Raw genomic sequence first — 57,209 nt, forward strand, 5'->3', positions numbered from 1 at the left:
TGTCCAAGCTGGACCTGGCCCAGGGCAGCGCCTACGCCACCACCACGTTGCTGTCCTACGTGATTGCCGGCGTGGGGTTTGTGGCGACCCTATCGACCCTCGGCGTGAGCTGGGACAAGTTGCAATGGCTGGTGGCGGCGCTGTCGGTGGGCCTGGGCTTCGGCATGCAGGAGATCTTCGCCAACTTTATCTCCGGCATCATGATCCTGTTCGAGCGCCCGGTGCGGATCGGCGACACCATCACCATCGGCAACCTGTCGGGCACGGTGAGCAAGATCCGCATCCGCGCCACCACCATCACCGACTTCGACCGCAAGGACATCATTGTCCCGAACAAGACGTTCATCACCGGGCAACTGATCAACTGGTCGCTGACCGACACCATCACCCGGGTCACCCTCAAGCTCGGCGTGGACTACGGCTCCGACCTCGACCTGGTGAAAGCCCTGTTGCTCCAGGCCGCGCGCGAAAACCCGCGGGTGCTGAAAGAACCCGAACCCCACGTGTACTTCCTCAACTTCGGCGAAAGCACCCTCGACCACGAACTGCGCATGCACGTGCGCGACCTCGGTGACCGCAACCCGGTGATCGACGAGGTGAACCGTTTTATCAACCGCGAGTTCAAGAACAACCACATCAACATCTCGTTCCGGCAGATGGAGGTTTACCTGAAAAACCTGCACGGCCAGGAGTACAAGCTGGTGCCGGTAGAAGACGAAAAACACACCATCGCCAACCCGGCCGAGACGCACGACGCACCGGAACCGCCGCCGGGCAAAGTGGTGGACGCCCCCGAGCCGCCACCCTCCAAGCTCGACTAAAACGCCTATCCCCAGCAGAATGCTCGGACATTCTGCTGGAGATGGCCGGTGAAAGCCCTCGACGAACTGACCTTCGACAATCGCTTCGCACGCCTGGGCGACGCGTTCTCAACCCACGTCCTGCCCGAGCCCCTCGACGAACCGCGCCTGGTCGTGGCGAGCGACGCCGCCATGGCCCTGCTCGACCTCGACCCGGCCGTGGCCGAAACGCCGGTGTTCGCCGAACTGTTCGGCGGCCACAAGCTGTGGGCCGAAGCCGAACCGCGGGCGATGGTGTATTCCGGGCATCAGTTCGGCTCCTACAACCCGCAGTTGGGCGATGGCCGTGGCTTGCTGCTCGGCGAGGTGTATAACCGCGCCGGCGAACACTGGGACTTGCACCTCAAGGGCGCCGGGCAGACGCCGTACTCGCGGATGGGCGATGGCCGCGCCGTGCTGCGCTCTTCGATTCGGGAGTTTCTGGCATCAGAAGCCCTGCACGCATTGAACATCCCTAGCAGCCGGGCGCTGTGTGTGATCGGCTCAAGCACGCCGGTTTGGCGCGAGAAGCAGGAACGCGGGGCGATGGTGTTGCGCCTGGCCCGTAGCCATGTGCGCTTCGGCCATTTCGAGTACTTCTACTACACCCAGAAGCCCGAGCAGCAGGCGGCACTGGCCGAACACGTGTTGAAGCTGCACTTCCCCGAGTGCCGGGAACAGCCCGAACCGTACCTGGCAATGTTCCGCGAAGTCGTCGAACGCAACGCCGAACTGATCGCCAAATGGCAGGCCTACGGCTTCTGCCACGGGGTGATGAACACCGATAACATGTCGATCCTCGGCATCACCTTCGATTTCGGGCCGTTTGCGTTTCTCGACGATTTTGACGCGCACTTCGTCTGCAACCATTCCGATCATGAAGGGCGCTACTCCTTCAGCAATCAGGTGCCGATCGGGCAGTGGAACCTCAGCGCGCTGGCGCAGGCGCTCACACCGTTTATCAGCGTCGACGCCTTGAAGGAAACCCTCAGCCTGTACCTGCCGCTGTACCAGGCGCACTACCTGGACCTGATGCGCCGCCGGCTGGGGCTGACCAGCGCCGAAGACGATGACCAGAAACTGCTGGAGCGCCTGCTGCAATTGATGCAGAACAGCGGCGTGGACTACACGCTGTTCTTCCGCCGCCTGGGCGATGAACCGGCGGCGCTCGCAGTGGCGCGGTTGCGTGACGAGTTTGTCGACAGGAACGGCTTCGATGCCTGGGCAGACGCGTACAAGGCCCGCGTGGCGCGCGATGGCGAGTACAGCGAAGAACAGCGCCGAGCGCGGATGCATGCGGTCAACCCGCTATACATCCTGCGCAACTACCTCGCACAGAACGCCATCAGCGCCGCCGAGTCGGGGGATTACAGCGAAGTGCGGCGGCTGCACGAGGTGTTGCGCAAACCGTTCGAGGAGCAGGCGGGGATGGAGCAGTACGCGCAGCGGCCGCCGGATTGGGGCAAGCATTTGGAGATCAGTTGTTCTTCGTAGAGTCGACTAGATGAACGTCTCCACGGAAACCCCAAAGCGTTCGGCCAACCATTTAATCTGTCGCAGATTGAGCTTACGCTTACCGCTCAGAATCTCGGAAACGACTGACTGTGTGCCTAAGCCTGGCAGATCACTTTGATTCAAGCCGTGTTCGCGCATCATCGCGCGCAACACGTCAACACCACTGACGATGGGCATCGGACGATGCTCGTGATCGTAGGCTTCGATCCAGTCACTGAGAATATCCACCAAACTCATAAGCGGATTTGATTCGTCCTCCCCGACCAAATCCAGCAACTCGTCGAGGGCAGCAACCAGTGCATCGTAATCCGCCTCGTTTTTTGGCTTGCGCAGTAATGGTGAAACAAATTGCCAATGTTCAGCGGCGAGCTGAATGAGTGCGCTCATCTGATTGTCTCCTTCCACTTGTCTTGTTCGTATTCGCGGTGATCGAGCAGATGCTTGATGTAAATTCGTTGTGCTGGGTACCGCACGAAAGCAATTAACCTCAGTTTATTGCCACCGATGTCGAACACATGGAACTGCCCGACTTTATCCGTCGCAGGAAAAATGCCTTTCATTGACGCGAAATCTCCTGGGCTATTGCGCTTTATCCGTCGGTACCACTCATCCAAAGCACTCGCTGAGCGCGGCCACTTTTCCTTTGCTTCCCAGATCCTTTTCTCACTAATCACTCGCATGCAACATCCTTATCGCATCTTGCTATGAAGGTTAAACCCGAACTCAAACTATCGCAATTTGCTATAACCGCAAACAGACAGATGGCGGGAAACAGAACGCGCTCCAACAGCCTAGATAAGCGGCTTCACATCGACATGGCAGAAACTGTGAACGGATGAGTCACCGCTCCCACGCCTTGATAAACCCCAGACCTGACTCCAAATAGGATCTATTGGCCAGTCTCAAAGGAGCGCCACCATGTCCAACCCTCTCGTCATTCCCTGCCCGCACTGCAACGGCCTCAATCGCATCCCCGGCGAACGCCTGGGCGATGCGCCGAAGTGCGGGCGCTGCAAGCAGCCGGTGCTGCTGAACAAACCTTTTGAACTGAAACAGGGCGACTACGCCAGCCAGATCAAGGGCGACCTGCCGTTGCTGGTGGATGTGTGGGCCGATTGGTGCGGGCCGTGTAAGTCGTTCGCGCCCATCTTCGAGCAGGCCGCCGCGCAGCTGGAAGGCAAGTGCCGGCTGGCCAAGCTCGACAGCGAGGCCAATCAGCAGTTGTCGGCGCAGTTGGGGATTCGCTCGATTCCCAGTTTGATTCTGTTCAAGAACGGCCGCGAAGTGGCGCGTCAGAGTGGGGCGTTTCCGTTGCCGCAGTTGATGAGTTGGTTGCGCAGCCAAGGGGTCTAGTGTGGGAGGGGGCTCGCTCCCGATGACGGTGTATCAATCAGCTTATGTGGCGCCTGACCCACCGTCATCGGGAGCAAGTCCCTTCCCACATCGGTTTTGTGTGGTGCTTTAGGTCAGGCGTTTTCCAGCAGGTTATGCAACTCCACAAACTGCTGCGTCAGCTTGTGCCGTGGGTCCAGGTGGATCAGCGGCTTGTTCTGCTGGTGCGACTCACGCATGCGTACCGAACTCGCCAGGTACACCGGCAGCACCGGCAAGCCTTCGGCAATCAACTCATCGAGCATCTGCTGCGGCAAGCTCGCCCGCGCCTGGAACTGGTTGACCACGATGCCTTCGACTTCCAGGCCTTCGTTGTGGTCTTCCTTCAATTCTTCGATTTCCGCCAGCAGGCCATACAGCGCCTGGCGCGAGAAACTGTCGCAATCGAAGGGGATCAACACACGATCAGCAGCAATCAGCGCCGAAACCGCATAAAAATTCAACGCTGGCGGGGTATCCAGGTAAATCCGGTCGTAGTCTTCGCTCAGTTCATCCAGCAGCTTTCGCAGCTTGTTGATCTTGTGCTTGGCTTCGAGCTTGGGCTGCAAGTCCGCCAGCTCAGCGGTGGCGGTGATCACGTGCAGGTTGTCGAAGGGCGTTTCGTAGATATCCACCCGGTTTTTCTTGGCGAACGGCCCGGAAGACAGGGTTTGCTTGAAGAACTCGGCAATACCCATCGGTATATCGTCGCCGGTCAGCCCGGTGAGGTACTGAGTAGAGTTGGCTTGTGCATCGAGGTCCACCAACAGGGTTCGATAACCTTCACTGGCGCTGACCGCCGCCAGGTTGCAGGCGATGCTGGACTTGCCAACCCCGCCTTTTTGATTGAACACCACGCGCCGCATGGAAAAACCTCCGTGTACCAATGAATGCCCGAGTGTAGAGGGCAAAAGCGCCGGTTAGCTACCTCGTTCATCCATGCACTGCTGCATTAATGGTCCGGGCTAGCATCTAACGTACAAATGAAAAGGAACAGTCCGACAATCCAGCTCGGTTCTCAGTGAAGGACAATCTGTAAATCTTCCCCAGCAAATTGTAATCGGCCGTGAACAAATATTTACCAAAGTTTGCTAGAACCCCACAGCACCGGGATAATGCGCGCCACTCGGCTGCTGCTCCCTGTCCCGGTATTCGGGGCCAGTGGCCGCGCATGGAAGCCCGCAGGGGCGGGATATCTTCTCAGTGATCAATTTCAATATCAGCCAATGGCGCGCCTGGGCTCCGGGCCTCGAAAGTGCGGACGACTGGCGCGCCTGGTGCCAGGCGCCAGTGTTGCTACCCGCCAGCGAAGCCTCCCCCGACGTCTCGTTTTTACCGGCCATGCAGCGCCGCCGCCTGAGCCGTCTGGCGCGCATGGCTTTCAGCGTGGGCTGGCCGCTGGCCGAGGGCCTGCAAGACCTGCCGCTGGTGTTCGTTTCCCGCCACGGCGAAACCCCGCGCACCCTCGACATCCTCAGCGACCTGGCCAACGACCAGCCGCTGTCGCCGACCCAGTTCAGCCTGTCGGTGCATAACGCCGTGATTGGCCTGTGGTCGATCCTGCGCAATGAAACCAGCGAAATGACCGCCCTCGCCGCCGCCGGCGATGGCCTGGAACACGGCATGCTCGAAGCGGCGGCCCTGCTCAACGAAGGCGCCCCGGCGGTATTGCTGGTGATCAGCGAGGAACAGCCACCCGAGGCCTACGCCAACTGGATCCACGACGTGCCCTTCCCCTACGCCCTCGGCCTGTTACTGACGCCGGGCGACGAGTGGCAACTGGAACTGCGCACCGGTACTGTCCAACACACTCACACCCAGTGGCCTCATGCCCTGAACCTGCTACGCACCCTGTTGACCGAACAGGGCGCCTGCCAACACGCCTGGAAGAACCGCGTATGGAACTGGCAACGCAAGCCCTGAACGACAAGCCACGGGACGCCTACTACTGGCGCCTGTTCGCCACCGCCGCCAGCTTCGCGCTGTTTGGCGTCGGCGGGCTGTGCCTGCGCTTACTGGTGTTTCCGTTGCTCAATTGCCTGCCGGGGACTGCCAAGCAGCACCAACGGCGCGCGCGGCATACCATCAGTCGCCTGTTCTGGTTGTTCATTCGGTGGATGCAGCGCCTGGGCATTCTCACGTTCAGCGTCGACGGTGCCGACAAACTCGGGCGCCCCGGCCAGATGATCGTCGCCAACCACCCGTCACTGATCGACGTGGTGTTCCTGATCGGCCTGATGCGCCAGACCAACTGCGTGGTCAAGCAGAGCCTGTTTCAAAACCCGTTCACCCGTGGGCCGGTGCGCGATGCCGGCTACATCAGCAATGACGGCAGCGCGGACATGCTCGACGCCGCCGCCGATGCGCTGCGCGAAGGTCAGACCCTGATCATCTTTCCAGAAGGCACCCGCACCACACCCGGCGCGGCGCCTGCCTTTCATCGCGGCGGCGCCGCGATTGCGTTGCGTGGTGCGACAATCATTACCCCCGTGGTAATCAAGGTCAGCCCCACCACCCTGACCAAGGCCGAACCCTGGTATCGCATTCCCAAACGCCGCTTTCACTTCAGTTTACGGGTGGGTGCCGATATAGAACCACAAGCGTTCGCCGCACTCGGCCCCGCGCCCCAGGCCTCACGCAAGCTCAACGATTACCTGCATCACTATTTTATTAAGGAGCTCGCCGAAGATGAGCAACTCAAACAGCCTTGAGCACGACATAAAGACGCTGATCATCGAGGCCCTGGGCCTGGAAGACATCAGCGTCGACGACATCAACAGCGACCAAACCCTGTTTGGCGAAGGCCTGGGCCTGGACTCAGTCGACGCCCTGGAACTGGGCCTGGCGATCCAGAAAAAGTACGGCATCAAGATCGATGCCGACGCCAAGGACACCCGCAATCACTTCACCAACGTGGCCAGCCTTGCGGCGTTCGTCACGGCCAAACAGGCAGCTTGAGACCGTACCATGCAAACTCGTGACGATATTTTCAACACCCTGCGCGCTGCCTTGGTGGAACTGTTTGAACTGGAACCTGGACGCATCACCCTCGAAGCCAACCTGTACCAGGACCTGGAAATCGACAGCATCGACGCCGTGGACCTGATCGACCACATCAAACGCCAGACCGGCAAAAAAATCGCCGCCGAAGAGTTCAAGACTGTGCGTACCGTGAACGACGTGGTTGAGGCGGTGTACCGTCTGGTCCAACCGGCCGCATGAGCCGGCTGATCGGCCTTGGCCTGTTGCTGGCGGGGTTGCTGTACCCTTTCGCGGTGTATTACGGCACCGAGCACTTTGCACCGTGGCAATTCGGCCTGCTGCTCGGCAGCCTGTGGTTGCTGCGCGCGCTCACGGGTGCGCGGCGCCCCGGCAGCCGCTGGATGGCGGTGGCGATCATCCTGTTCTGCTTGGCCCTGGCCTGGTTCGACAACCCGCACCTGCTGCGCTGGTACCCGAGCCTGGTCAGCGCGTTCATGTTGGCGCTGTTCGGCCTGAGCCTGAAATACGGCCCGCCGATGGTCGAGCGCCTGGCACGCATGACCGACCCGCAACTGCCGCCGAAAGCCATTGTGTATACGCGCCAGGTCACCGTGGTGTGGAGCGTGTTTTTTCTGTGTAATGGCCTGCTGGCCGCCGCCCTCACCCTGTGGGCGCCGCTGAGTTGGTGGACGTTGTACAACGGCCTGATCGCCTACGGGCTGATGGGGCTGTTGTTTGCCGTGGAATGGCTGGTACGACAAAGGGTTCGAGGCCGCGTATGAATGGGTTGAAACTTGAGCACCTGCTGCTTGAGCCGTTGGAACAGCGCTTGGTCACCACCGAGCCTGCGATGAATCACGCCCAGCTATGGGAGCAATCCCTGCGCCTGGCGGCAGGCCTGCACGCGCGCGGTATCCAGCGCGTGGCGGTGCATCTGGAAGACGCCGGCCTGCTGGCGATCGCCCTGCTGGGGGCCTGGCGCGCCGGGGTCGGCGTGTTGCTGCCCGCCGACCTGCAACCGCAGACTCGCCAACGCTGGGCCGACGCCGTCGACACCTGGCTGACCGACGCCGCGGACCTGGACGCGTTGTATCAGGCGCCGTTGAGCCCGGCCGCCCTCGACCTGGATGCGTGCCAATTGAGCCTGTGTACCTCCGGCTCCAGCGGCGAACCCAAGCGCATCGACAAGACCCTGCGCCAACTGGCCAACGAGGTGCAGGCCCTGGAAACGCTGTGGGGCGCGGACCTCAACGACGCCTGCATCATCGGCAGCGTCGCCACCCAACACATCTACGGCTTGTTGTTCCGCGTGCTGTGGCCGTTGTGCGCCGGCCGCAGCTTCGTGCGCCGCCAGCTGGCCTTCCCGGAGGATTTGCAGCGCGCCAGCCGCGAGCACCCACGGTTCGCCTGGGTCGCCAGCCCGGCGCTGCTCAAGCGGATGGGCGACAACCTCGACTGGCCGGCCCTGAGCCGAGTGTCGCGGGTGTTCTCCTCCGGCGGCGCCCTGCCCATCGACGCGGCCACCAGCCTGTACGAACGCTTGCAACAATGGCCGACGGAAATCCTCGGCAGCTCGGAAACCGGCGGCATTGCCTGGCGCCAAGGCGCGCAGCCGTGGCAGCCGTTCGCCGGGGTAGAACTGAGCCAGGACGCCGACGGTGCCCTGCGCATTGCCTCGCCGTACCTGCCCGCCGGGCATATCGAACAGACCGCCGACGCCGCCCGCCTGCATGCCGACGGCCGCTTCGAACTGCTCGGGCGCCTGGATCGCATCGTCAAACTGGAAGAAAAACGTATCTCCCTGCCCATGCTCGAACAGGCCCTGATGGCGCACCCCTGGGTCGCCGAAACGCGCCTGGGAGTGGTCCAGGAAAACCGCGCCAGCCTCGGCGCTCTCGTGGTGCTGAGCGCCGACGGCCTGCATGCCCTGCGCAACCAGGGCCGGCGTACCGTCACGCAAACCCTGCGCCAACACCTGAGCCAGCACTGCGAAGCCCTGGCCTTGCCGCGTCGCTGGCGTTTACTGCGACAGTTGCCGCTGAACAGCCAAGGCAAGCTGCCCCAGGCCGAGATCGAAGCGCTGCTGCTGGCGCCCCGGCCGAAAGCCCCGGAGGTGCTGGAGCAAGTCGAAGCCGATGGCGAATGGACCTTGCAACTGAGCATCCCGCCGGACCTGGCCTACTTCAGCGGTCACTTCCCGGTGACGCCGGTGCTGCCGGGCGTGGTGCAGGTCGAGTGGGCGTTCAACCTCGGCCAGCAACTGCTCGACCTGCCAGCGACCTTTGCCGGCATGGAAGTGCTCAAGTTCCAGCAACTGGTGCGCCCCGGCGACCACGTCGAACTGCACCTGCGCTTCGACCCGCAACGCAGCAAGTTGTATTTCGCCTACCGCAACGGCGTCGCAGCCTGCTCCAGTGGCCGGATTCAACTGGAGCCTGCGCATGCATAACCCCTGCGCCCTGATCCCGGTCTACAACCATGAAACCGCCGTGCCGACCGTGGTCCACAGCCTGCTCGACAGCGGCCTGCCATGCCTGTTGGTGGACGATGGCAGCAGCCCGGCGTGCGCGGCGGTGCTGGCGCAATTGGCGACCCTCGACAACGTCAGCCTGCTCACCCTGCCGAACAACCAAGGCAAGGGCAGCGCGGTGATGGCCGGCTTTCGCGAAGCGGCGCGCCTGGGCTTCACCCATGCCCTGCAAGTGGACGCCGACGGCCAACATGACCTGCGCGAAGTCGAGAGCTTCATCGACACCTCGCGCCGACACCCCACGGCGGTGATCTGCGGCTACCCCGAATACGACGACAGCGTGCCCAAGGGCCGCCTGTACGCACGCTACCTGACCCACGTGTGGGTGTGGATCAACACCCTGTCGCTGCAGATTCGCGATTCGATGTGCGGCTTTCGCGTGTACCCGCTGGGGCCGACCCTGGCCCTGATGGACTCGGCCTACATCGGCACCCACATGGATTTCGACTCGGACATCCTGGTGCGCCTGGCCTGGCGCAACCAGCCGATGCGCTGGCTGCCGACGAAGGTGCATTACCCCGCCGACGGCCTGTCGCACTTCCGCCTGTTCCGCGACAACGTGCGTATCTCGGCCATGCACACCCGGCTGTTCTTCGGCATGTTGGTGCGCGCACCGATGATTCTGTGGCGACGGTGGCAGGCATGAGCGACAGCAGCAAACACTGGGCCGACCGCGAAGAGCGTGGCAGTTTCTGGCTGATGAAACTCACCGCAGTCGCCGCCAGGCTGCTCGGGCGCCGGCTGTTGAGCCCGCTGCTGTACGGCATCGTGCTGTACTTCTTCCTGTTCGGCCGCACCGCGCGCCAGAGCACCTGGCAATACCAGCAGCGTCTGGCGCAATGGAGCGGCCGCGATGAGCTGCGCCCGACCCTGCGCAAAGTCTTCGGCCAGTTCATGGCATTTGCCGATGCGCTGCTGGACAAGCTCGACGTGTGGAACGGCAAGCTGCGCATCGAGCAGATCGAAATCCACGACCCGGCGCAATTGCGCGGCCAACTGCGCGGCGAGCGCGGGCAGATGCTGGTGGGCGCGCACCTGGGCAACCTCGAAGTGTGCCGCGCGCTCGCGGAGATCGGCGAAAAAGTCACCATGAACGTGCTGGTCCACACCAAGCACGCCGAACGCTTCAACCGCCTGCTGGGCGAAGCCGGCGCGACCCATTTGCGCCTGATCCAGGTCAGCGAGCTGGACCCGGCCACCATGCTGCTGCTCAGCCAGCGCCTGGACGACGGCGAATGGCTGGCGATTGCCGGCGACCGCGTGCCACTGCACGGCGGGCGCACGGTGCGCGTGGAGTTCCTCGGCCATGACGCCGCCTTCCCCCAGGGCCCGTGGCTGCTGGCCGGCCTGCTGAAATGCCCGGTCAACCTGCTGATGTGCCTCAAGCACCAGGGCCGCTATCGCCTGAGCATCGAACCGTTTGCCCAACTGATCGAATGGAAACGCAGCACCCGCGAGCAGGTCATCGCCCTGTGGACCGCACGCTACGCCGCACGCCTGGGCCAGTTCTGCCTGGAAGCGCCCCAACAATGGTTCAACTTTTACCCTTTCTGGAAGACCGATGACGACGCATCTTGAGCCAGTAACGTTTGGCGAACGCGCTTTGCGCATTGAAGACGTATTGGCCCTGGCCAATCGTCAGGCGCCCACGCACTTGCAGGATGATGCCGCGTATCGCCAGCGCATCGCCAAGGGCGCGCAGTTCCTCGACTCGCTGCTGGACAAGGAAGGCGTGATCTACGGCGTGACCACCGGCTATGGCGACTCGTGCGTGGTGGCGGTGCCGTTACAGCACGTCGAAGCCCTGCCGCGACACCTGTACACCTTCCACGGTTGCGGCCTGGGCAAGTTGCTCGACGCGCAAGCCACCCGCGCCGTGCTCGCGGCGCGTTTGCAGTCGCTGTGCCACGGCGTGTCCGGGGTGCGCGTGGAACTGCTCGAACGCCTGCACGCGTTCCTCGAACACGACGTGCTGCCGCTGATCCCGGAAGAAGGCTCAGTGGGCGCCAGCGGCGACCTGACGCCGCTGTCCTACGTGGCCGCGACGCTCTCCGGCGAACGCGACGTGCTGTTCCGCGGCGAACGCCGCCAGGCCATCGACGTCCACCGCGAACTGGGCTGGGAGCCGCTGGTCCTGCGGCCCAAGGAAGCCCTCGCACTGATGAACGGCACCGCCGTGATGACCGGCCTCGCCTGCCTGGCCTTCGCCCGCGCCGATTACCTGCTGCGATTGGCCACGCGCATCACCGCGCTGAACGTGGTGGCACTGCAAGGCAACCCGGAACACTTCGACGAGCGCTTGTTCGCCGCCAAACCGCACCCTGGGCAGATGCAAGTCGCCGCGTGGTTGCGCCAGGACCTCGCCATCGATGCGCCGACTGCGCCGCTGCACCGTTTGCAGGACCGCTACTCGCTGCGTTGCGCGCCCCATGTTCTCGGCGTGCTGGCCGACAGCCTGAACTGGCTGCGCTCGTTCATCGAGATCGAACTCAACAGCGCCAACGACAACCCGATCATCGACGCCGAAGCAGAGCGCGTGCTGCACGGCGGGCACTTCTACGGCGGGCACATCGCCTTCGCCATGGACAGCCTCAAGACCCTGGTGGCCAACGTCGCCGACCTGCTCGACCGCCAGCTCGCCCTGCTGGTGGACGTGCGTTACAACCACGGCCTGCCGAGCAACCTGTCCGGCGCCCCGGCCGACCGCGCAATGATCAACCACGGCTTCAAGGCGGTGCAGATCGGCACCAGCGCCTGGACCGCCGAAGCGCTGAAGAACACCATGCCGGCCAGCGTGTTTTCACGCTCCACCGAGTGCCACAACCAGGACAAAGTGAGCATGGGCACCATCGCCGCCCGCGATGCGATCCGTGTGCTGGAGCTGACCGAACAGGTCGCCGCCGCCACCCTGCTCGCCGCCAACCAGGGCGTGTGGCTGCGCGCCCAGGCCGCCGACGCGCGCCCGTTGCCGCCGGCGTTGGCGGCGATGCACAGCGAACTGGCCAAGGACTTCCCGCCGGTGATCGAAGACCGCGCCCTCGAAGGCGAGCTGCGCCTGTGCCTGCAACGCATCGCCGAGCAACACTGGAGGCTGCATGCGTAGCCCGGGCGTACTGCATTGCGACACTGAAATCCTCGTGCCGTTTTTCGACATCGACACCATGAACGTGGTCTGGCACGGGCACTACGTGAAGTACCTGGAAATCGCCCGCTGCGCCCTGCTCGACAAGATCGGCCATAACTACGCGGCGATGCTCGAGTCGGGCTACGCCTGGCCGGTGATCGACATGCAACTGCGCTATGTGCGCGGCGCCACCTTCGGCCAGACGCTCAACGTGCGCGCCAGCCTGGTGGAGTGGGAGAACCGTTTGAAGGTCAACTACCTGATCACCGACCGCACCAGCGGCGAACGCCTGACCCGTGCCAGCACGGTACAAGTAGCGGTACAAATCGCCAGCCGCGAGATGCAACTGGCGTCCCCTACCGTCTTCATCGACGCGGTCGAAAGGGCCCTGAAATGCTGACCCCTGTAGGAGCGAGCTTGCTCGCGAAGAGCGTCAACGATAACGCTGGCCACCTGACACCCCGCGGCGCCCTCAGGTTTTTCGCGAGCAAGCTCGCTCCTACAGTGTTCGCGTTGTTTGGTTTTTCGGCGGCGGCCCATGGGTTCGACTTACAGCAACTGAGCGATCAGTTGGCCAAACCCAGCGTGATCCACGGCAGCTTCATCCAGGAAAAACACCTGCGCGCCCTGCCGCAGCCCTTGGTCAGCAAAGGCACCTTCGTCCTGGCCAAAGACCACGGCCTGCTGTGGCTGCTCAAAACCCCGCTGCAACAGGATTACCGCATCAGTACCCAAGGCATTGCGCGGCGTGACGCCAATGGCTGGCAGACGCTGCCGAACAAGAGCGCCGGGGCCGAGCAGAACCGCCTGTTCCTCGCCGTGCTGCAGGGCGACAGCAGCGGCTTGCAGCGTGACTTCGACCTGCAACTGCAGGGCGAAGCCGAGCAGTGGCAGTTGACGCTGACCCCGCGCTCGCTGCTGCTCAAGCAAGTGTTCAAGCAGATCAATATCGACGGCGGCACGCTGGTCCACAGCATCGAACTGCTGGAAACCCAGGGCGACAGCACCGTGCTGCGCATGCAGGACAGCAGCGCCGACCTTCCCCTGAGCGATGCGGAGCAACACGACTTTGCCCAGTGAGCGTTTATTGCCGCGCCTGTTCCTGACCCTGCTGGTGGCCGTGCTGGCCCTGGCCGGCTGGCAATGGCGCCATGGCGCGCCGTTGTCGGCCAACCTGATGGAACTGGTGCCGGGCAACACGCCGGACGCCCTCGAACTGCAAGCCGAACAGCGCATGCAGGAACCGTTGAACCGCGAAATCCTGGTCCTCGTGGGGCACGCCGACCGCCAGCAAGCGGTCAACGTGGCCGAGCAACTGGGCGCGCGCTGGCAAGCCAGCGGCCTGTTTGAAAAGGTCCAATGGAACCTGCAAGCCGACCTGCCGGCACTGCGCGCGCAATTGTTGCGCGGGCGTTTGTCGATGCTCGCGGCCAAGGACCGCGAGCAACTGATCGACCACCCCGACGCCTTCATCCAGCAGCGCGTGCAAGCGCTGTTCGACCCGTTCACCGGGTTCAGCCTGGTGCCGAGCCAGGACGACTGGCTGGGCCTGACCGGACGCATTCAGAACAGCCAGCCGCAGAGCGGCGCGGTGCAATTGGATATCGGCAGCGGCGCATTGATTGCCGATGCCGACGGCAAGAGCTGGGTGCTGTTGCGTGCGCGCACCACCGGCAATGCCTTCGATATGAAACTGCCGCTGCAGGTCGCGGACCTGCTCCAGGCCAGCCGCGCCCAGGCCACCGAGCACGGCGCGCAACTGCTCGCGGCCAGCGGTTTGCTCTACGCTGCCAGCGGGCAACAGCAAGCCAGCCGCGAAATCACCTGGGTCGGCGGCGGCGCCACCCTCGGCATTCTGCTGCTGTTGCTCCTGGCGTTCCGCCGCTGGCGCGTGCTGCTGGCCTTCGTGCCGGTGCTGGTGGGCATGCTGTTCGGCGCGGTGGCCTGTGTGGCTCTGTTCGGGCATATGCATGTGATGACACTGGTGCTCGGCTCCAGCCTGATCGGCGTGGCGGTGGACTACCCGCTGCACTATTTGTCGAAAAGCTGGAGCCTGCAGCCGTGGCGCAGTTGGCCGGCGTTGCGCCTGACCCTGCCGGGCCTGAGCCTGAGCCTGGCGACCAGTTGTATCGGTTACCTGGCGCTGGCCTGGACGCCGTTCCCGGCGCTGACCCAGATCGCCGTATTCTCCGCTGCCGGCCTGGTCGGTGCGTACCTGTCGGCCGTGTGCCTGTTGCCGGCGCTGCTCCAGGGTGTCGACCTGCGCCCGGCGCAATGGCCGTTGCACATCGCCGAGCGCCTGTGGCTGATGCGTTCCGGGTTGATCAAGCGCGTGCCGAGCGCGGTGCTGCTGGTGTGGGTGCTGCTGTTTTGCGCCGGCGGCTTGTGGCAGTTGAACAGTAAAAACGATCTGCGCCAGTGGATCGGCGCCCCGCCGCAATTACTGCAGGAAGCCCAGGCCGTGGCGCGGATCACCGGGTTCCAACCCACCAGCCAGTTCTTCCTGGTGCGCGCCGACAATCAGCAGCAGTTGCTGGAACGCCAGGCCGCCCTGGGCCAGCGCCTGGAACAGTTGGTGAATATGGACAAACTCCAGGGTTATCTGGCGCTGAACCAGCTGGTCAACCTGCCCGCCGAGCAACAACAGCTGCGCGAGGCGCTGAATGCACTTCCCGCGCACTGGCAACCGCTGCTGGACCTCGGCGTGCCCGTCGGCGCGCTGCAAGCCGAAGTCGCTCAACTGCAAGCGCTGCCTACCCAAGACATCGACGCTGCACTGCTCGGGCCACTGGCCGAACCCTGGCGCACGCTGTGGCTGGGCCCGGTCGACGGCGGTGTGGCAGCCATGATCAGCCTGCAAGGCTTGAGCGACCCGGCGCTGCTGCAGGTGCAGGCCGTGGATTTGCCGGGGGTGCAACTGGTGGATCGCCTGGGGGAGTTGAACCGGGTGTTCGCCGCCACGCAGATCAGCGCGGCTGAATTGAAGTTGATGTCGTGCGGGCTGATCGTGCTGTTGCTGATCGTGCCCTTCGGCTTTGGTGGCGCGCTGCGCATCGTCGCCCTGCCGTTGCTGGCCGCGCTGTGCAGCCTGGCCAGCCTCGGTTGGCTGGGCCAGCCGCTGACGCTGTTCAGCCTGTTCGGCCTGCTGCTGGTCACCGCCATCAGCGTCGACTACGCGATCCTGATGCGTGAACAGATCGGCGGGCCTGCGGTCAGCTTATTAGGAACACTGCTGGCGGCACTGACGACCTGGTTGTCGTTCGGCCTGCTGGCGCTGTCGAGTACACCCGCGGTGAGTAATTTCGGCCTGTCGGTCAGCCTGGGCCTGGCCTTCAGCTTTATGCTGGCGCCCTGGGCCGGCCGACAGAAGCACGCCTCATGAATGTGATTATCGCCAAAGCGGCAAGGAGCCCTCGTGCCCATAGTTGAAATGGAACGTCGCCAGGTGGTGGTGATCGGTGCCGGCCCGTCCGGTACCATCGCTGCCGCGCTGTTAAAGCGTAAAGGGCATGATGTATTGATTATCGAGCGCCAGCATTTCCCACGCTTTTCGATCGGTGAAAGCCTGCTGTCGCACTGCATCGACTTTATCGAAGAGGCCGGCATGCTCGACGCCGTGCAGGCCGCGGGTTTCCAGGTGAAAACCGGTGCCGCATTCGCCTGGGGCGAGCGCTACAGTGCGTTTGATTTCGGCGATACGTTCAGCCACGGCAAACCGACCACCTTCCAGGTGCAGCGCGGCGAGTTCGACAAGTTGCTGGCCGATCAGGCGGCGCTGCAAGGCGTCGACATCCGTTACGGCGAAACCATCGTCGGCGTGGATTTCAGCGGTGAAACCCACTACCTGCATGTGCGCCGGGAGAACGGCAGCGAGTACCACATCAAAGCCAAGTTCGTGCTCGACGCCAGCGGCTACGGTCGCGTCCTGCCGCGCCTGCTGGACCTGGAAGCGCCGTCGGATTTCCCGTTGCGCCAGGCGGTGTTCAGCCATGTCGAGGACCGCATCGAACACCCAGGCTTCGACCGCACCAAGATCCTCGTGACGACCCACCCGACCCAGCGCGACATCTGGTTCTGGACCATCCCGTTCAGCAACGGCCGTTGCTCCGTGGGCGTAGTGGCGGCCAAGGAACATTTTGCCGGCCGCGACAACGACCTGGATGCGTGCCTGCGCGGGTTCATCGACGAAACCCCAAGCCTCAGCAGCGTGCTGCAGAACGCCGTATGGGACACCCCCGCGCGCACCATCGGCGGCTACTCGGCCAACGTCAAAACCTTGCACGGCCCGGGCTTTGCGCTGCTGGGCAACGCGGCAGAATTCCTCGACCCAGTGTTTTCCTCCGGCGTGACCATCGCCATGCGTTCGGCGAGCATGGCCGCGGGCGTGCTGCATCGTCAGCTCAACGGCGAAACCGTGGACTGGGAGCGCGAGTTTGCCGAGCCGTTGAAGCGCGGCGTCGACACCTTCCGCTGCTACGTCGAAGGCTGGTACGCCGGGACGTTCCAGGATGTTATTTTTCACGCCGGCAGCTCGCCGGAGATTCGCCGGATGATCAGTTCGATCCTCGCCGGCTACGCCTGGGACGAGCGCAACCCGTTTGTCAGCGAGCCCAAGCGGCGGTTGCGGATGTTGTCGGAAATTTGTGCAGGGGATGCCGTGTGAGCAGTCAGTACTTGAGTAAGAACTACGTCGAAGAAACCAAGTTCGGCTTCTGGTTCCTGCGCAGCCACACCTGGCAGCACCATGTGTTGCGCGTGGCGATCAACGACCTGCGCAGCCTGTTCAGCGAACCGTTGCCGGTGGCGCCGGTACTGCTGGACGCCGGCTGCGGCCAGGGCAAATCCTTCAAGCTGTTGCAGCAAGTGTTTGCCCCGTCCCGCCTGATCGGGCTGGATGCCGACCCGCACAGCCTTGAGCTGAGCAAGGCGGAAGCCGCGCACCAAGGGCTGGACGTCGAGCTGATCGGCAGCGACTGCGCCACCCTCGACGTCGCCGACGCCAGCGTCGATATCCTGTTCTGCCACCAGACCTTCCATCATCTGGTTGAGCAGCACCGTGCATTGAAAGAGTTCTACCGGGTACTCAAGCCCGGCGGCTATCTGCTGTTTGCCGAGTCCACCGAAGCCTATATCGACACCTGGGTGATTCGCTGGCTGTTCCGCCACCCCATGCAGGTGCAGAAAAGCGCCGAAGAGTACCTGCAGATGCTGCACGAGCAGGGCTTTGAATTCGGCGCGCAGAACGTCTCCTACCCATACCTGTGGTGGAGCCGGGCCAGCGATTTCGGCCTGCTGGAACGCTGGGGCCTGCGCAAGGCACCGCCGGTGGGCCAGCGCGAAGAAACCCTGGTCAACTGCGTGGCGCGCAAACCGCTGGCGAGCGCGGCACCATGATGCGTGCGCTGCTGATCGGCTGCCTGTTGCTGCTGAGCGCCTGCGCCAGCCAACCGCCCTTGCCGGCAAAAAACCCGGCCCTGGCCCTACCAATGCAACTGCATGTGCAGCGTCTGGCGGACGGCCAGAGCCAGGACTGGTTGCTGGTGATCCAGCACGAAGGCAACGCAATCCGCTGGTCGATGATGGACCCGCTGGGCATCCCCCAGGCCCGGCAGAAGCTGATCGACGGCCAGTGGCAGGCCGACGGGTTGCTGCCGCCCAATCCCCAGGCGCGCGAGCTGTTCGCCGCGTTGCTGTTTGCACTGACTTCGGCGGATGACCTCCGTGCGCTGTACCCGAACGCCCAAGCGATGGACCTGACACGCACCCTGCCGGGCCATTGGCAAATCGTCTATCAGTCATCCGAGGTGTTCAGCGTGAACATGCACGGGCAACCGCTGAGCTATCGCATCACCCCGCTGGGAATGGCGCGATGACCGCGTATCTGAATGCCCTCGGCGTGATCTGCGCTCTCGGGCGCGGCCAGGCCGACGTCAGCCGCAGCCTGTTTGCCGGCGACTGCTCCGGCATGCGCGCCGAAAGCGGTTGGGTGCCGGAGCGGGTATTGCCGGTTGCCGGCGTACCGGGCGCACTGGCGACCATCCCGCCCGAGCTGGGCCAGCAGAGCAGTCGCAATAACCAGTTGCTGCTCGAAGCCGCGTTGCAGATCGACAGCGAGATCCGCCAGGCGATCCAACGCTACGGCGCGGCGCGGGTCGGCATTGTGCTCGGCACCAGCACCTCGGGCATCGACGAAGCCAGTCGCGGCATCGCCCGTTACCTGAGCGATCATCGGTTCCCCGACGACTACGACTACCAGCAACAGGAACTCAGCGCCCCGGCGAACTTCCTCGCCGACTGGCTGCAACTGAGCGGCCCGGCCTATGTGATTTCCACCGCCTGCACCTCCAGTGCCCGCGCGCTGATGAGTGCCCGGCGCCTGCTGGAGCTGGGCCTGTGCGATGCGGTGATCTGCGGCGGCGTCGACAGCCTGTGCAAGCTGACGCTTAACGGCTTTACCGCGCTGGAAGCGGTCTCGAGCGAGCGTTGCAACCCGTTTTCGGTGAACCGCAACGGCATCAACATCGGCGAAGCGGCGGTGTTGTTTTTGATGACTCGCGAGCCCGCCCCCATCGCGCTGCTAGGCAGTGGCGCGAGTTGCGATGCACACCATATTTCCGCGCCTGAGCCCACTGGCAAAGGCGCGTTGCTGGCGATGCGCAAGGCCCTGGCCAGCGCACGCTTGAAGCCGGAACAGATCGGCTACCTGAACCTGCACGGCACCGCCACCCAACACAACGACGCCATGGAAAGCCTGGCCGTCGCCAACCTGTTCCCCGACGGCGTGGCCTGTTCATCGACCAAACCGATGAGCGGCCACACCCTGGGCGCGGCCGGCGCGCTGGAAGCAGCGTTCTGCTGGCTGAGCCTGGCCCACGGCCGGCTGCCGCCCCACGTATGGGACGGCCAGGCCGACCCGGCGCTGCCCGCCTTGCAGTGGGCACGCCGAGGTGACACCTTGAAAAAACGCTGCCTGATGAGCAACTCGTTTGCCTTCGGCGGCAATAATGTCAGCCTGATTATCGCAGAGGCCCCATGATCGATTGGCCACTCGCCGCACTGCTGCCCCACGCGGGCGACATGATCCTGATCGACCAGGTGCTGTCGTTCGACGAAGAGCAGATTCACACCCGCCTCACCGTCAAGCCCGGTGGCTTGTTCAACCGCCCCGACGGCAGCCTGCCGGCCTGGGTCGGCATCGAGCTGATGGCGCAAAGCGTCGCCGCCTATGCCGGTTGCCGCGCGCGCCAGAACGGCCAGGCGGTGGAGCTGGGCTTCCTGTTGGGCACGCGTAAGTTCGAGTGCAACGTGGAGCACTTCCCGGCCGGTGCCGAGTTGACCATCCACGGCCTGCGCTCCCTGGAAGACGACAACGGCATGGGTGTGTTCGAATGCCACCTGACCGGCGACGGTATCCACGCCAGCGCCCGCTTGAACGTATTTCGACCGCCCCAGGCGGCCACCTATTTAGATGAATCGAAGGACGAAACGCCATGACTGAATCCGTACTGGTCACCGGCTCCAGCCGTGGCATCGGCCGCGCCATTGCCCTGCGCCTGGCGCAGGCCGGGCACGACATCGTGTTGCATTGCCGCAGCGGTCGAGCAGAAGCCGACGCGGTGCAGGTCGAGATCGAAGCCCTGGGCCGCAAGGCGCGGGTGCTGCAATTCGACGTTTCCGAGCGGGCCGAATGCAAGGCAATCCTCGAAGCCGACGTGGAACGACACGGCGCGTATTACGGCGTGGTGCTCAACGCCGGCCTGACCCGCGACGGCGCGTTCCCGGCCTTGTCGGAAGACGACTGGGACGTGGTGATGCGTACCAACCTCGACGGTTTCTACAACGTGCTGCACCCGGTGATGATGCCGATGATCCGTCGTCGCGCGGCCGGGCGTATCGTGTGCATCACCTCGGTGTCCGGGCTGATCGGCAATCGCGGCCAGGTCAACTACAGCGCCTCCAAGGCCGGCCTGATCGGCGCGGCCAAGGCCCTCGCCATCGAGCTGGGCAAGCGCAAGATCACCGTCAACTGCGTCGCACCGGGCTTGATCGACACCGCGATGCTCGATGAAAACGTACCGGTCGAAGAGCTGATGAAAATGATCCCGGCGCAGCGCATGGGCACACCGGAAGAAGTGGCCGGCGCGGTGAATTTCTTGATGTCGGCGGAAGCCGGCTATATCACCCGCCAAGTCTTGGCCGTGAACGGAGGTCTGTGCTGATGAAGCGCGTGGTCGTAACCGGCATGGCCGGCATCACCTCCCTGGGCAGCGACTGGAACACCATCGCCGCCAACTTTCGCGCCAACCGCAGCGGCATCCGGCGCATGGACGAGTGGGACCGTTTCAGCGAATTGAACACGCGCCTGGCCGGGCCGATCGACGACTTCGTCGTGCCCGCGCACTGGACCCGCAAGCAACTGCGCAGCATGGGCCGCGTATCGCGCCTGGCAGTGTGGGCGGCGGAGCAGGCGCTGAAAGACGCCGGCTTGCTCGGTGACGAGTCGATCAAGGACGGGCGCATGGGCGTGGCCTGCGGCTCGTCCACCGGCAGCACCGACGAGATCAAGGCGTTCGGCAACATGCTGCTCAACTCGGTGGCCGAGGGGCTGAACGCCAACTCCTATGTCCGCATGATGCCCCACACCACGGCGGCGAATATCAGCATCTTCTTTGGCCTCACCGGGCGCTTGATTCCCACGTCCAGCGCTTGCACCAGCGGCAGCCAGGGCATCGGCTATGCCTATGAGGCGATCAAGTTCGGACGCCTGCCGCTGATGCTTGCCGGCGGCGCCGAAGAGCTGTGCCCCACCGAAGCCATGGTGTTTGACGCGCTCTACGCCACCAGCCTGAAGAACGATGCGCCACAGACCAGCCCGCGCCCCTACGACAGCGGCCGCGACGGCCTGGTGATCGGCGAAGGCGGCGGCATGCTGGTGCTCGAAGAACTGGAACACGCCCTGGCCCGTGGCGCGCATATCCACGCCGAAATTGTCGGTTTCGGCAGCAACGCCGACGGCCAGCACACCACGCGCCCGGAACAGAAAACCATGCGCCGCGCCATGGAGCTGGCCCTGGAAGACGCCGGGCTCGAGCCCTCGGTCATCGGCTACGTGAACGGCCATGGCACCGCCACCGACCAGGGCGACATCGCCGAAACCCTGGCCACCAACAGCCTGTTCGGCAGCCGCATGCCCATTAGTTCGCAGAAGAGCTTCCTCGGCCATACCCTGGGTGCGTGCGGGGCGCTGGAGTCGTGGTTCAGCATCGAGATGATGAACCGCGACCAGTACGTACACACCTTCAACCTGGATTCCGTCGACCCGCAGTGCGGCGAGCTGGATTACCTGCAAGGTGAGTTTCGCGAGATGCACCACGACTACGTGATGAACAACAATTTTGCCTTCGGCGGCGTCAACACCTCGTTGATCTTCCGCCGCTGGTCCTGACTTTTTACATCGATTGGAGAAAACGGAATGTCTTCCTTGCTACGCGCCACCCTGATCACCCTGGCCCTGCTGACCGGCGCCGGTTGCACCAGCAAACCGGTGCTCAACACCCAGCACGACTTGCCGGCGGGTGCCCAGGTCAGCGAAGAACAAGTCAAACAGGTGATCGTCACCGCCCTGCAAAAACGCGAATGGACCGTGCAACGCCTGAGCCCGCAACTGGTGCAGGCTGAGATCACCGTGCGCAATCAGTTCTACGCCGCCATCGACATCCGCTACACCCGCAACAGCTACGCCATCACCTACCGCGACAGCCGCGACCTGGGCTACAAGGACGGCAAGATCCATCGCAACTACAACCGTTGGGTGAGCATGCTGGATCGGGACATCATGGCGGGGTTGCGTTCGGCGGGGATGCAGTAACCCCGGAAACGACAAAGGGCGCCGTTCGGCGCCCTCTTCACAAACCGCTGGGCTTGTCATCGCCGCGTCCTGCCTGGCTCTGCAAGCGCTGACAAAACGCAGCTGAACTCACCGCACCCCTAGCGCGCTGCGAACCGCCGCCTTACGCGTCAACAACTCCACGAACGCCTGCGCCATCGGCGTTTGCGCGCCCTTGCGCTGCACCAGCCATACCGCCGTCACCGCCTCCTGGTCGAGCAGGGTGCGATAGACCACGCCATCGATGCGGATGCGCTGGTAGGACGCCGGCAGCACCGACACGCCCAACCCCGCCGCGACCAACCCGATGATCGTCATCGCCTCCCCGGCTTCCTGGGCAAAGCGCGGGCTGAAGCCGGCGTCGCGGGCCAGGTTGAGCAGTTGCGCGTAGAGACCGCTGCCGTAGCTGCGCGGGAAAAACACGAACGGCTCCTCGGCCAACTGCGCCAGGTGCAAGCCCCGCTCGCTGCCTTGCACCAAGGGATGATCGGCGTTGAGCACCGCCACCAGAGGTTCGCGCATCAACTCCACCACACTCAGCGAGTCCGGCAACGGCAGCGGCCGCATCAAGCCGACCTGGATCGACTCATCCACCAGCGACTCGGCTACCTCGGTGCTGCTCATTTCCTGCAAACTCAGGTGGACCGCCGGGAACGCCTGGCGAAACGCAAAGATCGCCTGGGGGATGCTCGAATTGAACGGCGCCGACGACGTGAAGCCGATCTTCAGTTCGCCCAGCTCACCCAACTGCGCCCGGCGTGCCACATCCGCGGCCTTATCGACTTGCGCCAGCACCAGTCGCGCCTCGTGCAGGAACAAGCGCCCGGCTTCGCTCAGTTCGACCCGACGGTTGGTCCGCTCGAACAAACGCGCGCCCACCTCGTGCTCCAGCGCCTGGATCTGCTGGCTCAGAGGCGGTTGCGAGATGCCCAGCACCTGCGCGGCCCGGCCAAAATGCAGCTCTTCGGCGACGGCGATGAAGTACCGCAGGTGACGTAATTCCATAGCAGCCTCATTAGGTCGTTAAAGCTATCAAACAGGTCGAATAATATATTGGAAAGAATCATTAGGCAGCTATATTCTTTTTTGCATTGCCGGTCCTGGCAGGCTTTTCCTCCCCGAGGTCCCCGTGAAATCTGCTGTCGCTCCATTCGCTCAAGAAGTCCCGTCGACTGCCCTGGATAAAAGGGTGGAGCAGCTCACTGACACGTACATCGAAAAAGGCACACCGATGTTCATGCGGACCGTGCTGGCGCTGTTCTGCGGCGGCTTCGCGACGTTTGCCCTGCTGTATTGCGTGCAGCCGATGATGCCGGCGTTGTCCCACGAATTTTCCATCAACGCGGCGCAAAGCAGCCTGGTGCTGTCGGTGTCCACGGCGATGCTCGCCCTGGGCCTGCTGATCACCGGGCCGATTTCCGACACCCTGGGGCGCAAGCCGGTGATGGTCGCCGCGTTGTTCTGTGCCGCCCTGTCCACCATCGCCAGCGGCCTGATGCCGAGTTGGGAAGGGATTCTGCTGATGCGCGCGCTGCTGGGGCTGTCGCTGAGTGGCCTGGCCGCCGTGGCGATGACCTACCTGAGCGAAGAGATCCACCCGCAGCACATCGGCCTGGCCATGGGCCTGTACATCGGCGGTAACGCCATCGGCGGCATGAGCGGGCGCCTGATCATCGGCGTGTTGATCGACTTCGTCAGTTGGCACACCGCCGTGCTGATCATCGGCGCCCTGGCCCTGATCGCCGCGACGGTGTTCTGGAAAATCCTCCCCGAATCGCGCAACTTCCGCGCCAGCAGCCTCAAGCCGCGCAGCCTGGTGGACGGTTTCGTCATGCACTTCAAGGACGCGGGCCTGCCGTGGTTGTTCCTCGAAGCCTTCCTGCTGATGGGCGCGTTTGTGACGATGTTCAACTACATCGGCTATCGCCTGCTGGCCGACCCGTATGACCTGAGCCAGGCCGTGGTCGGCCTGTTGTCGCTGGTGTACCTCTCGGGCATCTACAGCTCGGCGAAAATCGGCGCGCTGGCCGACCGCCTCGGCCGCCGCCGTGTGCTGTGGGCCACCATCGTGTCGATGCTTGGCGGCATCGGCCTGACCCTGTTCACTCCGTTGTGGCTGGTGATACCCGGCATGCTGGTGTTCACCTTCGGCTTCTTCGGCGCGCACTCGGTGGCCAGCAGCTGGATCGGCCGTCGCGCGGTGAAAGCCAAGGGGCAAGCGTCGTCGCTGTACCTGTTCTGCTACTACGCGGGGTCAAGCGTCGCCGGCACCACGGGGGGGTTCTTCTGGCATTTGGCCGGGTGGAACGGGATTGGCGGGTTTATCGTCGCGCTGTTGCTCGGCGCGTTGCTGGTGGCGTTGAAGTTGGCGAAGTTGCCGCCGCTGGCCTCGGCTTGAGGCGCAGCGCCCTAGAACGACATCCGCACCATCACCCGCTTGCCCCGGCGCTCGTGCATAACCACGGCACCGATGTGCATCACCAGCATCAGCAACAAGGCCACGCAGGACAGCACATGCACGCGGGAGTACCAGACGATGCTGGCCGGGTCACTGTGAAACGGTGCGAAGGAGACCAGGTTAAAGAGGTTGATCGGGCGATCCATCATCAGTACCCCTGTTGCCAGCACCATTGCCAACACCACATACATGGCCTTATGCACCCATAGCGCCAGGTATTCCCGTGGTGAACGCCTGACGGAAAAATCCAGGCCGTGGGTAAAGGAGCAATAAACCCGCACGACAAACACCGGGATGTACAGGGTGGTCAATGACACATTGAAAAAAAACACCCACGCTTTGACCGAGGCCGGCACGGCGAATATCGTCACGACAGAACCTGACAATAGCGCCCACACGATGATGACGGCCGAAACCCAATGCAGCAGTTTCTGGCACGTTGAATAGTCAGCGGTATTCATCCAGCGATCACCTGACAACGGACGCCAATCACTGGCGAGTGGAAAAGTTGGGCAGGATTTTTTCTTGGGCGGACAACGGCAGCCGTAGGAGAAGTCCTAAAGACCACAGACTACCAAGGCAGGACTTAACAAGAGCTGAAGCGCAACGAGCCCCCGCCTGCCGGGCAGACGGGGGCTCGATTCAGGCGGGGACGCTGGTTACTCGTGATACTGCGCCGACAACTCATGCACCGCGCGCAAGAACGCGCCGGCATGTTCCGGGTTCACTTCCGGCGTAATGCCGTGACCCAGGTTGAACACATGCCCGCTGCCCTTGCCGTAGCTGGCCAGGATGCGCCCGACTTCAGTGCAGATGGCTTCTGGCTTGGCGTACAGCACAGTCGGGTCCATGTTGCCTTGCAGCGCAACCTGGTTGCCGACGCGACGGCGGGCGTCGCCGATGTCGCAGGTCCAGTCCAGGCCCAGGGCATCCGCGCCGGCATCGGCGATGCTTTCCAGCCACAGGCCGCCGCCCTTGGTGAACAGGATCACCGGCACTTTACGGCCTTCGTGTTCGCGGATCAGGCCGCTGACGATCTTGCGCATGTAGGCCAAGGAGAACTCCTGGTACGCCGCCGCCGACAGGTTGCCGCCCCAGGTGTCGAAGATCTGCACCGCTTGCGCGCCGGCCATGATCTGGCCGTTGAGGTACGAGGTGACCGACTGCGCCAGCTTGTCCAGCAGCAGGTGCATGGCCTGCGGGTTGTCGTAGAGCATGGCCTTGGTCTTGCGGAAGTCTTTCGACGAGCCGCCTTCGACCATGTAGGTGGCCAGGGTCCAGGGGCTGCCGGAGAAACCGATCAGCGGCACGCGGCCATTGAGCTCGCGGCGGATGGTGCTGACGGCGTCCATCACGTAACCGAGGTCTTTGTGCGGGTCCGGGATCGGCAGCGCTTCGATGTCGGCCAGGGTGCTGATGACTTTCTTGAAACGCGGGCCTTCGCCGGTCTCGAAGTACAGGCCTTGGCCCATGGCGTCAGGAATGGTGAGGATATCGGAGAAGAGGATGGCCGCATCCAGCTCCGGGTAGCGGTCCAACGGCTGCAGGGTGACTTCGCAGGCGAACTCCGGGTTCATGCACAGGCTCATGAAGTCGCCGGCCTGGGCGCGGCTGGCGCGGTATTCCGGCAGGTAGCGACCGGCTTGACGCATCATCCACACAGGGGTGACGTCTACGGGCTGCTTGAGCAGGGCACGAAGGAAACGGTCGTTCTTGAGGGCAGTCATGTCGGCATCCGCAAAAAAAGTACGGGCATTTTCTCAGAGCGCGACGCAAAAGGCACGGGATGAGCCGTGCCTTTTATCTATCGGGTTGATTTACGACAATCTCTTGGGCATATCAAAACCAAATGTGGGAGGGGGCTTGCCCCCGATTGCCGTGTGTCAGTCTCTGTATCTTTAACTGGACTACCGCTATCGGGGGCAAGCCCCCTCCCACATGTTGATCCCATTTCAACTCGGGATCGGGGTCAGACCTGCAGGTAGTCCAGGATACCTTCGGCGGCGTTGCGGCCTTCGAAGATCGCCGTCACTACTAGGTCAGAGCCGCGCACCATGTCGCCACCGGCGAAGATCTTCGGGTTGCTGGTCTGGTGCTTGTACTGGCCTTGTTCCGGGGCGACGACGCGGCCCTGGCTGTCGGTCTGGATCTGGAACTGCTCGAACCACGGCGCCGGGCTTGGGCGGAAGCCGAAGGCGATGACCACGGCGTCGGCCGGGATGATCTCTTCGGAACCCGGGATCGGCTCAGGGCTGCGACGGCCACGGGCGTCCGGTTCGCCGAGACGGGTCTCGACCACCTTCACGCCTTCGACGCGGTCTTCACCGACAATCGCGATCGGCTGGCGGTTATAGAGGAATTTCACGCCTTCTTCCTTGGCGTTCTTCACCTCTTTGCGCGAGCCCGGCATGTTCGCTTCGTCACGACGATACGCACAGGTCACCGACTTGGCGCCCTGGCGGATCGAGGTGCGGTTGCAGTCCATCGCGGTGTCGCCACCGCCCAGCACCACGACCTTCTTGCCTTTCATGTCGATGAAGTCTTCCGGCGACTTTTCAAAGCCCAGGTTGCGGTTGACGTTGGCGATCAGGAAGTCGAGCGCGTCGTACACGCCCGGCAGGTCCTCGCCGGCAAAGCCGCCCTTCATGTAGGTGTAGGTGCCCATGCCCATGAACACTGCATCGTATTCGGCGAGCAGTTGTTCCATGGTCACGTCTTTGCCGACTTCGGTGTTCAGGCGGAACTCGATGCCCATGCCGGTGAACACTTCACGACGATTGCTCAGCACGGTTTTTTCCAGCTTGAACTCGGGGATGCCGAAGGTCAGCAGGCCGCCGATTTCCGGGTTCTTGTCGAACACCACCGGGGTCACGCCGCCACGCACCAGCACGTCGGCACAGCCCAGGCCCGCCGGGCCCGCGCCGATGATCGCGACGCGCTTGCCGTTCGGCTTGACCTTGGACATGTCCGGGCGCCAGCCCATGGCGAAGGCGGTGTCGGTGATGTACTTCTCCACCGAACCGATGGTCACCGCGCCAAAACCGTCGTTGAGGGTGCAGGCACCCTCGCACAGACGGTCCTGCGGGCACACCCGGCCGCAGACTTCCGGCAGGGTGTTGGTCTGGTGCGACAGCTCGGCGGCGGCGAGGATGTTGCCCTCGGCCACCAGTTTCAGCCAGTTGGGAATGAAGTTGTGTACCGGACACTTCCATTCGCAATACGGGTTACCGCACCCCAGGCAGCGGTGGGCCTGGTCGGCCGACTGCTGGGGTTTGAAGGGTTCGTAGATTTCCACGAACTCTTTCTTGCGTTGACGCAACAGTTTCTTCTTCGGATCTTTGCGCCCGACATCGATGAACTGGAAGTCGTTATTCAGACGTTCAGCCATGTTAAAACCTCATCAAACTCTTCAGGCGCATATCACTGCGGGTTGGCACGGATGCTGGAAAGCAACGATTTCAGGTTGGCAGCCTTGGGCTTGACCAGCCAGAAACGACGCAGGAAATCATCAAGGTTCTCGGCGAGGTTACGACCCCATTCGCTGCCGGTTTCCTCGACGTACTCGTCCAGCACGTGCTGCAAGTGGTTACGGTGGGATTCCATCGCTTCGCCGCTGATCCGCTGGATCTCGACCAACTCGTGGTTGACCCGGTCGACGAAGGTGTTGTCCTGGTCGAGCACGTAGGCGAAACCGCCGGTCATGCCCGAACCGAAGTTGTAACCGGTCTTGCCCAGTACTGCGACAAAGCCCCCGGTCATGTACTCGCAGCAGTGATCGCCAGTGCCTTCCACCACGGTGTGGGCACCGGAGTTACGCACGGCGAAACGCTCACCGGCGGTACCCGCGGCGAACAGCTTGCCGCCGGTGGCGCCGTACAAGCAGGTGTTGCCGATGATGGCACTGTCCTGGGTCTTGTAGACGCTGCCTTTAGGCGGAACGATCACCAGCTTGCCGCCGGTCATGCCCTTGCCCACGTAGTCGTTGGCGTCACCTTCCAGGTACATGTGCAGGCCGCCGGCGTTCCACACGCCGAAGCTCTGGCCCGCGGTGCCCGTGAAGCGGAAGGTGATCGGCGCCTTGGCCATGCCTTGGTTGCCGTGCTTGCGCGCGATTTCGCCGGAGATGCGTGCGCCGATGGAGCGGTCGCAGTTGCAAATGTCCAGGCTGAATTCGCCGCCGCTGGCGTCGTTGATCGACGAAGCGGCCATCTCGACCATCTTCTCGGCCAGCAGGCCTTTGTCGAACGGTGGGTTGCGGTCCACCTGGCAGAATTGTGGCTTGTCTGCCGGGATATGATCGCTGCCCAACAGCGGCGTCAGGTCCAGGTGTTGTTGCTTGGCGGTCTGGCCTTCGAGGATGTCCAGCAGATCGGTGCGGCCGATCAGCTCTTCGAGGGAGCGCACGCCCAGCTTGGCCAGCCACTCACGGGTTTCTTCGGCGACGTAGGTGAAGAAATTCACCACCATGTCGACGGTGCCGATGTAGTGATCCTTGCGCAGCTTCTCGTTCTGAGTGGCGACGCCGGTGGCGCAGTTGTTCAGGTGGCAGATGCGCAGGTATTTGCAGCCCAGGGCGATCATCGGCGCGGTGCCGAAGCCGAAGCTTTCGGCGCCGAGGATCGCGGCCTTGATCACGTCGAGGCCGGTTTTCAGGCCGCCGTCGGTTTGCACCCGGACCTTGCCGCGCAGGTCGTTGCCGCGCAAGGTCTGATGCGTCTCGGCCAGGCCCAGCTCCCACGGTGCGCCAGCGTACTTGATCGAGGTCAGCGGCGAAGCGCCGGTGCCGCCGTCGTAGCCGGAGATGGTGATCAGGTCGGCATAGGCCTTGGCCACACCGGCGGCGATGGTGCCCACGCCGGCTTCGGCGACCAGTTTCACCGAGACCAGGGCCTGCGGGTTGACTTGTTTGAGGTCGAAAATCAGCTGCGACAAGTCTTCGATCGAGTAGATGTCGTGGTGCGGCGGCGGCGAAATCAGGGTCACGCCCGGCACCGCATAACGCAGCTTGGCGATCAGACCATTGACCTTGCCGCCTGGCAGCTGGCCGCCTTCACCGGGCTTGGCGCCCTGGGCGACTTTGATCTGCAGCACTTCGGCGTTGACCAGGTATTCCGGGGTTACACCGAAACGGCCAGTCGCCACTTGCTTGATTTTCGAGCTCTTGATGGTGCCATAGCGCGCCGGGTCTTCGCCGCCTTCGCCGGAGTTGGAACGCGCACCCAGGCGGTTCATGGCTTCGGCCAGGGCTTCGTGCGCCTCGGGCGACAAGGCGCCCAGGGAAATACCGGCGGAGTCGAAGCGCTTGAGGACCGATTCGAGCGGTTCGATTTCGCTGAGGGCCAGCGGCGTATCCAGGGTTTTCACCTTGAACAGGTCGCGGATCATCGACACCGGACGGTTATCCACCAGCGCGGTGTATTCCTTGAACTTGGCGTAGTCGCCCTGCTGCACAGCGGCTTGCAGGGTGCTGACCACGTCCGGGTTGTAGGCGTGATACTCGCCACCGTGTACGAACTTGAGCAGGCCGCCTTGCTGGATCGGCTTGCGCGCACTCCAGGCTTCGGCCGCCAGGGCTTTCTGCTCGGCTTCGATGTCGACGAAACGCGCACCCTTGATGCGGCTCGGCACACCACGAAAGCTCAGCTCGCAGACTTCTTCCGACAGGCCAATGGCCTCGAACAACTGCGCGCCACGGTAGGAAGTGACGGTGGAGATGCCCATCTTCGACAGGATCTTCAGCAGGCCCTTGGTGATGCCTTTGCGGTAGTTCTTGAACACCTCGTAGAGGTCGCCCAGCACTTCACCGGTACGGATCAGGTCACCGAGCACTTCGTAGGCGAGGAACGGGTACACCGCCGAAGCGCCGAAACCGATCAGTACCGCGAAGTGGTGCGGGTCGCGGGCGGTGGCAGTTTCCACGAGGATGTTGGAGTCGCAGCGCAGGCCTTTTTCGGTCAGGCGGTGATGGACCGCGCCGGTGGCCAGGGAGGCGTGGATCGGCAGCTTGCCCGGTGCGATGTGACGGTCGGTCAGCACGATCTGGGTACGCCCGGCGCGCACGGCTTCTTCGGCCTGGTCAGCGACATTGCGCACCGCGGCTTCAAGGCCGAGGCTCTCGTCGTAGTTCAGGTCGATGATCTGGCGGTCGAAGCCCGGACGCTCCAGGGTCATCAGCGAACGCCACTTGGCCGGGGAAATGACCGGCGAGCTGAGGATCACGCGGGAGGCGTGCTCAGGCGATTCCTGGAAGATGTTGCGCTCGGCGCCGAGACACACTTCCAGGGACATCACGATGGCTTCACGCAGCGGGTCGATCGGTGGGTTGGTCACCTGGGCGAACTGCTGGCGGAAATAGTCGTATGGCGTGCGAACGCGCTGGGACAGCACGGCCATCGGCGTGTCGTCGCCCATCGAGCCGACCGCCTCGTAGCCTTGCTCGCCGAGCGGACGCAGCACCTGGTCGCGCTCTTCGAACGTGACCTGATACATCTTCATGTACTGCTTGAGCTGGTCGATGTCGTAGAACGCCGAACCGTGGTCGTTGTCTTCCATGGTCGCCTGGATGCGCAGGGCATTCTTGCGCAGCCATTGCTTGTACGGGTGACGGGACTTCAAGCGGTTGTCGATCGCATCGGTGTCGAGGATCTGCCCGGTTTCGGTGTCCACGGCGAGGATCTGGCCAGGGCCGACGCGGCCTTTGGCGATCACATCTTCCGGCTGGTAGTTCCACACGCCGATTTCCGACGCGAGGGTGATGAAACCGTTGGTGGTGGTCACCCAACGCGCCGGGCGCAGACCGTTACGGTCGAGCAGGCACACCGCGTAGCGGCCGTCGGTCATGACCACGCCGGCCGGGCCGTCCCACGGTTCCATGTGCATCGAGTTGTACTCATAGAACGCCCGCAGATCGGGGTCCATGGTCTCGACGTTCTGCCACGCAGGCGGAATGATCATCCGCACGCCACGGAACAGGTCGATGCCGCCGGTGACCATCAGTTCGAGCATGTTGTCCATGCTGGAGGAGTCGGAGCCGACGCGGTTGACCAGCGGGCCGAGCTCTTCCAGGTCCATCAAATCGTTGGCGAACTTGGTGCGACGGGCCACGGCCCAGTTGCGGTTGCCGGTGATGGTGTTGATCTCGCCGTTGTGGGCGAGGAAGCGGAATGGCTGGGCCAGCGGCCATTTCGGCAGGGTGTTGGTGGAGAAGCGCTGGTGGAACACGCAGATCGCGGTTTGCAGGCGCTCATCGCTCAGGTCCGGATAGAAGGCGGTCAAGTCCGCCGGCATCATCAGGCCTTTATAAATGATGGTCTTGTGCGAAAAGCTGCAGATGTAGTGGTCGGTGTCGGCGGCATTCGACACGGACGAGCGACGACGCGAGGTGAACAGCTTGATCGCCATGTCCTGGTCGCTCAGGCCGTCGCCCGCGATGAACACTTGTTCGATCTGCGGCAGGCGCTCCAGGGCCAGGCGGCCGAGCACACTGGTGTCGATCGGCACTTTGCGCCAGCCGACGAGTTGCAGGCCAGCCGCGAGGATTTCGCGGTTCATGTTCTCGCGAGCGGCTTCGGCTTTGACCGGGTCCTGGTTGAAAAACACCATGCCCACGGCGTACTGCTTGGGCAGCTCGACCGCGAAATGCTGTTTGGCGATGGCGCGCAGGAACAGGTCGGGCTTTTGAATGAGCAAGCCACAACCGTCACCGGTCTTGCCGTCGGCGTTGATCCCACCGCGGTGGGTCATGCAGGTCAGGGCCTCGATGGCCGTTTGCAAAAGGGTATGACTGGGCTCGCCCTGCATATGGGCAATCAGGCCGAAACCGCAGTTATCCTTGAATTCATCGGGTTGGTACAGACCTGCTTTCATAGACACTTTCTCACCAGGCTGCCTCTTATATCGAGGCAAATTTCTTTTCAATTCAACCAGTTACCTTCCACGCCGAACGTTCGCCGGCTTTGCAGGGGCAAAAGGGAGGTCATTGTACACACCGACACAGACGCTCACAAATTTAGCGACGAGATGTCGCAAATCTATGTCGCATTTATGAAAGGTTTAAAGCGATATGCTGTGCTAGTCAAAACTTTTTTTAATTTTGACCGCTACGACTCAAAAGCCACTGTGACGCAGACACCACAATGCGCGCGGCCTTGAGGGCTGCACGCACTTGCGGTTTTTTTTGAGGTGCCGGGAGGGCGGCCTGGGTAAGGCCGCCGAATCTTCAGCGAGTTGCTGCCAGTTCTTGTTGAACGCTGGCAACAGTGCGAGGCCAAGGTTTACCAGCCTGAACCTTCGCTGGCAAGGCTTTGATAGCGGTATCGGCGGCGGCACGGCTGGAGAAGCTGCCGTAAGTGATCACGTAAAGCGGCTTGCCGTTGAGCACCTTCTTGAAATAACGGTACTCGCCGCCCTGCTCTTTGACGAAGGCTTGAGCATTGGCTTCAGAGCTGGTGCCGAGGATCTGCACCACGAAGTTACCGCTGGGCTGGCTGGTGTACCAGCTGCTGCCGGTGGCGCCGGCCTTGGCGACAGTCACCGGTTTTTCCGCCGGTTTGGCGGCCGGGGCCGGAGCTGGCTTGGCGACAGGCGCTGGCGCGACCGGCTTGGCGACAGGCGCCGGTTTGGCGGTCGCGACCGTAGGCGCAGGTACAGGCACAGGCGTTGGTTTTGCCGCCGGTTGACCGGCAGGCACGCCCACTGGCGGCGCGGTGGTGGTCACGGTCGGCGGTGTGCTGCTGGAGCCTTCCACTGGCACGCCGTCGTCGCCTTCGGAGATACCGCCGGCCGCTTCGGCGAGCGGGCCGCGCATGACAGGCTGACCGACCATCGGCAGGTTGGTCGGTTGGCCGGAGTTGGCGAACTCGACATTCGGCGTGGGTTTACCCAGTGGTAACTGCGCCTGTTCGGTTGGCGCGCCGGCAGGCGTCGGTGCCTTGCTGCGACCCGGGATCAACCAGGCGGCGGCGACAGCGACCACGACAACGGCGGAAATAGCCAATACGTGCTTTTTAGGCATAGTGAACCCCATCTTTGGACGCTTGACCGCAGAGCGGCTGGCAATCATGGCTTCAATCATCGCATCGCGGGCAACCTGGTTGATGGTGCCAGGCCAGCCGTCGGAGCTTTCATGAATATCAGAGATCTGCTGAGCGGAGAAAAGTTCGATGCCCTGCCCGGCGCCTTCGAGGCGTTGTGCCAGGTATTCACGGGTTTCTTCCTCTTCATACGGCTGCAATTCGATGACGTGGAACAGCTCCTGCTCGCCGCTGATCTGCTCCAGAGCGGCGATCAGGGACGATTCACCGAACAGGAACACATGCGGACGACCTTCCGGCGTACCCGCCGCCAGCGCCAGCAGCGCTTCGAGGGCCGACTCGTCAAGCTGCTCGGCGTCGTCCACCAGCAGGTAGACTTCCTGGCCGGTCAGGCCCAGTTGCACCACTTGCTTGAGAATCGCATTCGGCTCGGCGCTGGCAACGTCCAGGGCCTGGGCCACCTGACGCAGCACGCCCGCAGCATCGCCGGCGCCACGCGCCGACACCACTACGCTTTGCACCGATTGCTTGTTAGTGCTGGCGACCAGCGCCTGGCGCAGCAGGGTCTTGCCGCTGCCCAGCGGGCCGGTGACGACCAGCAACAGCTGGCTGTAGCGCGCGAGGTGATGCAACTGCCCGAGCACCGACTTGCGCTGCGCAGGGAAGAATTTGAAACCAGGCACCCGTGGAGCGAAGGGGTCGTGGCTTAACTGGTAATGGCCGAGGAACGCCTCGTCGGCATGCAAACTAGTCATCGGGCTCTTATTAACCTTTAAGCTGGGCCAGGGCGCGGTAATCCGCTCCCAGCGTGGCCTGTAGAATCTCTTTCGGATAATCGTCGGTCACCACCGCTTCGCCCATGCGGCGCAGCAGCACCAGTCGCAGTCGACCGTCGATCACTTTCTTGTCTATCGCCATATGTTCGAGGAAATCCGCCTCGCTCATTTCCTCGGGCGGGATCACCGGCAACCCGGCGCGCTGGAACAGGCGGATGCCCCGATCCCGCTCCTGGGCGCTGATCCAGCCCAGGCGTTGCGACATCTCCAATGCCATCACTGTGCCAGCCGCTACGGCTTCCCCATGCAACCACACACCATAGCCCATGTGCGTTTCGATCGCATGGCCGAAGGTGTGGCCCAGGTTCAAGGTGGCCCGTACACCGGACTCCCGTTCGTCGGCATTCACCACCAGCGCCTTGGCCGCACAGGAACGGGAGATCGCTTCGGTCAGCGCCACCTGGTCCAGCGCGCGCAGGGCGTCGACATGTTCTTCCAGCCAGGTCAGGAACGGCTCGTCGCAGATCAGCCCGTACTTGATGACTTCCGCCAGGCCCGCCGACAGCTCGCGCGGGGGCAAGGTGTTGAGGGTCGCGGTGTCGATCAGCACAGCCTGGGGCTGGTAGAACGCGCCCACCATGTTTTTGCCCAGCGGATGGTTGATGCCAGTCTTGCCACCCACCGACGAATCGACCTGGGACAGCAAGGTGGTCGGCACCTGGATGAAATCCACGCCGCGCTGGTAACAGGCGGCCGCAAAACCGGCCATGTCACCAATCACGCCGCCACCGAGGGCGACCACGGTGGTGCGCCGGTCATGGCGTGCGGTCAGCAGGCCATCGAAGATCAGTTGCAGGGTTTCCCAGTTCTTGTGGGCTTCGCCGTCGGGCAGCACCACGGAGATCACCGAGTACGCCGCCAGGCTGCGGCTCAGACGCTCAAGATACAGCGGCGCGACCGTTTCGTTGGAGATGATCGCCACTTGCCGCCCGGCAATATGCGGTGCGAGCAACTCGGGCTGGTCGAGCAGACCTTCGCCAATATGGATCGGGTAGCTGCGCTCGCCTAGATCGACCTTAAGTGTCTGCATGTGTCCCCGCGTTGAAGATGTATTAACGACCGGCAACGTCGTGATCCGACGTCGCCTGATGGCTCTACGCCACACCCCACAGGGTGATGACGCGCCGCCGAGAATAGCGCATTTCGGGCCTGGCTTTAACGGGGTGGCAGCCGTTGCAGGCGCTCGAGAATGTCGAGCACCACCATCCGAGGTGGCCGCTCATCGGTTTCCACCACCAGATCGGCGATTTCCCGATACAGCGGATCGCGCAGCGCCAGCAGATCCCGCAGGGTCTTCGCCGGGTCGGCGGTACGCAGCAGTGGGCGATTGCGATCACGCGCGGTGCGCCCCACCTGCTGCTCGACCGACGCATGCAGATAGACCACCCGACCACCGGCATGCAATGCCCGGCGGTTCTCCTCGCGCATCACGGCACCGCCGCCGGTCGCCAGGACCACGCCATCGCAAGCGCACAGCTCGGCAATCATCGCCTGCTCACGGTCACGAAAGCCCAGTTCGCCTTCCTTATCGAAGATCCACGGGATATTGGCACCCGAGCGCACTTCAATTTCCTTATCGGAGTCTTTGAATGGCAGGCGCAGCTCTTTGGCCAGCAAACGGCCGATGGTGCTTTTTCCAGCACCCATCGGTCCTACAAGAATCAAATTTCGCACAGAATCAACGACTCACAGCAATCGCCTGGTTATTCATAATACGCGGAGTCAGGAATACCAGCAGCTCGGATTTTTTTTCTGCCAGCACATCGCGCCGGAAAAGGCGGCCAAGATACGGCACATCGCCCAAAAATGGCACTTTATCTAGCACTTTGCTTTGGGTATTGGAGAAAACTCCGCCGATGACGATGGTCTCGCCGTCCCTGACCAGCACCTTGGCGTTGACCTCGTTTTTCTTGATCGGCGGTACGTCGTTGAGCTTGTTCAGGTAATCCGGCTCATCCTTGGTGACTTTGACCTCCATGATCACGCGGTCGTCGGGGGTGATTTGCGGGGTGACTTCCAGGGACAGCGAAGCCTCCTTGAACGACACCGAGGTGGCGCCGCTGGAGCTGGATTCCTGGTAGGGAATCTCGGTGCCCTTGAGGATGCGCGCGGTCTCCTTGTCGGACGTGACCACCTTGGGCTGCGAGACAATCTCGCCGTTGCCGGTTTTTTCCATCGCGGTCAGTTCCAGGTCCAGCAGCAGGTTGTCGGTGATAAACGCGACACCCAGGCCAGAAGTGTTGGTGAGCGCCCCCAAGTCGACAAAGGGCGAGCCGGACGGGTTTTCCACAGGCTCGGTGCCTGGCTCCGGAGGTTTCTCGACACCGCCGGCGCCCCAGTTGCCGCGATTGATCCGCCCTCCCCAGCGCACGCCCAGGCTTTTGTCGTAGTCGACATTGGCCTCGACAATCCGCGCCTCGATCATCACCTGGCGCACCGGAATATCCAGCTGCGCCACGATGCGTCGCAGCTCTTCCAGGCGTTCGCCGGTCTGGTAGGCAATGATGTTATTGGTGCGGTCATCCACCGCCACCGAGCCGCGTTCGTCGGTGGCGCCTTCCAGGCCGGTCACCGATTGGAACAACTTGGCCAGGTCCGCAGCCTTGGCGTAATTGACCTGCAACAGTTCGCGCCGCAACGGCGCCAGTTCAGCCATCTGCTTGCGCGACTCCAGCGTCAGCAGCTCGCGCGCGGCCAACTCGTCGGCGGGCGCCACCAATAGCACCCCGGCCTTCACCCGCTGGTCCAGCCCCTTGCTTTGCAACACCAGGTCCAGCGCCTGATCCCAAGGCACGTCCTTGAGCCGCAGGGTGATCGAACCTTGCACATCGTCGCTGGCGACCAGATTCAGGCCCGCCACATCGGCAATCTGCTGCAACACGGCGCGCAGCTCGATGTTCTGGAAGTTGAGGTTCAGCTTGTCGCCAGTATAGGTACCTGATGCCGCACCGCCGGGAGGCGGCAGCTGGATCAGATCCACACGATTGGGCACAGCAGCAGCCATCGGTGCCGTGAACGCTATCCATAGCGCCACACCGAAGGACGAGAAAGTCCTTTTCATTGTTTGATTCCGTTATGAGTTGACGTTCAGCACGAGGGTCCGCGGGCGTTCCAGCCACGCGCCCTGTTCATCGGGAAACAATTCGAGCAATTTCACATGGCCCTCATCAATAGCCGTGACCCGACCGTGGTCCGGCCCCAAGTAATCGCCGACCGCCAGCCTGTGGACGCTGGCGGCGGCACGCAGCAGGGCGAAGGTCTGCGCGCCTCGGGACAGCGTGCCGACCATTTCGAACTGGTCGACGGCGATACCTTCCAGGGCGCCGCGGGCACGCCCGAGGTCCGGTGCGAGCGCGGGCCGGCCAGGTACGTGACCGACCTGCAAGGCACGCGGCTGGAACGGATCACGCAAGGCCAGCGCGTCATAGATAAAGCGCGGCCCCGGCTCGACGGCCGGGGCCGACTGACCGCCCGACGACGGATTGCGATAGGTCTTGGCCACCAACTCCAGGCGCAACCCGGCCGCATCAGCCCGAAGCGCCACATCATGCACCGTGACGATGCGCGGCAAGCCGCCCAAAGCGCTCACAAACATCGCCAGGTCGTGATAAGCCCCGGTGACGCCCAGGCGTAACGGCTGCTCGATATAGAGCGGCCGGGGCTGTTCATCCAACACCACGATAGCGTCGACGAGCACCCCATTGGCCGCCCCCAGGCGAGCGATATCTTCGAGCAATGCGGGCACCTCGGATGCACTGGGCAACTGCTGCATCAGCCCGGCAAAACGCGCCTGCATCGCCTGAAACCGCTGGCTGCGCGCCTCCAGGCTGGCGGCAAGGCCAGCCTTCTGGGCCACCTGTCGCTGCAAGACGACGCCCTGCGCCTCAACCGTCTGCAACCGTTGCCGCGAGGGGCTCAGGTACGTCCCATCGCCCACCCACAGCACCAGGCCAGCGAGCGCGCAGCCGAGCACGACCTTGGCGGGCAAGGGCCATTTCGCAGCGTTGTGGGTGAGAGCGGAAAAGTCGAGCCTGGGCAGGCTCACGGTTGAGCCTCGGCGGACTCTCCCTGGCGCACCATCAATTGAAATTCGTTGCCGCCCTGGCCATCTTCCATCCGCACATGTTGCAGCCGAGTGGCATGGGCGCCTTCGGAGGCTTGCAGGCGGCGCATCAGTTGGGCGATGTCCTGGCTGGAATCGGCGCTGCCACGGATGCTGACCGTATCGCCCTTCGCCACGACCTCGTGCAAATGCACGCCATCTGGCATCGCGCGGGCCAACTGATCCAAGAGCTGGGCACCGGCCGAGCGGGCTTCGTTCAAGTCCTGCACGACCTTCATGCGCTCCGCCAATTGCTGGCTTTGTTCCTGCAGGTCATCGATGGTCTTGATGCGCGAGTCGAGGACGGCAGCGTCCTTGTCCAGGTGGCTATTGCGCGTCACTTGTCGATCGATCGCCCGGTCGATCACCTGATCGGCCAACCACACGGTTGCGAACGCCACGCAGGCAAACGCCAGCAGCAACCCCAGAAAGAATTTGCGCCGCCGTTCCGCCAGCGCCTGGCGCCAGGGCAAAAGGTTGATTAGTGTCTTCAAGCGAAACTCCTCAGGGCCAACCCGCAAGCAATTCCCATCCCGCGGGCATCCGCGGCCCATTGTGCGCCATCGACTCGATGGCCCGGCGTGAAGCTGGCGAAATCCTGACTGCAAGCGCGTGCGAATGCAAATGCTTCCACATCCACCACCTTCGGCACCAGCCCAGCCAGGGTCAAAACCGCGACCCGAGCCTCTACCTGGGCCTTATGGCACGCCGCGAGCAATACATCAACCCGTGCCAGGTTCTGGGCCGACGGCCCGCGAACCTGGAAATCCAGGGCCATCTCATCCAGCGGATAAGGGATGTACTGGTCGGCCTCCATCTGGATCATCCAGGTCATTTCTTCCTCACTGAGCCCCGCGTCCAACTCGATCACCCGGGTAATCACCGAAGCTCCCGCCACGGCCACGGCCGCTCGGCGGGCCGAGGTGCGCGAGCGGGCCAATGCCTGGGACAACGTCTGCCCCACGCCGTCGAGGTCGAGCACGCTGCTGTCGACCACCGCCTGGGGCGGTAGCGCCTGTGTGGCGTAGCTTTGCACGTTGTAGCCGGTGGGCGAGCGGCCAAGTTCGATCAACCGGATGCCGGTGTCCTGGATGTCGACACCCAGGACGGTATCGACTTTTCGCCTGAAAAATCCCTTTTCCATAAAACTCCCTAAAACTTTCCCTGTCATACCGCCTGATTGGCGCGTGGCAGCGTGCATTCGGTCGCCTTGTTTGCGAGGCGCGAATGACGCCCCAAGCCGAAAATGCTTTAATGCCCAGCGTTTTTTCCCGCTTTTTATCTGCAGCCAGGGTCGATTCATCGTTTGCCATGCATGCCCCGGCGCCTAACCCATTCTTTTCTCTGGAAATCCAAAAGCCTTGATTCGTCTGCTGAAGTTTTTCGGGTACTCCATTGTCGCCATCGTTTGCGGGCTGCTGCTCGTCCTCAGCGGCGCCTACCTCTACCTTAGTCCGGGATTGCCCTCCGTAGAGGCCCTGAGAAGCATCCAGTTGCAGATTCCTTTGCGGGTCTATAGCAGCGATGAAAAACTGATCGCAGAGTTCGGCGAAATGCGCCGTACCCCGATTCGTTTCGCGGATATTCCACCCAACTTCATCAACGCCCTGCTGTCGGCCGAGGACGATAATTTCGCCAACCACTACGGCGTCGACCCCAGCAGCCTGGTGCGGGCCGCCACGCAATTGGTAAAAAGCGGACACATTCAATCCGGCGGCAGCACGATCACCATGCAGGTGGCGAAGAACTTCTTCCTCACCAGCGAACGCAGCTTTTCACGCAAAGCCACCGAGATCCTGCTGGCACTGCAGATCGAGCGGCAGTTGACCAAGGACGAGATCCTTGAGCTGTACGTCAATAAAATCTACCTGGGCAACCGCGCCTACGGCATCGAAGCCGCGTCCCAGGTCTACTATGGCAAGTCGATTCGCGACGCCAGCCTGGCGCAGATGGCCATGATTGCCGGCCTGCCCAAGGCGCCCTCGCGCTTCAACCCGCTGGCCAACCCGGCACGCAGCAAAGAGCGGCGCGACTGGATTCTGGGGCGCATGTACAAGCTGGGCAAAATCAGCCAGAGCGCCTATGAAAGCGCGGTGGCCGAGCCGCTGAACGCCAGTTACCACGTACCGACCCCGGAAGTGAACGCCCCTTATATCGCGGAAATGGCACGGGCCGAGATGGTCGGCCGTTATGGCAGCGAGGCCTACACCGAAGGCTTCCGTGTGACCACGACCGTTCCGAGCGACTTGCAGGAAATCGCCAACAACGCGGTGCATGAAGGCCTGATCACCTACGACCAGCGCCATGGCTACCGCGGCCCCGAATCGCGCCTGCCGGGCAAGACCCTGAGCGCCTGGACCACCGAACTCGGCAAACAGCGCACGATCAGCGGCCTGGAACCGGCCATCGTCACCCAGGTGAAGAAGGACGGCGTGCAGGTACTGACCCGCACCGGCGAAGCGCATGTGGCGTGGGACAGCATGAAATGGGCGCGCCCATTCCTGAACACCAACAGCATGGGGCCGATGCCCAAGCAGCCATCGGACGTGGCGCAGGTGGGTGATTTGATCCGCGTGCAACGCCAGAAGGACGACAGCCTGAAATTCAGCCAGGTGCCGGTCGCCCAAGGCGCCCTGGTCTCCCTCGACCCGCAGAACGGCGCGATCCGTGCCCTGGTCGGCGGTTTCGCGTTCGAGCAGAGCAACTACAACCGTGCCACCCAGGCCAAGCGCCAGCCGGGTTCGAGCTTCAAGCCGTTCGTCTACAGTGCCGCCCTGGACAACGGCTACACCGCCGCCAGCCTGGTCAACGATGCACCGATCGTGTTTGTCGACGAGTACCTGGACAAGGTCTGGCGTCCGAAGAACGACACCAACACCTTCCTCGGCCCGATCCGCATCCGCGAGGCGCTGTACAAGTCGCGCAACCTGGTGTCGATCCGCTTGCTGCAGGCGATGGGCGTGGGCAAGACCATCGACTACATCACCCGCTTTGGCTTCAACAAGGCGGACCTGCCGCCGAACCTGTCCCTGGCCCTGGGGACGGCGACTCTCACGCCGATGGAAATCGCCACCGGCTGGAGCACGTTTGCCAACGGCGGCTACAAGATCACGCCGTACCTGATCGACAAGATCGAAAGCCGCAATGGCGACACCCTGTTCACCGCCAACCCGCCACGGGTGCCGGGTGATGTGGTCAACGGCGTGGCCGCCAGCGATGGGCTGGCCGCACCGAGCAACGGCGGTATCACCATCGAGCCGACCCCAGGCGTCACGCCGGCGGCGAACCCGAGCGCCGCGCCTGAACCGCAGGCGCCGGCAGTGGCCGAACGCGTGGTGGATGGCCGCACCACCTACATCCTCAACAGCATCCTGGAAGACGTGATCAAGAAAGGCACCGGCCGCCGAGCACTGGCCCTGGGCCGCGCGGACATCGCGGGCAAGACCGGTACCACCAACGAATCCAAGGACGCCTGGTTCTCCGGCTACAACGCCGACTACGTGACCACCGTATGGACCGGCTACGACCAGCCGGAAAGCCTCGGCCGCCACGAGTTCGGCGGTACCGTCGCGCTGCCGATCTGGATGAGCTACATGGGCGCCGCCTTGAAGGACAAGCCGCTGCATACCCAGCCGGAACCGGAAGGCATCCTCAGCCTGCGGATCGACCCGATCAGCGGCCGCGCAGCATCGCCGAGCACGCCGAATGCGTACTTCGAGCTGTTCAAGAGCGAGGACACGCCGCCGTCGATCAACGAGCTGGGCAATGGCGTGGCGCCGGGCAGCCCGCTGCCGGCGGATGAGGCGGCACCGATCGATCTGTTCTAAGCCCATGCGGTCAACCCTGTGGGAGGGAGCTTGCTCCCGATGGCGGTGTGTCAGTCACCAGGTTCATTGACTGACAGTCCGCCATCGGGGGCAAGCCCCCTCCCACATTTGGTTCTGCGCAGGCCTTGGGTTTATAGCCAGACAGCAAAAAGCCCCGACTCGCAAGAGCCGGGGCTTTTTGTTGGTGCGCTACAACGGCTTAGCCGTTGAACACATCATCCACGCTTTGCAGCGGGTAGTTTTTCGGATACGGCAGGGTGGCCACACCGGTCTCGATCGCAGCTTTGGCCACGGCGTCGGAGATCACGGTGATCAGGCGCTTGTCCATTGGTTTCGGAATGATGTACTCACGACCGAATTCCAGCTTGGCGCCACCGTAGGCATCGCACACGTCCTGAGGCACCGGCAGCTTGGCCAGTTCACGCAGGGCGTTGGCGGCCGCTACTTTCATTTCTTCGTTGATGCGCTTGGCGCGAACGTCCAGGGCACCGCGGAAGATGAACGGGAAGCCCAGCACGTTGTTGACCTGGTTCGGGTAGTCCGAACGGCCGGTCGCCATGATCACGTCGTCGCGGGTGGCGTGTGCCAGTTCCGGCGCGATCTCTGGGTCCGGGTTGGAGCAGGCGAACACGATCGGGTTGGCTGCCATGGCCTTCAGGCCTTCAGCGCTCAGCAGGTTCGGACCGGACAGGCCGACGAATACGTCGGCACCGTCGAGGGCCTCAGCCAGGGTGCGCTTGGAGGACGGATGCGCAAACATCGCCTTGTACTGGTTCAGGTCGGTACGCTCGGACTGGATCACGCCCTTGCTGTCGACCATGTAGATGTTTTCCAGCTTGGCGCCCATGCTGACGATCAGCTTCATGCACGAGATGGCCGCAGCGCCAGCGCCCAGGCAGACGATCTTGGCGTCAGCCAGGGTTTTGCCAGCGATTTCCAGGGCGTTGATCATGCCGGCCGCGGTAACGATCGCGGTGCCGTGCTGGTCATCGTGGAATACCGGAATGTCGCACTGCTCGATCAGAGCCTTTTCGATCTCGAAGCACTCAGGTGCCTTGATGTCTTCCAGGTTGATGCCACCGAAGGTGATGGAAATGCGCTTGACGGTGTCGATGAAAGCCTGCGGGCTCTCGGAATCGACTTCGATGTCGAACACATCGATGCCGGCAAAGCGCTTGAACAGCACGCCTTTACCTTCCATGACTGGCTTGGAAGCCAATGGGCCGAGGTTACCCAGGCCAAGAATCGCGGTGCCATCGGAAATCACTGCAACCAGGTTGCCTTTGCCGGTGTATTTGTACGCCAACTCAGGGTCACGGGCGATTTCACGGACGGGCTCGGCAACGCCAGGGCTGTAGGCCAGCGACAGGTCGCGAGCGGTGGCAGTGGCTTTGGTGAGCTCTACACTCAGCTTTCCTGGACGAGGAAGGGCATGATATTCGAGAGCGGCAGTTTTCAAATCAGACATATCGGCATTCCGCTTTTACTGTTGGTCGACGGACCGCCGAGGATACTCGTGTCGTAAAGCCCCTACAAGACTGGGCAGTCACCGGTGTCAAGCGCCGTACACTACGACTTTCGGCCAAGAGCCACGGGACACAAGGGCTCAACTGTTCACAATCGACTTGAAAAATGTCTACAATTTTTCCTCGAGTGTCGATTTCAACCACCGCAATCGCGCTGGAGTGCCTGCTTAGCCGAGCAAAGCCTGATGACCGAGGCGGGCCTGGCCCCCCGCCAGCCAAATCGCGGGCACAAAAAAGGCGCCCGCAAGGGACGCCTTTTTCAACAGCTGGCAAAAGCCCATAGGGCCTTTGAGCCTTACTCTGCTGGAGTAGCAGGCTTCTTGCCGAAAGCACCAAAGCGATCTGCGAAGCGCTGTACACGGCCGCCAGTGTCCAGAGTTTTCTGCTTACCGGTGTAGAACGGGTGGCACTCGTTGCATACGTCAGTGCCCAGTGGCTTGCACAGGTTCGAACGGGTTTCGAACTTGTTGCCGCAGCTGCAGGTGACTTCGATGGTTTCGTACGCTGGATGGATACCGGCTTTCATGGTGACTTCCTCAGGCTAGCGTGCCGCCACTCGACACCATTGTCGAATACCGCACGTAATTAGGCCGCGGATTCTACCAGACCTTTTTAAACGCGCAAGCGCCGCTCTGCATCGATTCAGCACACCAAAGCCCCTTTCATCCGAAAACCGCGGCATACCCAACGCATCCCTCGTCTGCTAGGCTCCCGCCCTTCGTCATCACCCTCCTTTATAGAGAACCCCTGCGTGCCCGACGCCATTTTGCGCCTAGCCCTGCCCTCGCCCCTGCGCCGCCTGTTCGACTACCGGGCCCCGGCCGGCGTGCTGCGGGCGCAGTTGCAGCCAGGCATGCGGGTGCGGGTGCCGTTCGGGCGCAGGGAAATGATCGGCATCCTGGTGGAGGTGGCCGATCACAGTGAAGTGCCGGCGGAAAAGCTCAAGCCGGCCGTGGCCATCCTCGACACCACGCCGCCGCTGCCGCCGGCGTTGTTCATGCTGTGCCTGTGGACCGCCCAGTATTACCAGCACAGCCTGGGCGACACCTTGAGCTGGGCGCTGCCGGTGCTGCTGCGCCAGGGCGAACTGGCCGAAGCGCGCCAGGAACGCTTCTGGTCGACGGTGCCCGGCGCCCGTCTCGACGACCCGCGCATCGCCCGCGCCCCGCGTCAGCGTGACGCCCTGGCGACACTGGCGCAGCATCCCCATGGCGTGGCCCATCAGCTCTTGAGCAAGCTGATGCTGAGCAAAGACAGCCTCGACCTGCTGCTCGCCAAAGGCCTGGTGCAGGTCGAGATCCGCAAGCACGCCCCGGACCCGCGCCATGAACACTGGCTGGCCCAACCGGAATTGCCGCTGAACCCCGAGCAACGTGCGGCCTATGAAGCCATTCGCGCAGGTTTTGACTGCTTTCACGCGTTCCTGCTGGCCGGTGTGACCGGCAGCGGCAAGACCGAAGTCTATCTGCAGTTGATCCGCGAAACCCTGCAAGCGGGCAAACAGGCGCTGGTGCTGATCCCCGAGATCAACCTCGGCCCGCAGACCCTGGCGCGTTTCGAGCAGCGTTTCAACGCACGCATCGCCCTGGTGCATTCGGCGGTCAACGACCGTGAACGCCTGGAATCGTGGCTGGCGGCGCGGGACGGCGAGGCCGACATTATTATCGGCACCCGCTCGGCGCTGTTCACCCCGATGAAAAACCCCGGGCTGATCATCATCGACGAAGAACACGACGGTTCGTACAAACAGCAGGAAGGCCTGCGCTACCACGCCCGCGACCTGGCCCTGGTGCGGGCGCGTCAGGAAGACATTCCGATCGTGCTGGGTTCGGCCACGCCGTCCCTGGAAAGCCTGCATAACGCCTACACCGGCCGCTATGGCCTGCTGCGCCTGAATGAGCGCGCAGGCGGCGCCAAGCAACCGCGCTTCCTACGCCTGGATGTAAAAAGCCGGCCATTGGACAGCGGTATTTCCGGGCCGATGCAACAAGCCATCGGCCAGACCCTCGCCGCCGGCCAGCAAGTCCTGGTGTTTCTCAACCGTCGCGGCTTCGCGCCGACCTTGCTGTGCCATGACTGCGGCTGGATGTCCGAATGCGAACGCTGCGATGCGCGCATGACCGTGCACCAGCGCCATGGCGAGTTGCGCTGCCATCACTGCGGCCATGTGGAACGAGTACCGCGCCATTGCCCGCAATGCGGCAAAGTCGACCTGCGACCGGTCGGCGCGGGCACCGAACGCGCCGAAGAACGCCTGGGCATCCTGTTCCCGGACTACCCGGTGCTGCGGGTCGATCGCGACAGCACCTCGCGCAAGGACGCGATGAACCAGCTGTTCGCCACCATCCAGAAGGGTCAGCCGTGCATCCTGGTAGGCACGCAGATGCTGGCCAAGGGGCATCACTTCCCACGGGTGACCCTGGTGTCGATCCTGGATGCCGACGGCGGCTTGTTCTCCGGCGACTTCCGCGCCAGCGAGCGCATGGCGCAGTTGATCGTGCAGGTCGCCGGCCGTGCCGGGCGCGCCGAGGAGCCGGGCAAGGTGATCATCCAGACCCACCTGGCCGACCATCCGCTGCTGATCCAACTGACCGAACAAGGTTATTTCGCGTTTGCCGAGCAGGCCTTGAGCGAACGCCGCGCCGCCGGCCTGCCGCCCTTTGCCCACCTCGCGCTGCTGCGCGCCGAGGCGCACAAGCCGGGGCAGGCGGAAGGTTTTCTCGATGAAGCCTGCAGCGCCGCCGAGCGCCTGCTCGGCGAGTTGGGCCTGAGCGGCATCGAATTGCTCGGCCCGGTGCCCGCGCCCATGGAACGCCGCGCCGGACGCTACCGCGCTCAGCTACTCTTGCAGGCAACGTCCCGCGCACCGCTGCATCGGCTGTTAAGTAGCTGGTTACTTGCGCTGGAGCAAATGCCCAGCGGTCGCCAGGTGCGATGGTCGTTGGATGTGGACCCGGTCGATTTGTACTAGCCCTGTAGGAGCGAGCTTGCTCGCGAAAACCCCGAGAGCGCCACGTAAACCCGAATATCCGCGTTATCGTTGACGATTTTCGCGAGCAAGCTCGCTCCTACAAGTGGGCAGGATGCCCTTAAAAAGCCCCGCAGGTCTGGAACGGTTGGCAAGCCCGCCCTCGCCACGGATAATGCCCAGTTTTTCCACCTGCGCATCGCGCGCCACCGCTTGCGGTCGAAAGAGAACACCATGAAAGACACCATTCGCCAGCTGATCCAACAAGCCCTCACCCAACTCGTCAACGAAGGTGTGTTGCCTGAAGGCCTGACGCCGGCGATCCAGGTGGAAAACACCCGCGACAAGACCCACGGTGACTTCGCCAGCAACATCGCGATGATGCTGGCCAAGCCGGCCGGCATGAAGCCGCGCGACCTGGCGGAGAAAATCATCGCCGCGCTGCCGGCCGACCCGCAGGTGAGCAAGGCCGAAATCGCCGGCCCGGGCTTTATCAATGTCTTCCAGAACACCGAGGCCCTGGCTTCGCGCCTGGACGCGGCGCTGGCCGATGCCAAAATCGGCGTGCGCAAGGCCGGCCCTGCCGAGCGCGTGGCCATCGACCTGTCGGCGCCCAACCTGGCCAAAGAGATGCACGTCGGCCACCTGCGCTCGACCATCATCGGCGACGGAGTGGCGCGGGTGCTGGAGTTTCTCGGCGACACCGTGATCCGTCAGAACCACGTCGGTGACTGGGGCACCCAGTTCGGCATGCTGATGGCCTACCTGCAGGAAAACCCGATCACCAGCAACGAGCTGTCGGACCTGGAAAACTTCTACCGCGCCGCGAAGAAGCGTTTCGACGAATCCGAAGCGTTCGCCGACCGCGCCCGTGGCCTGGTGGTCAAGCTGCAAGCCGGCGACAAGGAATGCCTGGAGCTGTGGTCGCGTTTCCGCGATATCTCGCTGGCCCACTGCCAGCACATCTACGAACTGCTCAACGTCAAGTTGACCATGGCCGACGTCATGGGCGAAAGCGCCTACAACGACGACCTGATCAACGTGGTCAACGACCTCAAGGCCAAAGGCCTGCTGGTAGAAAGCAACGGCGCGCAGTGCGTGTTCCTCGAAGAATTCAAGACCGCCGAGGGCGAGCCGCTGCCGGTGATCATCGTCAAGGCCGATGGCGGCTACCTCTACGCCACCACCGACCTGGCCGCCGTGCGCTACCGCAGCGGCGTGCTCAAGGCGGATCGCGCGTTGTATTTCGTCGACCAGCGCCAGGCCCTGCACTTCCAGCAGGTGTTCGAAGTGGCGCGCCGCGCCGGTTTCGTCACGCACCCGATGCACATGGAACACATGGGCTTCGGCACCATGAACGGCGCCGACGGCCGCCCGTTCAAGACCCGCGACGGCGGCACCGTGAAGCTGATCGACCTGCTGAACGAAGCCCAGGAACGTGCCTACAACCTGGTGAAGGAAAAGAACCCAGAGCTGGCGGACGCCGACCTGCGCAACATTGCCCGCGTGGTGGGCATTGGCGCGGTGAAATACGCCGACCTGTCCAAGCACCGCACCAGCGACTACAGCTTCAACTTCGAGCTGATGCTCAACTTCGAAGGCAACACCGCGCCGTACCTGCTGTACGCCTACACCCGCGTGGCCGGGGTGTTCCGCAAGCTGGGCAAGGACTTCAGCGAAGTGCAAGGGCAGATCGTATTGCAAGCGCCCCAGGAACAGGAACTGGGCGCCAAGCTGGCGCAATTCGGCGAAGTGCTGAACAGCGTCGGCGAGAAAGGCACGCCGCACATCCTCTGCACCTACCTGTACGAAGTCGCCGGGCTGTTCTCCAGCTTCTACGAGAACTGCCCGATCCTCACCGCCGACGACGAAGCCCACAAGCAGAGTCGCCTGCGCCTCGCCGCACTGGCTGGACGGACCCTCAAGCAAGGCCTGGAACTGTTGGGCCTGGAAACTCTGGAGCGTATGTAAGTTGGCTGCCAAGAAAAAACCTGCACCCAAGCGCGGCGCCAGCCGCTACCAGGCACCGGCGAAGAAGCCCATTCCGGGCTGGTTGTGGATGGCCATCGGCCTCACGGTCGGCGCGTTTATCGTATTCCTGATGAAGCTGGACCCCGGCCAGGGCGATGACGTCAAACGGGTCAAACAGGAGCAGCAAAAAGCCACGAAAATGGCCGAGGCCAACAAGACCGCGCCAAGCCCGACCGCGCCGGTGAAGCCCAAGTACGACTTCTACACCCTGCTGCCGGAATCGGAAGTGATCGTGCCGCCCGACGCCGTGCCGGAGAAAACCCTGCCGACGCCGCAAGTACCGACCACGCCGGTCACCCCGGCGGAAGCGGCCAAAATCGACACGGCACGGGCCCAGGCCGCGCTGGCCGGGATCACCCCGCCGCCACCGCCGCCGGTTGCGACCACCAAGGCCGCGCCGGTGACCAAGTTCTTCCTGCAGGCGGGCTCGTTCCCGAAACAGGCGGACGCCGATCGCGTGCGTGCGCAGATCATCCTGCTGGGCCAGGCGGTCACGGTGGAGTCCGGCACGGTGAAGGAGGCGACGTGGTATCGCGTGTTGGTGGGCCCGTTCAGCAACCGCGAGCAACTGACCGTGGCACAGAAACAATTGGCCGGCGCGGGCTTTAGCAACCTGTTGTTACAACAGCGCCAGAGCCGCTGACCTACAGCCAACACCAATCAAAATGTGGGAGGGGGCTTGCCCCCGATCGCGGTGTATCAGTCGCCGAAAATATTGACTGATCTATCGCTATCGGGGGCAAGCCCCCTCCCACATTGGTTTTGGGCGGTTCTCGAGAGGGTGTCAGACCAATAGACACCATTCGTCCGTACCAACCTCCCAAGGTTGAAATCATCCCCGCTACCCCCATATCAGTTCCCACCAGGGCATTTTCGCCCCGCTGCGTGGAGACTCTCCCCTTGACCACCATCGTTTCAGTACGTCGCCACGGCAAAGTCGTCATGGGCGGCGACGGCCAGGTTTCCCTTGGCAATACCGTGATGAAAGGCAACGCGAAGAAAGTGCGTCGCCTGTACCACGGCCAGGTGCTCGCAGGCTTTGCCGGCGCCACCGCAGACGCCTTCACCCTGTTCGAACGTTTCGAAGGCCAGCTGGAAAAACACCAGGGCCACCTGGTTCGCGCCGCCGTCGAACTCGCCAAAGAATGGCGCACCGACCGCTCCCTCAGCCGCCTCGAAGCCATGCTGGCCGTCGCCAACAAAGACGCGTCGCTGATCATCACCGGTAACGGCGATGTGGTTGAGCCTGAACACGGCCTGATCGCCATGGGCTCCGGCGGTGGCTATGCCCAAGCGGCAGCCAGCGCACTGTTGAAGAAAACCGACCTGTCGGCCCGCGAAATCGTCGAAACCGCCCTGGGTATCGCTGGCGATATCTGCGTGTTCACCAACCACAACTTCACCATTGAGGAGCAGGACCTCGCCGAGTAAGCCGTAGGCTTATTCCCGCTTGAGGACCGCCAAACATTATGTCCATGACTCCCCGCGAAATCGTCCATGAACTCAATCGCCATATCATCGGCCAGGACGATGCCAAGCGCGCCGTTGCCATCGCGCTGCGTAACCGCTGGCGCCGGATGCAACTGCCTGAAGAACTGCGCGTTGAAGTAACGCCCAAGAACATCCTGATGATCGGCCCGACCGGCGTCGGTAAAACCGAAATCGCCCGGCGCCTGGCCAAGTTGGCCAATGCCCCGTTCATCAAGGTCGAAGCGACCAAGTTCACCGAAGTCGGCTACGTGGGCCGCGACGTCGAGTCGATCATTCGTGACCTGGCCGACGCTGCCTTGAAGCTGCTGCGCGAACAGGAAATGACCAAGGTCAGCCACCGCGCCGAAGACGCCGCCGAAGAACGTATCCTCGACGCCCTGCTGCCACCGGCGCGCATGGGTTTCAACGAAGAAGCCGCGCCAGCCTCGGACTCCAACACCCGCCAGCTGTTCCGCAAACGCCTGCGTGAAGGCCAGTTGGACGACAAGGAAATCGAGATCGAAGTCGCCGAAATGTCCGGCGTCGACATCTCCGCGCCGCCCGGCATGGAAGAAATGACCAGCCAGTTGCAGAACCTGTTCGCCAACATGGGCAAGGGCAAGAAGAAAAGCCGCAAGCTCAAGGTCAAGGAAGCGCTGAAACTGGTGCGCGACGAAGAAGCCGGGCGCCTGGTGAACGAGGAAGAACTCAAGGCCAAGGCCCTGGAAGCGGTCGAGCAGCATGGCATCGTGTTTATCGATGAGATCGACAAGGTGGCCAAGCGCGGTAACTCCGGTGGTGTCGATGTGTCCCGCGAGGGCGTACAGCGCGACCTGCTGCCGCTGATCGAAGGCTGCACCGTCAACACCAAGCTGGGCATGGTCAAGACCGACCACATCCTGTTTATCGCCTCCGGTGCGTTCCACCTGAGCAAGCCAAGCGACCTGGTGCCGGAGCTGCAAGGCCGCCTGCCGATTCGCGTGGAGCTCAAGGCGCTGACCCCGGGCGACTTCGAACGCATCCTCAGCGAGCCGCACGCCTCGCTCACCGAGCAATACCGCGAGCTGCTGAAAACCGAAGGCCTCGCCATCGAGTTCCTGCCGGACGGCATCAAGCGCCTGGCGGAAATCGCCTGGCAGGTCAACGAGAAGACCGAGAACATCGGCGCCCGTCGCCTGCATACCTTGCTGGAGCGCCTGCTCGAGGAAGTGTCGTTCAGCGCCGGCGACCTGGCCGGCGCGCAGAATGGCGAAGCGATCCAGATCAACGCCGCCTACGTCAACAGCCACTTGGGCGAATTGGCGCAGAACGAAGATCTGTCTCGCTACATCCTGTAAGCCTCACACAGCACTGCTTTGCTTCAATGTGGGAGGGGGCAAGCCCCCTCCCACATTTTGAAGCCGGTTTATTCAGGATCTCATCAATGTCGAAATTTCCTACTGCTGTAAACCTGCACAAAACCTCCAACACCCTCGGCCTCACCTACGGGCCCGACGAGGCCTACCAGTTGCCCGCCGAATTCCTACGGGTACATTCGCCTTCCGCCGAAGTCCAGGGCCACGGCAAACCGATCCTGCAATTCGGCAAGCTCAACGTGCGCTTGAACAAGATCGAACCGGCCGGTCAGTACGCACTGAAATTGATCTTCGACGACGGACACGACAGCGGATTGTTCACCTGGGACTACCTCTACCAATTGGCCGTGCGTCAGGATGCGCTGTGGGCTGATTACCTCGCCGAACTCAAAGCGGCCGGAAAAACCCGCGACCCGGATCAGTCAGTCGTGCGGCTGATGCTCTAGTCCAGGCTTCTTGCGCTTTAGAGGGCATTTTCTAATTCCATCTGCTTGAATGCCCACTCCTGTGGCCAACGATTGGCCCGCTTGCGAAAAAAATTAAACTCGGGTAACCAATGGAACTGGCAAGTTCCCTGCATTTGACGATGCGGTATCAACGGTCACCCGAGTCGCAGTACCTGGCTTGTGTTGTGTATCGAAACGTGGTGCGCAGCGGTACCCGGTACTCGTCTTTCGGACAATGGAGCGTCGTAGATGAGTAACAAGAATAACGATGACTTGAAACGCCAGGCCTCGGAAAACACCTTGGGGCTGAACCCGATCATCGCGTTACGTAAAAAGGACTTATTGGCCTCGGCGAAGATGGTGCTGAGCCAAGCCATCAGACAACCGTTGCACAGCGTCAAGCATGTTGCCCACTTTGGCGTCGAATTGAAAAATGTGATGTTCGGCAAGTCCGCGCTGGTGCCCGAAAGCGATGACCGTCGCTTCCACGACCCGGCCTGGAGCCAGAACCCACTCTACAAGCGTTACCTGCAAACCTACCTGGCGTGGCGCAAGGAACTGCACGACTGGATCGGTGACAGCAACCTGTCGGAACAGGACATCAGCCGCGGTCACTTCGTGATCAACCTGATGACCGAAGCCATGGCCCCCTCCAACACGGCGGCCAACCCGGCGGCGGTCAAGCGCTTCTTTGAAACCGGCGGCAAAAGCCTGCTCGACGGCCTGTCCCACCTGGCCAAGGACATGGTTCACAACGGCGGCATGCCGAGCCAGGTCAACATGGGCGCGTTTGAGGTCGGCAAGTCCCTGGGCACCAGCGAAGGTTCGGTGGTGTTTCGCAATGACGTGCTGGAGCTGATCCAGTACAAGCCGATCACCGAACAGGTCCACGAACGCCCGCTGCTGGTGGTGCCGCCGCAGATCAACAAATTCTATGTCTTCGACCTGAGCCCGGATAAGAGCCTGGCGCGCTTCTGCCTGCGCAACGGCCAGCAGACGTTTATCGTCAGCTGGCGCAACCCGACCAAGGCCCAGCGCGAGTGGGGCCTGTCGACCTATATCGAGGCGCTCAAGGAAGCGGTCGATGTGGTCACCGCGATTACCGGTAGTCAAGACATCAACATGCTCGGCGCCTGCTCCGGCGGCATCACCTGCACCGCCCTGCTCGGCCACTACGCGGCGCTGGGGGAGAAGAAGGTCAACGCCCTGACCCTGCTGGTGAGCGTGCTGGACACCACCCTGGACACCCAGGTGGCGCTGTTCGTCGACGAGCAGACGCTGGAAGCGGCCAAGCGCCACTCCTACCAGGCCGGCGTGCTGGAAGGCCGCGACATGGCCAAGGTGTTTGCCTGGATGCGCCCCAACGACCTGATCTGGAACTACTGGGTCAACAACTACCTGCTGGGCAACGAGCCGCCGGTGTTCGACATCCTGTTCTGGAACAACGACACCACCCGCTTGCCGGCGGCATTCCACGGCGACCTGATCGAACTGTTCAAGAACAACCCGCTGGTGCGCGCCAATGCCCTGGAAGTGTGCGGCACGCCGATCGACCTCAAGCAGGTCACGGCCGATATCTACTCGTTGGCCGGCACCAACGACCACATCACGCCGTGGCAGTCCTGCTACAAGTCGGCGCAGTTGTTTGGCGGCAAGGTGGAGTTTGTGCTGTCGAGCAGCGGGCATATCCAGAGCATCCTCAACCCGCCGGGCAACCCCAAGGCGCGCTACCAGACCAGCGATGGCCTGGCGGGCAAGCCGCTGGAATGGCAGGAAAATGCGACCAAGCACACCGACTCGTGGTGGTTGCATTGGCAGGCGTGGCAGGCGGAGCGGGCGGGCAAGTTGAAGAAGGCACCGACGACATTAGGCAATAAAACCTACGCCGCAGCCGAAGCGGCACCGGGGACCTATGTGCATGAACGCTAGAGCACACTTTTTCGGGATTGAAATGAGATCAAATGTGGGAGGGAGCTTGCTCCCGATAGCGGTGTATCAGTCACCAGATCCATTGACTGACCGAACGTCATCGGGAGCAAGCCCCGTCCCACACTGACCTCACTCGGACTGCAATACTTCACAGGGCTTGAGCATGCCGCAACCGTTCATCTTCCGCACCATCGACCTGGATGGCCAGACCATCCGCACGGCGGTACGCCCGGGCAAGTCGCACTTGACGCCACTGCTGATCTTCAACGGCATCGGCGCCAACCTCGAGCTGGTGTTTCCGTTCGTCCAGGCCCTGGACCCGGACCTGGAAGTGATCGCCTTCGATGTGCCGGGCGTGGGCGGCTCGTCGACACCCAAGCGGCCGTATCGCTTTCCCGGCCTGGCCAAGCTCACCGCGCGCATGCTCGATTACCTGGACTACGGCCAGGTGAATGCGGTGGGCGTGTCCTGGGGCGGCGCGTTGGCGCAGCAGTTTGCCTACGACTACCCGGAGCGCTGCAAGAAGCTGATTCTCGCCGCGACCGCCGCCGGTGCGGTGATGGTGCCGGGCAAGCCGAAAGTGCTGTGGCTGATGGCGAGCCCGCGGCGCTATATCCAGCCGTCTCACGTGGTGCGTATTGCACCGATGATTTATGGCGGTTCGTTCCGCCGCGATTCGAACCTGGCCGCCGAACACGCGAGCAAAGTGCGCTCGGCCGGCAAGCTGGGTTACTACTGGCAACTGTTCGCCGGGCTGGGCTGGACCAGCATCCACTGGCTGCACAAGATCCGTCAGCCGACCCTGGTGCTGGCCGGGGACGACGACCCGCTGATCCCACTGATCAACATGCGGATGCTCGCCTGGCGCATTCCCAACGCACAGCTGCACATCATCGATGATGGCCACCTGTTCCTGATCACCCGCGCCGAAGCCGTGGCGCCGATCATCATGAAATTTCTCGAGGAGGAGCGCCTGCGCGCGGTGATTCATCCCCGTCCGGCGGTGTAAGGACCACACCGCCGCGCAACTTGCCGAGAACCGACTATGGTTCTGAATTGGCGTGCCTGTTGATGACTTGACGAAGGAGTGTTGGCTCATGCGAGAACGACCCGTGACGAACCCGGCGCCCACCCCTGCCGTGTTCATCAATGCGCAAAATGCGATCACCGGCCTGCGCGGCCGGGACTTGCTGTCGACCCTGCGCAGCGTCGCCGCCCACGGCTTGCGCAACCCGGTGCATACCGCTCGTCATGCCCTGGCCCTGGGCGGTCAATTGGGGCGCGTGCTGCTGGGCGAAACCGTGCATGAACCCAACCCCCACGACAGCCGCTTCATCGACCCGACCTGGGCCCTCAACCCGCTGTACCGACGCAGCCTGCAGGCGTACCTGAGCTGGCAGAAGCAAACCCGCAGCTGGATCGATGACAGCACCCTGAGCGCCGATGACCGCGCCCGCGCGCACTTCGCGTTCACCCTGATCAACGATGCGGTATCGCCCTCCAACACCTTGCTCAACCCGCTGGCCATCAAGGAACTGCTCAACTCCGGCGGTAACAGCGTGGTGCGCGGCGTGAGCAACCTGTTCGAAGACATGCTGCACAACAACGGCCTGCCGCGCCAGGTCAGCAAACACGCCTTTGAAGTGGGCAAGACCGTCGCCACCACGCCAGGCTCGGTGGTGTTTCGCAATGAACTGCTGGAGCTGATCCAGTACAAGCCCATGAGCGAAAAGCAGTACGCCAAGCCCCTGTTGATCGTGCCGCCGCAAATCAACAAGTACTACATCTTCGACCTGAGCCCGGCCAACAGCTTCGTGCAGTACGCCCTGAAAAACAGCCTGCAGACCTTCATCGTCAGCTGGCGCAACCCGGATGTGCGCCACCGCGAATGGGGCCTGTCCACCTACGTGGCCGCGCTGGAGGAAGCACTCAACGTCTGCCGCGCAATCACCGGCGCCCGCGAGGTCAACCTGATGGGCGCCTGCGCCGGCGGCCTGACCATCGCCGCGCTGCAAGGCCACCTGCAAGCCAAGCGCCAGTTGCGCCGCGTCGCCAGCGCCAGCTATCTGGTGAGCCTGCTCGACAGCCAGATCGACAGCCCCGCCACCCTGTTCGCCGACGAGCAAACCCTGGAAGCCGCCAAGCGCCGCTCCTACCAGCAGGGCGTGCTGGACGGTCGCGACATGGCCAAGGTATTTGCCTGGATGCGCCCCAACGACCTGATCTGGAACTACTGGATCAACAACTACCTGCTGGGCAAGGAACCGCCGGCCTTCGACATCCTGTACTGGAACAACGACAACACGCGCCTACCCGCCGCCCTGCATGGCGACCTGCTGGACTTCTTCAAACACAACCCGCTGAGCCATCCCGGTGGCCTGGAAGTGTGCGGCACGCCCGTCGACTTGCAGAAGGTCACGGTGGACAGCTTCAGCGTGGCCGGGATCAACGACCACATCACGCCATGGGACGCGGTGTACCGCTCCACGCAGTTGCTGGGCGGCGAGCGGCGCTTCGTGCTGTCCAACAGCGGGCATATCCAGAGCATCCTCAACCCGCCGGGCAACCCCAAGGCCAACTACGTCGAGAACCTCAAGCTGAGCAGCGACCCACGCGCCTGGTACTACGACGCCAGCCACGTCGAAGGCAGCTGGTGGCCCGAGTGGCTGGCGTGGATTCAAGCGCGCTCGGGCGTACAACGCGAAACCCTCACCGCCCTGGGCAACCAGAATTACCCACCGATGGAAGCAGCGCCAGGCACATACGTGCGGGTCCGCTGAGCTCAACGATCCTATTTAAGAAGACCGGATGAAAACCCGCGACCGTATCCTTGAATGTGCCCTGCTGTTGTTCAACCACAAGGGCGAACCGAACGTGTCGACCATGGAGGTGGCCAATGAAATGGGGATCAGCCCCGGCAATCTCTACTACCACTTCCATGGCAAGGAACCGCTGGTGCTCGGGCTGTTCGAGCGTTTCCAG

General features: G+C 62.9%; 52 protein-coding genes and 3 pseudogenes (2 of these 55 cut by a window edge). 36 read left to right on the plus strand and 19 right to left on the minus strand.

All coding sequences use genetic code 11. From position 1 onward, the window contains the following. A protein-coding gene (gene mscK, locus AC07W0_RS06160) for a mechanosensitive channel MscK (RefSeq protein WP_102617197.1) crosses the window boundary here: on the plus strand, positions 1 to 821 show its 3' end. The gene continues 2,563 nt to the left of window position 1, outside the view; only the last 821 of its 3,384 coding nucleotides appear in the window; its start codon lies beyond the left edge, outside the window; the stop codon is at positions 819 to 821. A gap of 48 nt (positions 822 to 869) precedes the next feature. Further along, positions 870 to 2,333, plus strand: a complete 1,464-nt coding sequence (gene selO / locus AC07W0_RS06165; RefSeq protein WP_102617198.1) for a protein adenylyltransferase SelO — start codon at positions 870 to 872, stop codon at positions 2,331 to 2,333. 6 nt (positions 2,334 to 2,339) lie between these two features. Here selO and AC07W0_RS06170 read toward each other — a convergent pair whose 3' ends face one another. Next, positions 2,340 to 2,741, minus strand: a complete 402-nt coding sequence (locus AC07W0_RS06170) for a helix-turn-helix domain-containing protein (RefSeq protein WP_017849826.1) — start codon at positions 2,739 to 2,741, stop codon at positions 2,340 to 2,342. Continuing rightward, positions 2,738 to 3,034 (minus strand): type II toxin-antitoxin system HigB family toxin, encoded by a 297-nt coding sequence (locus AC07W0_RS06175; RefSeq protein ID WP_017849827.1) that lies wholly within the window; start codon positions 3,032 to 3,034, stop codon positions 2,738 to 2,740. The genes AC07W0_RS06170 and AC07W0_RS06175 overlap by 4 nt, the downstream gene beginning before the upstream one ends. Positions 3,035 to 3,272: 238 nt before the next feature. On the opposite strand from AC07W0_RS06175, the gene trxC reads away from it, so the two are divergent. Next, entirely contained in the window at positions 3,273 to 3,707 is a 435-nt protein-coding gene (trxC, locus tag AC07W0_RS06180) for a thioredoxin TrxC (protein WP_017849828.1), read from the plus strand. 113 nt (positions 3,708 to 3,820) lie between these two features. On the opposite strand, the gene AC07W0_RS06185 is transcribed toward trxC, so the two are convergent. Next, positions 3,821 to 4,591: a ParA family protein gene (locus AC07W0_RS06185; protein WP_017849829.1), complete on the minus strand. Its 771-nt coding sequence runs from the start codon at positions 4,589 to 4,591 to the stop codon at positions 3,821 to 3,823. Between the two features lie 337 nt (positions 4,592 to 4,928). Between AC07W0_RS06185 and AC07W0_RS06190 the strand changes: the two genes are divergently transcribed. From AC07W0_RS06190 to AC07W0_RS06285, 20 genes are read left to right on the plus strand one after another with little or no spacing between them, the layout of a single operon-like run. Next, on the plus strand, positions 4,929 to 5,648 hold the full coding sequence (locus AC07W0_RS06190; protein WP_046384950.1) for a beta-ketoacyl synthase chain length factor: 720 nt from the start codon (positions 4,929 to 4,931) through the stop codon (positions 5,646 to 5,648). Then, positions 5,624 to 6,436: a lysophospholipid acyltransferase family protein gene (locus AC07W0_RS06195; RefSeq protein WP_017849831.1), complete on the plus strand. Its 813-nt coding sequence runs from the start codon at positions 5,624 to 5,626 to the stop codon at positions 6,434 to 6,436. The genes AC07W0_RS06190 and AC07W0_RS06195 overlap by 25 nt, the downstream gene beginning before the upstream one ends. Beyond that, positions 6,414 to 6,683 carry a phosphopantetheine-binding protein gene (locus AC07W0_RS06200; RefSeq protein ID WP_102617199.1) on the plus strand — a complete coding sequence of 90 codons (270 nt, stop codon included), beginning with the start codon at positions 6,414 to 6,416 and terminating at the stop codon, positions 6,681 to 6,683. Before AC07W0_RS06195 ends, AC07W0_RS06200 begins: the two co-directional genes overlap by 23 nt. A 9-nt stretch (positions 6,684 to 6,692) precedes the next feature. Then, positions 6,693 to 6,947, plus strand: a complete 255-nt coding sequence (locus AC07W0_RS06205) for an acyl carrier protein (RefSeq protein WP_102617200.1) — start codon at positions 6,693 to 6,695, stop codon at positions 6,945 to 6,947. After that, on the plus strand, positions 6,944 to 7,489 hold the full coding sequence (locus AC07W0_RS06210) for a COG4648 family protein (RefSeq protein ID WP_017849834.1): 546 nt from the start codon (positions 6,944 to 6,946) through the stop codon (positions 7,487 to 7,489). Before AC07W0_RS06205 ends, AC07W0_RS06210 begins: the two co-directional genes overlap by 4 nt. Then, a complete protein-coding gene (locus tag AC07W0_RS06215; RefSeq protein WP_102617201.1) occupies positions 7,486 to 9,156 on the plus strand; it encodes an acyl-CoA synthetase family protein in 1,671 nt (556 codons plus the stop codon). Before AC07W0_RS06210 ends, AC07W0_RS06215 begins: the two co-directional genes overlap by 4 nt. Further along, positions 9,149 to 9,883 (plus strand): glycosyltransferase family 2 protein, encoded by a 735-nt coding sequence (locus AC07W0_RS06220; protein WP_102617202.1) that lies wholly within the window; start codon positions 9,149 to 9,151, stop codon positions 9,881 to 9,883. The genes AC07W0_RS06215 and AC07W0_RS06220 overlap by 8 nt, the downstream gene beginning before the upstream one ends. Beyond that, the gene (locus AC07W0_RS06225) at positions 9,880 to 10,815 is read left to right on the plus strand and encodes a lysophospholipid acyltransferase family protein (protein ID WP_102617203.1); all 936 of its coding nucleotides are present in this window, start codon (positions 9,880 to 9,882) and stop codon (positions 10,813 to 10,815) included. The genes AC07W0_RS06220 and AC07W0_RS06225 overlap by 4 nt, the downstream gene beginning before the upstream one ends. Then, positions 10,799 to 12,340 carry an HAL/PAL/TAL family ammonia-lyase gene (locus AC07W0_RS06230; RefSeq protein WP_102617204.1) on the plus strand — a complete coding sequence of 514 codons (1,542 nt, stop codon included), beginning with the start codon at positions 10,799 to 10,801 and terminating at the stop codon, positions 12,338 to 12,340. Before AC07W0_RS06225 ends, AC07W0_RS06230 begins: the two co-directional genes overlap by 17 nt. Beyond that, entirely contained in the window at positions 12,333 to 12,761 is a 429-nt protein-coding gene (locus AC07W0_RS06235; RefSeq protein WP_046384955.1) for an acyl-CoA thioesterase, read from the plus strand. The genes AC07W0_RS06230 and AC07W0_RS06235 overlap by 8 nt, the downstream gene beginning before the upstream one ends. Next, complete coding sequence (locus tag AC07W0_RS06240; protein ID WP_102617205.1) at positions 12,755 to 13,441, plus strand: outer membrane lipoprotein carrier protein LolA; 687 nt, start codon at positions 12,755 to 12,757, stop codon at positions 13,439 to 13,441. The genes AC07W0_RS06235 and AC07W0_RS06240 overlap by 7 nt, the downstream gene beginning before the upstream one ends. Beyond that, positions 13,413 to 15,743, plus strand: a complete 2,331-nt coding sequence (locus AC07W0_RS06245; RefSeq protein WP_102617206.1) for an MMPL family transporter — start codon at positions 13,413 to 13,415, stop codon at positions 15,741 to 15,743. Before AC07W0_RS06240 ends, AC07W0_RS06245 begins: the two co-directional genes overlap by 29 nt. A 33-nt stretch (positions 15,744 to 15,776) precedes the next feature. After that, the gene (locus AC07W0_RS06250) at positions 15,777 to 17,024 is read left to right on the plus strand and encodes an NAD(P)/FAD-dependent oxidoreductase (protein WP_102617207.1); all 1,248 of its coding nucleotides are present in this window, start codon (positions 15,777 to 15,779) and stop codon (positions 17,022 to 17,024) included. Continuing rightward, a complete protein-coding gene (locus AC07W0_RS06255) occupies positions 17,021 to 17,755 on the plus strand; it encodes a class I SAM-dependent methyltransferase (protein WP_017849843.1) in 735 nt (244 codons plus the stop codon). The genes AC07W0_RS06250 and AC07W0_RS06255 overlap by 4 nt, the downstream gene beginning before the upstream one ends. Beyond that, positions 17,752 to 18,234 carry a hypothetical protein gene (locus tag AC07W0_RS06260; RefSeq protein ID WP_017849844.1) on the plus strand — a complete coding sequence of 161 codons (483 nt, stop codon included), beginning with the start codon at positions 17,752 to 17,754 and terminating at the stop codon, positions 18,232 to 18,234. Before AC07W0_RS06255 ends, AC07W0_RS06260 begins: the two co-directional genes overlap by 4 nt. Beyond that, positions 18,231 to 19,397, plus strand: coding sequence for a beta-ketoacyl-[acyl-carrier-protein] synthase family protein (locus AC07W0_RS06265; protein ID WP_102617208.1), 1,167 nt, complete (start codon positions 18,231 to 18,233; stop codon positions 19,395 to 19,397). The genes AC07W0_RS06260 and AC07W0_RS06265 overlap by 4 nt, the downstream gene beginning before the upstream one ends. Continuing rightward, the gene (locus tag AC07W0_RS06270) at positions 19,394 to 19,855 is read left to right on the plus strand and encodes a hotdog family protein (protein ID WP_017849846.1); all 462 of its coding nucleotides are present in this window, start codon (positions 19,394 to 19,396) and stop codon (positions 19,853 to 19,855) included. The genes AC07W0_RS06265 and AC07W0_RS06270 overlap by 4 nt, the downstream gene beginning before the upstream one ends. Continuing rightward, complete coding sequence (fabG, locus tag AC07W0_RS06275; protein WP_017849847.1) at positions 19,852 to 20,580, plus strand: 3-oxoacyl-ACP reductase FabG; 729 nt, start codon at positions 19,852 to 19,854, stop codon at positions 20,578 to 20,580. The genes AC07W0_RS06270 and fabG overlap by 4 nt, the downstream gene beginning before the upstream one ends. Further along, on the plus strand, positions 20,580 to 21,806 hold the full coding sequence (locus AC07W0_RS06280; protein WP_046384962.1) for a beta-ketoacyl-ACP synthase: 1,227 nt from the start codon (positions 20,580 to 20,582) through the stop codon (positions 21,804 to 21,806). The genes fabG and AC07W0_RS06280 overlap by 1 nt, the downstream gene beginning before the upstream one ends. Before the next feature lie 27 nt (positions 21,807 to 21,833). Beyond that, positions 21,834 to 22,229 (plus strand): hypothetical protein, encoded by a 396-nt coding sequence (locus AC07W0_RS06285; protein WP_017849849.1) that lies wholly within the window; start codon positions 21,834 to 21,836, stop codon positions 22,227 to 22,229. 108 nt (positions 22,230 to 22,337) lie between these two features. Here the strand turns inward: AC07W0_RS06285 and AC07W0_RS06290 are convergent, their stop codons facing one another. Continuing rightward, complete coding sequence (locus AC07W0_RS06290) at positions 22,338 to 23,252, minus strand: LysR family transcriptional regulator (RefSeq protein ID WP_102617209.1); 915 nt, start codon at positions 23,250 to 23,252, stop codon at positions 22,338 to 22,340. A 124-nt stretch (positions 23,253 to 23,376) separates the two neighbouring features. Between AC07W0_RS06290 and AC07W0_RS06295 the strand changes: the two genes are divergently transcribed. Next, entirely contained in the window at positions 23,377 to 24,645 is a 1,269-nt protein-coding gene (locus AC07W0_RS06295; protein ID WP_026140391.1) for an MFS transporter, read from the plus strand. 11 nt (positions 24,646 to 24,656) lie between these two features. Here the strand turns inward: AC07W0_RS06295 and AC07W0_RS06300 are convergent, their stop codons facing one another. The 9 genes and pseudogenes from AC07W0_RS06300 to AC07W0_RS06340 form a co-directional block, all read right to left on the minus strand. Continuing rightward, a complete protein-coding gene (locus tag AC07W0_RS06300; protein WP_046490810.1) occupies positions 24,657 to 25,166 on the minus strand; it encodes a cytochrome b/b6 domain-containing protein in 510 nt (169 codons plus the stop codon). Positions 25,167 to 25,364: 198 nt separating this feature from the next. Beyond that, entirely contained in the window at positions 25,365 to 26,432 is a 1,068-nt protein-coding gene (gene hemE, locus AC07W0_RS06305; RefSeq protein WP_017849853.1) for a uroporphyrinogen decarboxylase, read from the minus strand. Between the two features lie 242 nt (positions 26,433 to 26,674). Further along, the gene (locus tag AC07W0_RS06310) at positions 26,675 to 28,093 is read right to left on the minus strand and encodes an FAD-dependent oxidoreductase (protein ID WP_017849854.1); all 1,419 of its coding nucleotides are present in this window, start codon (positions 28,091 to 28,093) and stop codon (positions 26,675 to 26,677) included. 32 nt (positions 28,094 to 28,125) lie between these two features. Then, positions 28,126 to 32,571, minus strand: coding sequence for a glutamate synthase large subunit (gene gltB, locus AC07W0_RS06315; protein WP_046384965.1), 4,446 nt, complete (start codon positions 32,569 to 32,571; stop codon positions 28,126 to 28,128). 352 nt (positions 32,572 to 32,923) lie between these two features. Further along, positions 32,924 to 34,492: an SPOR domain-containing protein gene (locus AC07W0_RS06320; protein WP_102617210.1), complete on the minus strand. Its 1,569-nt coding sequence runs from the start codon at positions 34,490 to 34,492 to the stop codon at positions 32,924 to 32,926. 10 nt (positions 34,493 to 34,502) lie between these two features. Next, on the minus strand, positions 34,503 to 35,603 hold the full coding sequence (gene aroB / locus AC07W0_RS06325) for a 3-dehydroquinate synthase (RefSeq protein WP_017849857.1): 1,101 nt from the start codon (positions 35,601 to 35,603) through the stop codon (positions 34,503 to 34,505). Positions 35,604 to 35,728: 125 nt separating this feature from the next. Beyond that, entirely contained in the window at positions 35,729 to 36,247 is a 519-nt protein-coding gene (gene aroK / locus AC07W0_RS06330; RefSeq protein ID WP_026140392.1) for a shikimate kinase AroK, read from the minus strand. A gap of 4 nt (positions 36,248 to 36,251) precedes the next feature. Continuing rightward, positions 36,252 to 37,505: pseudogene (locus AC07W0_RS06335) on the minus strand (type IV pilus secretin PilQ); the annotation flags it as partial. A 141-nt stretch (positions 37,506 to 37,646) separates the two neighbouring features. Continuing rightward, positions 37,647 to 38,075: a pilus assembly protein PilP gene (locus tag AC07W0_RS06340; RefSeq protein WP_371918408.1), complete on the minus strand. Its 429-nt coding sequence runs from the start codon at positions 38,073 to 38,075 to the stop codon at positions 37,647 to 37,649. Here AC07W0_RS06340 and AC07W0_RS06345 point away from each other — a divergent pair. Next, a complete protein-coding gene (locus AC07W0_RS06345) occupies positions 37,998 to 38,207 on the plus strand; it encodes a hypothetical protein (RefSeq protein WP_371918409.1) in 210 nt (69 codons plus the stop codon). The genes AC07W0_RS06340 and AC07W0_RS06345 overlap by 78 nt on opposite strands. Here AC07W0_RS06345 and AC07W0_RS06350 read toward each other — a convergent pair. The 3 genes and pseudogenes from AC07W0_RS06350 to pilM form a co-directional block, all read right to left on the minus strand. Next, positions 38,118 to 38,618: pseudogene (locus AC07W0_RS06350) on the minus strand (type IV pilus inner membrane component PilO); the annotation flags it as partial. The gene AC07W0_RS06345 and the pseudogene AC07W0_RS06350 sit on opposite strands and share 90 nt — an antisense overlap. Next, a complete protein-coding gene (locus AC07W0_RS06355; RefSeq protein ID WP_079442682.1) occupies positions 38,615 to 39,169 on the minus strand; it encodes a PilN domain-containing protein in 555 nt (184 codons plus the stop codon). The pseudogene AC07W0_RS06350 and the gene AC07W0_RS06355, both read right to left, overlap by 4 nt. Beyond that, positions 39,166 to 39,819, minus strand: coding sequence for a type IV pilus assembly protein PilM (gene pilM / locus AC07W0_RS06360; protein WP_026140393.1), 654 nt, complete (start codon positions 39,817 to 39,819; stop codon positions 39,166 to 39,168). Before pilM ends, AC07W0_RS06355 begins: the two co-directional genes overlap by 4 nt. A 220-nt stretch (positions 39,820 to 40,039) precedes the next feature. Here pilM and AC07W0_RS06365 point away from each other — a divergent pair, with 220 nt between their 5' ends. Then, positions 40,040 to 42,502, plus strand: a complete 2,463-nt coding sequence (locus tag AC07W0_RS06365; RefSeq protein ID WP_370737572.1) for a penicillin-binding protein 1A — start codon at positions 40,040 to 40,042, stop codon at positions 42,500 to 42,502. 199 nt (positions 42,503 to 42,701) lie between these two features. Here the strand turns inward: AC07W0_RS06365 and AC07W0_RS06370 are convergent, their stop codons facing one another. From AC07W0_RS06370 to rpmE, 3 genes and pseudogenes are all read right to left on the minus strand, one after another. Continuing rightward, positions 42,702 to 43,970: a malic enzyme-like NAD(P)-binding protein gene (locus AC07W0_RS06370; RefSeq protein WP_017849864.1), complete on the minus strand. Its 1,269-nt coding sequence runs from the start codon at positions 43,968 to 43,970 to the stop codon at positions 42,702 to 42,704. 255 nt (positions 43,971 to 44,225) lie between these two features. Further along, a pseudogene (locus AC07W0_RS06375) lies at positions 44,226 to 44,309 on the minus strand (thermonuclease family protein); the annotation flags it as partial. 14 nt (positions 44,310 to 44,323) lie between these two features. Then, positions 44,324 to 44,554: a 50S ribosomal protein L31 gene (gene rpmE / locus AC07W0_RS06380; RefSeq protein WP_017849866.1), complete on the minus strand. Its 231-nt coding sequence runs from the start codon at positions 44,552 to 44,554 to the stop codon at positions 44,324 to 44,326. A gap of 225 nt (positions 44,555 to 44,779) precedes the next feature. Here rpmE and AC07W0_RS06385 point away from each other — a divergent pair, with 225 nt between their 5' ends. From AC07W0_RS06385 to AC07W0_RS06430, 10 genes are all read left to right on the plus strand, one after another. Continuing rightward, positions 44,780 to 46,999: a primosomal protein N' gene (locus AC07W0_RS06385; RefSeq protein WP_102617212.1), complete on the plus strand. Its 2,220-nt coding sequence runs from the start codon at positions 44,780 to 44,782 to the stop codon at positions 46,997 to 46,999. A gap of 231 nt (positions 47,000 to 47,230) precedes the next feature. Beyond that, positions 47,231 to 48,967: an arginine--tRNA ligase gene (gene argS, locus AC07W0_RS06390; RefSeq protein WP_017849869.1), complete on the plus strand. Its 1,737-nt coding sequence runs from the start codon at positions 47,231 to 47,233 to the stop codon at positions 48,965 to 48,967. Position 48,968: 1 nt separating this feature from the next. Further along, the gene (locus AC07W0_RS06395; RefSeq protein ID WP_017849870.1) at positions 48,969 to 49,670 is read left to right on the plus strand and encodes an SPOR domain-containing protein; all 702 of its coding nucleotides are present in this window, start codon (positions 48,969 to 48,971) and stop codon (positions 49,668 to 49,670) included. Between the two features lie 257 nt (positions 49,671 to 49,927). Next, positions 49,928 to 50,458, plus strand: a complete 531-nt coding sequence (gene hslV / locus AC07W0_RS06400; protein WP_010563201.1) for an ATP-dependent protease subunit HslV — start codon at positions 49,928 to 49,930, stop codon at positions 50,456 to 50,458. A 38-nt stretch (positions 50,459 to 50,496) separates the two neighbouring features. Beyond that, the gene (hslU, locus tag AC07W0_RS06405; RefSeq protein ID WP_102617213.1) at positions 50,497 to 51,834 is read left to right on the plus strand and encodes an ATP-dependent protease ATPase subunit HslU; all 1,338 of its coding nucleotides are present in this window, start codon (positions 50,497 to 50,499) and stop codon (positions 51,832 to 51,834) included. Positions 51,835 to 51,920: 86 nt separating this feature from the next. Further along, positions 51,921 to 52,298 carry a gamma-butyrobetaine hydroxylase family protein gene (locus AC07W0_RS06410; protein WP_057003631.1) on the plus strand — a complete coding sequence of 126 codons (378 nt, stop codon included), beginning with the start codon at positions 51,921 to 51,923 and terminating at the stop codon, positions 52,296 to 52,298. 249 nt (positions 52,299 to 52,547) lie between these two features. Beyond that, positions 52,548 to 54,227: a class II poly(R)-hydroxyalkanoic acid synthase gene (phaC, locus tag AC07W0_RS06415; RefSeq protein ID WP_017849873.1), complete on the plus strand. Its 1,680-nt coding sequence runs from the start codon at positions 52,548 to 52,550 to the stop codon at positions 54,225 to 54,227. A 163-nt stretch (positions 54,228 to 54,390) separates the two neighbouring features. Then, on the plus strand, positions 54,391 to 55,236 hold the full coding sequence (gene phaZ / locus AC07W0_RS06420; RefSeq protein WP_017849874.1) for a poly(3-hydroxyalkanoate) depolymerase: 846 nt from the start codon (positions 54,391 to 54,393) through the stop codon (positions 55,234 to 55,236). An 88-nt stretch (positions 55,237 to 55,324) separates the two neighbouring features. Next, positions 55,325 to 57,007, plus strand: a complete 1,683-nt coding sequence (gene phaC, locus AC07W0_RS06425) for a class II poly(R)-hydroxyalkanoic acid synthase (protein WP_017849875.1) — start codon at positions 55,325 to 55,327, stop codon at positions 57,005 to 57,007. Positions 57,008 to 57,035: 28 nt separating this feature from the next. Then, a protein-coding gene (locus AC07W0_RS06430; RefSeq protein WP_017849876.1) for a TetR/AcrR family transcriptional regulator crosses the window boundary here: on the plus strand, positions 57,036 to 57,209 show its 5' end (the start). Its footprint extends 447 nt past the window's final position; 174 of the gene's 621 nt are visible here — the first part of the coding sequence; its start codon is at positions 57,036 to 57,038; its stop codon lies beyond the right edge, outside the window.

This window comes from Pseudomonas sp. GW704-F2, assembly GCF_059423025.1.

Bases quoted from the DNA above. Each gene is read 5' to 3' on its own strand.
- hslU (WP_102617213.1), top strand. From the start codon at position 50,497: ATGTCCATGACTCCCCGCGAAATCGTCCATGAACTCAATCGCCATATC.
- AC07W0_RS06245 (WP_102617206.1), top strand. From the start codon at position 13,413: ATGCGGAGCAACACGACTTTGCCCAGTGAGCGTTTATTGCCGCGCCTG.
- phaC (WP_017849873.1), top strand. From the start codon at position 52,548: ATGAGTAACAAGAATAACGATGACTTGAAACGCCAGGCCTCGGAAAAC.
- AC07W0_RS06370 (WP_017849864.1), bottom strand. From the start codon at position 43,970: ATGTCTGATTTGAAAACTGCCGCTCTCGAATATCATGCCCTTCCTCGT.
- AC07W0_RS06280 (WP_046384962.1), top strand. From the start codon at position 20,580: ATGAAGCGCGTGGTCGTAACCGGCATGGCCGGCATCACCTCCCTGGGC.
- gltB (WP_046384965.1), bottom strand. From the start codon at position 32,571: ATGAAAGCAGGTCTGTACCAACCCGATGAATTCAAGGATAACTGCGGT.
- AC07W0_RS06220 (WP_102617202.1), top strand. From the start codon at position 9,149: ATGCATAACCCCTGCGCCCTGATCCCGGTCTACAACCATGAAACCGCC.
- AC07W0_RS06285 (WP_017849849.1), top strand. From the start codon at position 21,834: ATGTCTTCCTTGCTACGCGCCACCCTGATCACCCTGGCCCTGCTGACC.
- AC07W0_RS06205 (WP_102617200.1), top strand. From the start codon at position 6,693: ATGCAAACTCGTGACGATATTTTCAACACCCTGCGCGCTGCCTTGGTG.
- AC07W0_RS06270 (WP_017849846.1), top strand. From the start codon at position 19,394: ATGATCGATTGGCCACTCGCCGCACTGCTGCCCCACGCGGGCGACATG.
- AC07W0_RS06410 (WP_057003631.1), top strand. From the start codon at position 51,921: ATGTCGAAATTTCCTACTGCTGTAAACCTGCACAAAACCTCCAACACC.
- phaC (WP_017849875.1), top strand. From the start codon at position 55,325: ATGCGAGAACGACCCGTGACGAACCCGGCGCCCACCCCTGCCGTGTTC.
- AC07W0_RS06185 (WP_017849829.1), bottom strand. From the start codon at position 4,591: ATGCGGCGCGTGGTGTTCAATCAAAAAGGCGGGGTTGGCAAGTCCAGC.
- AC07W0_RS06235 (WP_046384955.1), top strand. From the start codon at position 12,333: ATGCGTAGCCCGGGCGTACTGCATTGCGACACTGAAATCCTCGTGCCG.
- AC07W0_RS06290 (WP_102617209.1), bottom strand. From the start codon at position 23,252: ATGGAATTACGTCACCTGCGGTACTTCATCGCCGTCGCCGAAGAGCTG.
- AC07W0_RS06265 (WP_102617208.1), top strand. From the start codon at position 18,231: ATGACCGCGTATCTGAATGCCCTCGGCGTGATCTGCGCTCTCGGGCGC.
- trxC (WP_017849828.1), top strand. From the start codon at position 3,273: ATGTCCAACCCTCTCGTCATTCCCTGCCCGCACTGCAACGGCCTCAAT.
- AC07W0_RS06225 (WP_102617203.1), top strand. From the start codon at position 9,880: ATGAGCGACAGCAGCAAACACTGGGCCGACCGCGAAGAGCGTGGCAGT.
- AC07W0_RS06170 (WP_017849826.1), bottom strand. From the start codon at position 2,741: ATGAGCGCACTCATTCAGCTCGCCGCTGAACATTGGCAATTTGTTTCA.
- AC07W0_RS06300 (WP_046490810.1), bottom strand. From the start codon at position 25,166: ATGAATACCGCTGACTATTCAACGTGCCAGAAACTGCTGCATTGGGTT.
- phaZ (WP_017849874.1), top strand. From the start codon at position 54,391: ATGCCGCAACCGTTCATCTTCCGCACCATCGACCTGGATGGCCAGACC.
- rpmE (WP_017849866.1), bottom strand. From the start codon at position 44,554: ATGAAAGCCGGTATCCATCCAGCGTACGAAACCATCGAAGTCACCTGC.
- AC07W0_RS06310 (WP_017849854.1), bottom strand. From the start codon at position 28,093: ATGGCTGAACGTCTGAATAACGACTTCCAGTTCATCGATGTCGGGCGC.
- aroB (WP_017849857.1), bottom strand. From the start codon at position 35,603: ATGCAGACACTTAAGGTCGATCTAGGCGAGCGCAGCTACCCGATCCAT.
- AC07W0_RS06195 (WP_017849831.1), top strand. From the start codon at position 5,624: ATGGAACTGGCAACGCAAGCCCTGAACGACAAGCCACGGGACGCCTAC.
- AC07W0_RS06260 (WP_017849844.1), top strand. From the start codon at position 17,752: ATGATGCGTGCGCTGCTGATCGGCTGCCTGTTGCTGCTGAGCGCCTGC.
- AC07W0_RS06320 (WP_102617210.1), bottom strand. From the start codon at position 34,492: ATGACTAGTTTGCATGCCGACGAGGCGTTCCTCGGCCATTACCAGTTA.
- AC07W0_RS06175 (WP_017849827.1), bottom strand. From the start codon at position 3,034: ATGCGAGTGATTAGTGAGAAAAGGATCTGGGAAGCAAAGGAAAAGTGG.
- AC07W0_RS06200 (WP_102617199.1), top strand. From the start codon at position 6,414: ATGAGCAACTCAAACAGCCTTGAGCACGACATAAAGACGCTGATCATC.
- hemE (WP_017849853.1), bottom strand. From the start codon at position 26,432: ATGACTGCCCTCAAGAACGACCGTTTCCTTCGTGCCCTGCTCAAGCAG.
- AC07W0_RS06230 (WP_102617204.1), top strand. From the start codon at position 10,799: ATGACGACGCATCTTGAGCCAGTAACGTTTGGCGAACGCGCTTTGCGC.
- AC07W0_RS06215 (WP_102617201.1), top strand. From the start codon at position 7,486: ATGAATGGGTTGAAACTTGAGCACCTGCTGCTTGAGCCGTTGGAACAG.
- pilM (WP_026140393.1), bottom strand. From the start codon at position 39,819: ATGGAAAAGGGATTTTTCAGGCGAAAAGTCGATACCGTCCTGGGTGTC.
- fabG (WP_017849847.1), top strand. From the start codon at position 19,852: ATGACTGAATCCGTACTGGTCACCGGCTCCAGCCGTGGCATCGGCCGC.
- argS (WP_017849869.1), top strand. From the start codon at position 47,231: ATGAAAGACACCATTCGCCAGCTGATCCAACAAGCCCTCACCCAACTC.
- AC07W0_RS06210 (WP_017849834.1), top strand. From the start codon at position 6,944: ATGAGCCGGCTGATCGGCCTTGGCCTGTTGCTGGCGGGGTTGCTGTAC.
- AC07W0_RS06240 (WP_102617205.1), top strand. From the start codon at position 12,755: ATGCTGACCCCTGTAGGAGCGAGCTTGCTCGCGAAGAGCGTCAACGAT.